The organism is Acrocarpospora macrocephala (assembly GCF_009687865.1).
Taxonomy (GTDB): domain Bacteria; phylum Actinomycetota; class Actinomycetes; order Streptosporangiales; family Streptosporangiaceae; genus Acrocarpospora; species Acrocarpospora macrocephala.
Genome location: NZ_BLAE01000081.1, coordinates 1 through 50,801, shown reverse-complemented (window position 1 = coordinate 50,801; position 50,801 = coordinate 1). Strand labels below are relative to the sequence as shown.

Sequence of the window (50,801 nt, the reverse complement as noted above, 5' to 3'; positions counted from 1 at the left end):
CTGCCCGGTGGCGATCAGCAGTCCGGGTGCCAGCCGGTCCGGCGCGTGCCCACAGGTCCTGCACGCATCCCCCACCGGCCCCTCACCCGTGCCCGCGCTGCCGGCACCCGTCCCGGCCGAACCCGCATCAGCGCTGCCGACACCTGCCCTGGCCGAACCCGCGCCCGTACTGCTGGCACCGGCTCCGGCTGAACCCGTGTCTGTGCTACTGGCACCGACTCTGGCTGAACCTGTGTCCGCGCCGTCGGTACCTGCCCTGGCCGAACCGGTGTCTGTGCTGCTGGTATCGGCTCTGGCTGAACCTGTGTCCGCGCTGCTGGCACCTGCCCTGGCCGAACCCGTGCTCGCGCTGCTGGTACCGGCTCTGGCTGAACCCGTGCCCGTGCTGTCGGCACCGGTTCCGGCTGAACCCGTGCTTCCAGTCTGGCGAGGGCCGCTCGCGCGGCAGGTCGGGCGGTCACCGGCCGGAGGTGTCCCGGGCCGAGTATCGCTGGAGCCGGCGGTGTGGGCGTTGGCTGTGTCGGGGTTAGCGGTGTCGGGGTCAGCGGTGTCGGCTGCGGCTGTGTCGGGGTCAGCGGTGTCGGCGCGTCCGGATGCGCTCGGTGAGGGCGGCGCCCCCGTGCCTGGTGTGGCGGGTGTGCCGGGCGCCGCGGTGGAGGCCGTATGGGTGGAGTTGGCGTCATGTGTGGGGTGGCCGGTGGTGGGGTGGTCGCCGGTGGTGGGGTGGTCGGTGGGGAGGGATTCGGCGCGGACCAGGACCAGCAGTTCGGTGGTGACCTTCTTACTCAACAGCGCCGACAGCGCGTCGGCCTGCCGGAGCCGGAGCGGGCGGTCGTCGTCTTTGCCTTTCGGCCGGGCGTAGGCGGTGAGGAACTCACGCAGGCGGGCGCCGGCCTCCCGGGGCAGCCGGAACTCCCCCTCCACACCGCCAGTACTGGACGGGCGCACCAGCAGGAAACGGGCGGCGTAATCGGTTTCGGCGTCAGCCTCCAGAGTGCCCGGGTCCAGCAGCTCCCGCAGGTACCGCCCCGCCTTGCCGATCTCCGCCGGGGACGCGCTGTCGGCCAAATCCAGCAGGATCGGCTCGGCCAACGCCGCCTGCGCATCGTTCAGGTGGGTGGTGACCTGGCTGATCGCCTCGACCGACCCCTCAGCCAGCGTGCCGGACGCGAACCGATCCCGGACCAGAGGCAGCCGAGCCAACTGCATGGCCAGCCGGATCAGACGGGAGGCGCCCGCATCGCTCATCCCCGCTGAGGCGCGCAGCCACGTCCCGGTCGAAGCGTGCCCGCCGCTGCCGGCACTCCTGGCCTCACCGGTCGCATGCACCCGCCCCACCCGCGCGGCGATCGCCGAGCTCAACCGATCCTGCGCGAACAGCAGATCCTCCGTCTCACCCACGCACAACCCGCAGCCCTCCGGCAGGTCGGTCACCGCAATCCGGGAGGCGAGCTGTCGCATCTCGGCCACCAGCACCCCGGAATCCCCCGGCTCGGCAGAGCCCTCCGGCCCCGGGCAGGCGCCGCCGGTGCAGCGGCCAGCGTCAGTGGAACGGCCAGCATCAGTGGGGCTGTCGGCCGAAGGGCCAGCCTCGGTGGAGTGGCCGGCGCCTGTGGAGGAGTCGGTGTCGGGGGAGCGGCCGTGGAGGAACTGCTGCCGTGCGTTCTGCTGCCCTGCGTCGCCGTCTGCCTCGCCGTATATGTTTTCGCCGTACATGTTGCCGTATGTGTCGCTGTAGGCGTCGTCGGCGGAACGCTGGGGCGGGACGTAGTCCGGGTCCAGCACCGTGCCCTTCAGGAACGCGGGCAGCTCGCGTCCGCGGGCACCCCCCGCACGGGAGGGATCCAGCACGTCGAGCGGAGACCCGAGCATGGAAGGCGCCCCCCTTTCGCACCGGTGGATCCGAACAACTACCCTCACGCTATCGGGCGGCTACGACAAAACCCGGCCTTGATCCACGACAAAACCGCAGGTCACGCATCCCGTGAAAAGATCTACCCACCACCACCCCCGGGTTGAGAGAGTTCCCCGATCCTGGGACAGCGGGTGAAGCGCCGCAGGTCACCGGATGATCGCCTACAGCATGGCGTGGCCGGAAACGCAACAAGACCCCACAGAACGGCGGTTACCACACACAACCGATCAACGGGTCGATCAACGGGATCTCGTTGTCCGTGCAGTCGGCCACACTGCCGGTCCTGCCCGCCATCCACGCCATCGCCAACCACTCTGACCAGCACGGACAGGTGAGCAAAGGGCGGCGAACCCGTGCACATCACCGACCCCCGCCAGGCCTGGGCGCTCCTCTTCCCGGCTGGCGGGAACCAGCCCGGCCTGTTCGACCAGCTCGACACCCTGGCCTGGAACCTGGCCTGGAACCTGGCCTGGAACCAGGTCCCAATCTCCTCGACGACGGACGACGGACGACGGACGACGGACGACCGACGACCGAGGCCGGATCGGGATCCCATACCATCCAGGTCCGACCCGCCCCGCCCACAACCCGGTTCCCGCACCTCAAACAGGTGTACCTCGTCGAACCTCACGCCTTCGACCTTGAACTGCAAGCCCTTGCCGGGCGTGGCGGTGCCGGGCGTCACCAACCCGACCGTGACGCCAGCTGGTCCCCGCCGCCTGGCCGAACTCGTCCACGGCCAGTGGCCATCGACAATCGCGATCATTACGTCCGGGACGTAACCGTCGGGGAGGACCGCTGCCGGGTTCGCACCGCCTCGGCCCTGTCGATCCCGGCCACCATGCGTAGCTACGCGATCGGCGCGCTACGCCTGCTCAACTTCACCAACACCGCCGACGGAACCCGCTGGGCCCGCGACGACTTTCACAACCCGCTGATCGCTCTTGGTCTCACCGTCTGAGAACTCCTTCAGCTCTGCAGGCCGTCCTCGCGTTCTATTGTCCCAACAGGAATGCGGAGTGGACCGCGACGACCCACTCCACGAATTCGCTCCGGCCTTTAACCGTTCGTGTTCTTGGCATGCACCACGATGGTGAACCAAACACAGGTGATGACCTGACACTGGCGCAGCCCCGGGGCCTCCGTGGGCAGGAGCTCCAGCGCGCGAACGTCGATTTCCATGTGAACTTCACCTCTCATACGGTCGCCACGGCCGGACCACCCGTTCCCGGACCTGGCCGCAGCGTCTCTCCGGTTCCGTCTGTAGGCGTTCCACGAGGTTCCGTGACGTTCTATCACCCGGCCGGGGCGTAACAAAGGGCCGCCGCAAGGTCAGGGGATGCAGATGACTCTGTAGTCGGTGGGTTCGTTGTGGATTCGTACCCACTGGTACATGGCGCCTCGGAAAGTGTTGAACCGGCCGATGACGGAGAAGTTGCAGAAATTAGATCGCACGCAATCGGTGTCCTTATAGGGGTTGTTGTACGAACTCGCGCCCGGAGCGACCCCGGCGTACGGGCCTACGCATCCGCCGCCGCTGGTGTAGTTCTGCGACACCTGGATGTAATTGCTGGTCTCGTTGTGGACGCTTCCGCACAGCGGCCACGTGCAGTTCGCGTGCCGCAAACTCATACTGGTCGCCGCCTGCGCCAGTGCCGTGCCCGTACCCATCGTGGCCAGCACGAATACAGCAGCCACCGTACTCATACGGCGGACGCTCCCCGACGATGACATCTTCATGTGCGTTACCCCTCCGATTGAGCTGATCGAACGCGGTCAGCCGAGCATCGGACGCGCCGGTATAGGCGAGGTATAGCCCTTGGTTCAGGCGGCTTCTCGTGCGTCAGAGGCGTTCGAGGATGGTGGCGGTCGAGAGGGCGCCGCCAGCACACATGGTGACCAGGGCGGTGGTGGTGTCGGAGTGTTCCAGGGAGTGGAGGGCGGTGGTGATGAGGCGGCTGCCGGTGGCGCCGACGGGGTGGCCCAGGGCGATGGCGCCGCCGTTGGGGTTGACGCGGTCGAGGTCGGGGCGGTGCACGGTGGCCCAGGAGAGGACGACCGAGGCGAAGGCCTCGTTGATCTCGATGAGGTCCAGATCGGAGATGGCCATGCCGGTCTGGGCGAGGACCTTGGCGGTGGCGTCCACAGGGCCGTCGAGGTGGTAGTACGGCTCGGAGCCGACGAGGGCCTGCGCGAGGATGCGGGCCCGGGGGCGCAGCGACTGCCGGGCGGCGGCTTCCTCGCTCATGAGCAGGACGGCCGAGGCGCCATCGGAGATCTGCGAGGAGGTGCCCGCGGTGTGCAGAGCCTCCTCGCCGAGGATGGGCTTGAGACGGGCGAGGCCGTCGACGGTGGTTTCGCGCAGGCCCTGATCTCTGGTGATGGTTCCGTGCTCGGTGGTGATCGGGAGGATCTCGCGGTCGAAGCGGCCGTCGGCCCACGCTTTGGCGGCCAGCTGCTGGGAGCGGGCGCCGAAGGCGTCGAGCCGGTCGCGGGTGATGCCGCGGCGTCTGGCGATGCGTTCGGCGGCGGTGAACTGATCGGGGAGATCGATGCGCCAGTCGTCGGGGCGGGGGTTGGCGGGGAGCACGTTGCTGCCCAGGGGCTGGCGGCTCATCACCTCGACGCCGCAGGCGATGCCCACATCGATCACCCCGGCCTGGATGAGCGCGGCCACCAGGTGCACGGCCTGCTGCGACGAGCCACACTGCGCGTCGACGGTCGTCACCCCGGTCTGGTACGGCAAGCCCGCATAAAGCCACGCATGCCGCCCCACATGCCCGCCCTGCTCACCGGCCTGGGTCACGCACCCGGCGAACACCTGCCCCACCGACAGCGGATCGACCCCGGACCTCTCGATCAGGCCGTTGAGCGCCGCCGCGAGCAGGGCCTGCGGTTTCACCCCGGACAGCCAGCCGTTGCGTTTGCCGATCGGTGTCCGGATCGCGTCGACGATCACCGGCATGCCCATGCAGACCTCCAGAACATCACTCTGGAGGGAATGTAACCCGTTCTACTTTGGACCGAAAGCCTAGAAGTCCGCCAGCAGCCGGTCCGCCGCGATCTCGATGCGCCGCTGGATCTGCTCGTACGTCCTGCGGCTGCGCAACATCTCCAGCAGCTCGTGCACCCACACGCTGGACAGCGACCCGGCCAGCGCGAACTGCTCCTCGGTGGCGAGCTCGGGGGTGAGCCCGTCGGCCGCGACCCGCAGCAGCAGCCCGGTCATCCGATCGCCGAACGGGGTGTCCACCTCGGCCATGATCAGAGATCGGATCAGCGCGTCCGCCAGCTCAGGCTCCCGCATCAGCCCCCGGGTGGCGCGCATCAGCACGTCGACCGCCCGTCCCGCCGGGGTCGCCGCCTGCGGAGGCCGCCGCTCGATGCTCGACTCCAGCAGATCGAGCTCCTCGCCGACGACGGCGACCACCAGATCCATCTTGGACGGGAAATACCGATAGAGCGTGCCAAGTGCGACGCCCGCGCGTTCGGCCACCGTGCGCATCTGCATCGCCTCGACCCCGCCACGGGACGCCAGCGCCGCGGCCGCCTGCACGATCCGCTTGCGCCGTTGATGCTGATTCCGGGTACGGACACCATGGGCAGCGGAGCCGGGGGCGGAGGCCTGTCTGGGCACAGGATCAACGCCGGGGCCCACCTCGGCCACGTCCGTGATCACCCGTGTAGAGCGCATAAGAACACGTTATCTGATTTCCCTCCGTCCCGACTGGTTACTCACCGGTCACAAGCCACCACCAACACGCACGTATTTCACGATTTATCCACATGTAATGCCTGTGCAATCCGGCCCGGCTATGGACACGGAATAGAATCTGTTCTACTTTGCCTCTCGGTTGGCCTGAATCCAGTACGCCTGTGAGCACACCCTGGAGCGCCGGTGGACTTCAATCTGGACGAAACACAGACCGAGATCCGCACCCTCGCGGCCGACCTCCTCACCCGGGAGGCCACCCCGGCCCGGCTGGAGGCGTACGACAAGAGCGGCGAGCCCTACGACGCGGACCTCTGGCAAGCGCTCGCCAAAGCAGGACTTATAGGCATCTGCCTCCCCGAATCGGCGGGTGGCGCCGGATACGGCCCGGTCGAACTGGCGGTGATCCTTCGCGAAGCGGGCGCACGGGTCGCCCCCGTGCCCCTCGCCCCCAGCCTCGTCGCCGGCCTGACGATCGCCCAGCACGGGACACAAGCCCAGAAAGACGCCCTCGCCCCCCTGGCCGAAGGCGAGATCATCCTGACCTACGCCCTCAGGGAACCCGGCGCCGACCTCCAGGATCCCCCCAAGACCACCGCCACCGACAACCGCCTAACCGGCCGCAAAAGCCTCGTCTCGTACGCCGCTGAGTCCGCCGGAATCCTGCTGACCGCCGACACAGGCACCCACACCCAGCTCTATCTCGTCGACCCGGCGGACGTCACCATCACCGACGCCCCCCTCTCCACCGGCGAACCCGGCTCGGTGATCACCCTCCAGGACACCCCCGGCCAGCCCGTCGGCGACGCCGACGCGGCCGAGGCGCTCAAGCTCAACGCCCTCGCCGCGATCACCGCCACCGCCTCCGGCGTGCTCTCCGGCGCCCTCACCCTCACCACCGTCTACATCAAGACCCGCCGCCAGTTCGACCGCGCCCTCGCCGAATTCCAGGCCGTAACAGTGCAGATCGCCGACGTCTACATCGCCGGCCGCGCGCTCGACGTCGCCGTCTGGTCGGGCGCGTGGCGGCTGGCCCAGGGACTTCCGGCCGAGCAGGACCTGGCGATCGCGGCCTTACACACCGCCGACTCCGCGCTCCGCGCCCTTTACACCTGCCAGCACCTGCACGGCGGCATCGGCCTGGACGTCTCCTACCCGTTGCACCGCTACTTCGCCTGGGGCAAACACGCCGCCCACCTGCTCGGCGGCCCAGACGCCCAGCTGGACCTGATCGGAGCTCTGGTCTGATGTTCATCGAACTCAACGCCCAGCAGCAGGCCCTGCGCGATGAACTGCGCGAATATTTCACCACCTGTCTCACCGCCGAAGAGCGCAAGAAGATCGCCGAGGACCCGTTCGGCGAGGCGTACATGGCGCACTGCCGCCGCCTCGGCAGCGACGGCATGCTCGGCATGGGCTGGCCCACCGAGTACGGCGGCCGCGGCTACGGCCCGCTGGAACAGCAGATCTTCGCCAACGAGATCGCCCGCGCCGAGGTGCCGTACCCGATCATCACCCTGCAGACGGTCGGCCCGACCCTGATGCAGTACGGCACGGCGGAGCAGAAGGAGTTCTTCCTGCCGCGCATCCTCGCCGGGGAATGCCATTTCGCCATCGGCTACAGCGAACCGGGCGCTGGTACCGACCTGGCCTCGCTGCGCACCACCGCGGTCCGGGACGGTGACCACTACATCGTCAACGGCCAGAAGGTCTTCACCTCGGGCGCGCACTACGCGCAGTACATCTGGCTGGCCGTCCGCACCGACCCGGACGCGAAGAAACACCGGGGCATCACGATGATGATCGCCGACACTGACGATCCCGGCTACTCCTGGACCCCGATCGTCACGATGGACGGACGCCACCACACGAACGCCACCTACTACACCGATGTCCGGATACCGGTAAGCATGGTGGTCGGCGAGGAGAACAAGGGCTGGGATCTGATCGTCAACCAGCTCAACCACGAGCGGGTGACGCTGGGCCCGGCGGGCAACATCGCCCATACCTACCTCAGGTTCGAGCGCTGGGCCCGCGACACCGGCCTGATCGAACACCCAGCCGTTCGCCGAGCTCTGGCCCAGATATACGCATATTTCCGGACCAACGAGCTGCTCAACTGGCAGGTCGCCGCCAACATGGACCTCGGCTGGCTGGGCGCCCCCGACGCCTCCGCCACCAAGATCTACGGCTCGGAGCGCATGCAGGACGTCGGCCGGATCGTCGGCGAGACCCTCGCCAGATTGGGCGACCCCGCCGACGAGCAGACCCGCGACCTGATGGAGCGGGTGGACCGCGGCGTCAAGGGCGGCCTCGTCCTCACCTTCGGCGGCGGCGTCAACGAGGTCCAGCGCGAGCTGATCGCCATGCTCGGCCTGGGGCTCCCGAGGCCGCCCCGATGACCGACCTCCACGACCTGGCCGCGAAGGTCATCGCCGAAGGCGAGGGCCCGCGGCTGCCCACGCCCAGCCCGGTGGATCGCACGACGATCCGGCACTGGACCGAGGCGATGGGCGACACCAACCCGCGCTACCAGGGCCCCGACGCGATCGCGCCCCCCGCCATGATCCAGGTCTGGAGCATGGACGGCCTGAACGGCAGGAAGCGGACCCGCGCCCCTCTCGACGACCTGCTCGACGCCCTCGACGCGGCCGGATACACCGGCGTCGTGGCCACCAACTGCGAACACATCTACCACCGCCCGCTCGTCCCCGGCGAGGAACTCACCTCCGCCACCCGGACGACCGATATGACCGGCCTGAAGAAGACTGCGCTCGGTGACGGATATTTCGTGACCTGGCAGGTCACCTGGTACGCACAGGACGAACCGGTCGCGGAAATGATCTTCAGGTTGCTTAAGTTCCGCCCCCGGGAGGAAAGATCCCCCTCCGAGGGGCGGAAGCCGTACCCCCTGCGACCGGCGGTGAACCGGGACACGGAGTTCTTCTGGGAAGGTGCCAGGAGCGGAGAGCTCCGGATCCAGAAGTGCGGCGACTGCGGTGAGCTGCGACATCCCCCGGGCCCTGTCTGCCCGTCGTGCCGCTCTGTCAAGCGCACGTACGCGGTGGCGGCGGGCACCGGTGTGGTCTACAGCTACGTCGTGCACCACAACCCGCCGGTTCCGGGACGCGAGACGCCTTTCGTCGTCGCTGTTGTGGAACTGCCGGAAGGGGTACGGATCGTGGGGAACGTCGTGGACTGCGCACCAGCGGAGGTGGAGATCGGCATGCCCGTCCGGGTCACCTTCCGCGAGATGGACGACGAACTGACGCTGCCCTTGTGGACACCGGGAGAGTCCTGACATGCGAACGCTGGAGATGGCCGTCGGCACCACGCTCCCCGAGCTGGTGATCCCACTGACCCCGACCCTGATCATCTCAACCGCGCTCGCGACCCGCGACTTCACCCCCGTCCACCACGACGTCGAAATCGCCCGCGCTCAAGGCTCCCAGGACATCTTCCTCAACATCCTGACGACGATGGGCCTGATGGAGCGTTTCGTCACCGATTGGGCCGGCCCGGAGGCTCTGATCCGCGGCATCAACGTCAAACTCGGTGTTCCGGCGTACGCGGGGGATACCCTCACCTTCACCGGCACCGTCGCGGAGCGTGACGGCGACATCGGGACCGTCGACGTGCGCGGCACGGTCTCGCTGGGCGCCCACGCCACGGGCACAGTCCGCTTTTCTCTCTGAACGCTGTCCCCTCCGAAACGAGAGGTTCTCCATGGCTGGTACGGCACTCGCGGGCATCGGAGCGACCGAGTTCTCCAAGAACTCCGGCAGATCCGAACTCCAGCTGGCCGCGGAAGCGGTCTTCGCCGCCCTCGACGACGCCGGACTCGCCCCCTCGGATGTGGATGGTCTGGTCACTTATACGCAGGACAGCAACCAGGAGATCGCGCTCGCGCGTGAGGTCGGCATCGGCGATCTGACCTATTTCTCCAGGGTGCACTACGGCGGCGGCGCGGCCTGTGGCACGGTCGCGCACGCCGCGATGGCGGTGACCACGGGAGCTGCGGAGGTGGTCGTCTGCTATCGAGCGTTCAACGAGAGGTCCGGGCGCAGGTTCGGGCAGCCCGACGCGGGGCTCGGAGGCGAGCCGTCGTCGATGGGGCTGGAGATGAGCTGGCATGTGCCGTATGGGCTGATGACTCCGGCCGCGTGGGTGGCCATGTTCGCGCAGCGTTATATGCACGAATATGGCGTTAAATCCGAAGATTTCGGGCGGGTGGCGGTGGCGATGCGGCGGCATGCGGCCAGCAATCCGGCGGCCTGGTTCTATGAGCGGCCGATCACGCTGGCCGATCACCAGGCTTCGAAGTGGATCGTGGAGCCGCTGCACCTGCTGGACTGCTGTCAGGAGAGCGACGGCGCTGTGGCCCTCGTCGTCACCTCTGCCGACCGGGCGCGCGATCTTCGGTGCACCCCCGCGTTGATCTCGGCGGCGGCCCAGGGCGCGGGAGCCGGCCAGATGATGATGACCAGCTACTACCGCGATGACATGACCGGCCTAGCCGAGATGGGCGTAGTCGGCCGCAAATTGTGGGAAATTTCGGGACTCAGGCCGTCGGATATGCAGGCGGCCATTCTTTATGATCATTTCACCCCGTTTGTCCTGACGCAGCTGGAAGAACTGGGGTTCTGCGCCCGCGGCGAAGCCAAGGATTTCATCCGCGACGGCGGCATCGAGATCGACGGCCACCTCCCCGTCAACCCCCACGGCGGCCAGCTGGGCGAAGCGTACATCCACGGCATGAACGGCATAGCCGAAGGCGTACGCCAAATCAGAGGCACCTCGGTCAACCAGGTCGCCGACCTGGAAAACATCCTGGTCACCGCCGGCACCGGAGTCCCGACCAGCGGCCTGATCCTGACCCGAGGTTAGGGCGTCACCAGCGTCGGCACCGAGAAGAACACCAGCAGCGCGATGGCCAGGCAGATGGCGAACCCGATCAGCTCCCACAGCCAGTCGTAGTGGTGCTCGCCCACCTTGATCGGCTTGACCTTCCGCTTCCGCTTGCGCTGCCTCGGCCGCTCACTCTCGCGCCCGGCCTGGACGGCCCGCGCCAGCGCGCTGGGCGTGTCGTCCACCGTGGTCGTGCCACCAGGAAGATCGTCATCCAGCACCGGAAGCGTGGCGGCAGCCTCGACCCGAACCTCCCGAGGAGTCTCTTCGACCCGAGCTTCCTCGGCAGCAGCCGCGCCCACCGGCTTGGCCACGGGTTCCACCGTGGGCGCTACCGCGACTTCGACCTTAGCGTCGGCCTTGACGTCGACATTCGCTTCGGCCCGGGATTCGGCCGGGGCATCGAGCCTGGCATCGACTTGAGCGTCGGCCCTGGTTCCGGCTTCGGGCTCGGCCGAATTTCCAGCCACCTCCTCCGCTTCCGTGGGCGTGAAGGCGTCGAACGACTCCATCTTCTCGAAGGTCGCCAGACCCTCCTCGACCAGCGCCTCCACCTGGTCGACCGGCCGCAGCGGAGCCTTCGGCGCGATCCGCTTCCGCCGGGGATAGGTATCCGACAGCACCCGCAGAATCGACCCGCGGATCCGCGGCATCGGCTCGGTCGGCGCCTCGTGCCGCCGCCGCCCCTGCGGCTTGACCTGCTCGGCGGGCTCCGCGAGCCCCTCGGCCTGCACCAGGCAGGCGTTGCTGACCTCGTCCGGAGACTTCAACGGCAACGGCCACACCGGCGTGGTCGGCCATAACTTCTTGGTGATCAGACCAGAGGGTTGCGCCGCCGACGGCTCCTCAAAAGGGAGCGCCGACAGCACGCGCTGGCGTACACCGTGGGCGGGCTGCCGCCACGGCAACCGGGCCAGCACGTCCTCGATCGGGGCGACGCCGATGGCGTCGTAGATCTCGGCCACGTCCGGCGGAACGAACGGAGCCTCGCGGGCGGCGGTCACGGCGGTCGCGAGGGTCTGGCCGAAACGGTTCCTGGCGCTGGTGGTCAGCTCGGTGGCGGTGTCGACGGCCACGTCGAGCACCCAGGAGAGCTCGCTGACGTTCAGCCCGCAGACCGCGGACAGGAGCAGCACCTCGCGCTGGTGCGGCCGGATGTCCCGGAACACGCGCTCGATCAGCGCGGTCGCCGGGTCGGCCACCGAGTCGACGGCGGGCAGGGCGTAGCTGACGTCGCGACGGTAGATCTCGCGGCGGGCGAGCGCGTACAGGGCGGCACGCTGCGGCTCGCTGCCGGGAACGCTGGTGAGCACGGCCACCAGGGCGTCGGCGGCGGAGGCGGTTTCACCGAGCTGATCGTGACAGTACGCGAACAGCCCGGCGGCGTGACGCTCGTAGAGCTCGGCGATCAGATCGCTCCGGGAGCGATGACCGGTGAGCGGTTGTGTCACGGCCGGTACCTCTGGGGTTCCTGTGGAGGGATCGTAAGAGCAATCATGCCAAGGTCGCGCCCTCCGGCGCACTATATAGCCGCCTTTTTGATTGGATATTTGGTGCGGCTTATCGATAGATCATTCCGAAGTTCCAATTAGGTTGCCCCAGGCGACAGAACAGACAGCCGCCTCGTAGGCTGGCTGGCGAGATCGACTGCAGGGACAGCTTGGCTGAGGGGCGGCCAAGTCCGCCGTGCCGGAGGCGCGGCCATAGCAAAGGTCACGAGTGATCAAATTTGACGGCGTCACCAAGCGCTACGCGGACGGGACCGTGGCTGTGGACAACCTCAGCCTGGAGGCGGCGAGCGGGACGATCACCGTCTTCGTCGGGCCCTCCGGCTGTGGCAAGACCACCTCGCTGCGCATGATCAATCGAATGATCGACGCCACCACGGGCCGGATCACGCTGGACGGCCAGGACGTCAAGGCCATCGAACCGGCCACCCTCCGCCGCGGCATCGGCTACGTCATCCAGCAGGCCGGGCTCTTCCCGCATCGCACGATCGTGGACAACATCGCCACCGTGCCGTACCTGCTGGGCTGGGACCGGAAGAAGGCCAGGGCGCGGGCCATGGAGCTGCTCGAACGGGTGGGCCTGGACCCGAAGCTGGCCAAGCGGTATCCGTTCCAGCTGTCCGGCGGGCAGCAGCAGCGGGTCGGCGTGGCCCGGGCGCTGGCCGCCGATCCGCCGGTGCTGCTCATGGACGAGCCGTTCAGCGCGGTCGACCCGATCGTCCGGACGAGCCTGCAGGAGGAACTCCTGCGGCTGCAGTCCGAGTTGCACAAGACCATCGTGTTCGTCACCCACGACATCGACGAGGCGGTCAAGCTGGGGGACACGGTCGCGGTCTTCCGGGTCGGCGGGCATCTGGCCCAGATCAGCGATCCGGCCACGCTGCTGAGCGCGCCCGCCGACGACTTCGTGCGCGAGTTCCTCGGCCGCGACCGCGGCATCCGCCGCCTGTCGTTCGTCCCGGCCGCGGACGTGCCGCTGAGCCCGCCGCCTGACACCCTCGTGGTGGACGACGGCAAGCCGGTGGGATGGAAGTCCGACGACGGGACGCGGCCGTACGGGAGCTTCAATCCGGCGACGGACTCGCTGCGGGCCGCGCTGGACGCGGCGCTGCTGTCGGTGAACGGCGTGGCGGTGGCCGTGGACGGCGACGGCAAGGTGCTCGGCGTGGTCGCCAGGGACGCCCTGGACGCCGCCGTGTCGGGAGTGGCCCGTGGATGAGCCGCTCATCCGGTGGGACTGGATCGCCAGGAACTGGGACAACGGCAGCCCGCTCGCGATCAGGACCCTGCTGGAGAACCACATCGTCATGGCGTTCGTACCGGTCGTCTTCGGGCTGATCCTGGCGATCCCCCTCGGCCTGGCCTGCGCCCGCTGGCGGCTGCTCTACCAGCCCACCACCGCCCTGATGAACATCGTGTACGCCATGCCCTCGCTCGCCCTGTTCTCCATCCTGCTGTCGGTGACCGGGCTCACCCAGACCACCGTGATCATCCCGTTGACGCTGTTCTCGCTGGCCGTGCTGATCCCGTCCGTGGTGGACGGGATGACCTCGGTCCCCGATCACGTGCGGCAGTCGGCCACGGCGATGGGCTTCCGGCCGCTGCGGCGGCTGATCCTGGTCGAGCTGCCGATCGCCACGCCGGTGGTGCTGGCCGGGACCCGGGTGGCCACCGTGGCCAGCATCAGCCTGGTCAGCGTCGGCGCGCTGATCGGCCAGGGCGGCTTGGGCGCGCTCTTCACCGACGGCTGGCAGCGGCAGTTCTCCACGCCGATCATCGTGGGCATCGCCCTGATCGTCCTGCTGGCCGTCGCCGCCGACCTGGTGCTGATCGTGCTGCAACGGCTGCTGACGCCGTGGTCGCGGGCCAGGAGGTCGGCGTGAACTGGCTGATCGACTTCTTCGGGGAGCCGGCCAACTGGTCGGGTCCCGACGGCATTCCCACCCGGTTGCTCCAGCACGTCGAGTTCTCCCTGCTCGCGTTCGCGATCGCCGCGATCATCGCGCTGCCGCTCGGGCTGTGGGTCGGCCACACCGGGCGCGGCGCCGTGCTCGTGGTGCTGTCGGCCAATGCCGCCAGGGCGCTGCCGACGCTGGGCCTGCTGGTGCTGGTCGTGCTGCTCATCGGGGTGGGCACGATCTGGCCGGTGCTGATCCCGCTGATCGCGCTGGCGGTCCCGCCGATCCTGGTCAACACCTACGAGGGCATCAGGAACGCGGACGCGGATCTGCGCGACGCCGCCTACGGCATGGGGCTGCGCGGGCGGCAGGTGCTGTTCAGCGCGCTGGTCCCGGTCGCGCTGCCGCTGATCCTGCTGGGGCTGCGGCTGGCTGCGATCCAGGTGGTGGCCACGGCCACCGTCGCCGCGTACGTCGGGCTTGGCGGTCTGGGCCGCTACATCATCGACGGTCTGGCCACCAAGGACTATCCCAGTGTCTTCGGGGGAGCGGTGCTGGTCGTGCTGCTGGCGCTGGCCGTGCAGTTCGGCTTCGCGCTGCTCAACCGGGTGGTCGTCTCGCCGGGGGTGCGCCAGGTCCGCTAATCTCACCTTTACCCCCCGAATTTGAAGGGATATTTCTCGATGAAACGCCTCATACTCACCGCGGTCGCCGCGGTGTTCACTCTGTCCGCGTGCGGGGGCGGATCCGATCCGCTCAGTCAGGCCACTCCCACCGCCGCCGCGCCGGCCAGTTCGGGGGGAACGACCGCCGCCAGCGTCACCGTCGGCTCGTTCGACTTCCCGGAGAGCGTGCTGCTCGCCTCGATCTACGCCCAGGCCCTGCAAGCCAAGGGCGTGACGGTCACGGAGAAGCCCAACATCGGCAGCCGCGAGATCGTCTACGACCAGATCAAGAGCGGCGGCCTGACCATCCTGCCGGAGTACATCGGCTCCCTGCTGGCCTTCGTCGACAAGAACGCCACCGCCAAGAGCACCACGGACGTGGTGACCGCGCTGGGCACCGCCCTCCCGCCCGAGCTGCAGGTCCTCGCCCCGTCGGCGGCGCAGGACAACAACTCGCTGACGGTCAGCAAGGAGACCGCCACCAAGGACAACCTGAAGACGATCGAGGACCTGGCCAAGGTCTCCAAGGACTACATCGTGGGCGGCCCGCCGGAGTTCAAGGACCGCCAGGAGGCGAACTTCAAGACCGTCTACGGCCTGGAGTTCAAGCAGTGGGAGCCGACCGGCGCCACCACCGCCGACGCCATCAAGACCGGCACCATCCAGGTCGGCAACGTCTTCACCACCGACCCCAAGATCATCCTCAACGACCTGGTCTCCCTCGAGGACAACAAGAGCGCGTTCGCGGCCGAGAACGTCACTCCGCTCGTCTTCAAGGCCGGCGTGGACGACACCGTGAAGTCCACCCTGGACGCGATCTCGGCCAAGCTCACCACCCAGGGCCTGCTCGACATGATGAAGAAGATCGCCGTCGACAAGGCCGACCCGCCCGTGGTCGCCAAGGACTGGCTGACCCAGAACGGCCTGCTGTAGCAATGGGAAAGTCGTGATCTGGACAGCCGCAGCGGGCTGTCTAGCCACCTGGAACCCTGGCCCCCACGTGGGGGCTAGGGTTTTCCGGTGAGCGAGTTCACCGAGGCGATGGCGCAGTTGGCCGGGGGAGTGGCCGTGGTCACAGTCCGGGACGGCCGCGACGACGTCGGCAACACGGTCAGCACCCTGCTCTCGGTCTCCGCCGACCCCCCCTTGATCCTGGTCAGCCTGACCTCCTCCAGCTACCTGGCCGAACTCCTGCTCCGCCAGGACCGCTGGGCGGCCAGCCTGCTCGCCGACGGCCAGCAGGCCATCGCCTCCCGCTTCGCCACCCCCGGCCGCCCCGGCGCCCGCCTACTCCTCGCCGGCACCCCGCACCACCGCGGCACCATTTCCGAGGCGCTCCTCATCGACGACGGCGTCGCCGCCCTCGAAGCCGAAACCACCCGCGTCGTCCCCGCCGGCGACCACACCCTCTTCCTCGCCACCGTCCTCTCCGTCGACTACGTCGACACCGTCAGGTCCCCCCTGGTACGGCTCCGCTCCCGTTACCGCGCCGTCGGCTAGCGCATGCGCCGACCGAACCGCCCAGACCGCCAGGAGGGCGCTGATCATGCCGGAGGACTGAACGACAATCCGCCAGAAGATTGAGGGAATGGGGACGATGGTCGGCAAGTCCAGCTGGTGCCACCAGATCATGTGACCTCCCGCCAGGTTGGCCCAGGCCGGCCACAGTGCTCGCCAGGACCAGCGGCCGTCCAGCCGTTGGGCGACCAAGATCATCCCTAGCCAGATCGAGTGCACGACCGAATTGAGGTTGAAGACAAAGATCCATTCAATGGACATGGGCAGGGCGAGAATTTCGAAGACGACGTAGACCGCGATCATTTCCATGACACTGATCGCGCCGAAGATCGAAGTCAGCCACAGGAACAGCGGTCTCGTGCCGGTCAGGACCGGGTGAAACAGGACGACAAGCAGGACATTCATCAGGATCGTCGCGGGCCAGGGGATGAGACTTGGGGCGATGTATTGGAGAAACCAGAGCAGCAGGTAGCCTCCGGCGGCCCAGTAGAGAGTTCGGCGTAGGCCGTCGACGCCTCCGGTCCACCAGGGCGACCGCAGCGGGGGAGTCGTCCTGGCGGGTCCCCGGGCAACTTGCCAGATCGCCCAGACGATGATCACCGCTGCCGCGATCCGCAGCGGCGCGAAGATCGCCGCCTCATCGAACGGCGGATACCAGGTCTGCGCGATCATCCAGTCGGGGAGGTCGTCGCCCACGAGATTGAGGTAGGCGCTCGCCGCCGTGAAGATCACGGCATATCCGCTGGCGAGGATCACACCAATGACCCAGAAGCGATATCTGCTCATGCGCGTGTCCTCCTGAATGATCAAATGTCGCCCTCATTATCGGGACTCACGCGAGGCTTCAGGAGGAGCGAAGTGAATCTTTCGGGCGCGGGGGTGGGTGGGTGCGGGGGAGGTTCTGGGGCAGGGCATGAGCGGCTCTGGGAGGTGCTCGACGCGCGGGTACTCGAAGGCGGGTACGGCTTTCGCGGTCTGGGCCCCCAACGCGCTGGGCGTGCGGGTCATCGGCGAGTTCAACCACTGGAACGGGGGCCATCCGATGCGGTCGCTCGGGGGTCTGGGAGCTGTTCATCCCCGGAGTCGAGGCGGGCTCGCGGTACAAGATTGCCCCCAGCCGCCCCGGCGCCCGCCTACTCCTCGCCGGCACCCCGCACCACCGGGGCACCGTCTCCGAGGCGCTCCTTATCGATGGCGGCGTCGCCGCCCTCGAAGCCGAGACCACCCGCGTCGTTCCCGTCGGCGACCACACCTTCTTCAGGTCCGTCCTGGTACGGCTCCGCTCCTGTTGCCTCCCCGTCGGCTAACTGATGCGCCGACCGTACGGCCCAGAGCGGAGCGAATACGTTCGTGTCGGATAGCACGGCCAGCAACTGGAGGGCCAGACCCGACGCGATCACCTCCCGGTAGAGGACGTCAGGACCGATCAGTATCAGCGTCAGGAGGTTGGCCGCGATCAGTGACAGCCAGCCAGGCCACAGTGCGGTCCAGGTCCAGCGGCCGTCCCTGTGCTGGGCGATCAAGATCATGATTAGCCAGATTGCGGGCCCGAGGTAGACGGCGACCTGGATCATGGCCAGCTCTACCGGGGCGAGGCTGCCGAAAAAGATGGAGAAAGACGTGACCTTGCCCACGATTCCGATCGCCCCGAAGATCGTCGCGGTCCACCGGAGCATTGCGGATGTGCGCGTGAGCACGCGATGGAAGAGGATCACGACAATCGCGGCCACGATGATCTCTAATATGCCGGTGATCGACAGTGGTGTGTCATCCATGATGATGAACGCCAGCTGTATTCCGGCCAGCCAGTAGAGCGCGCGGCGCAGGCCGTCGTTGCCTCCGCTGCGCAATGGCGTGGCGAGCTTCGGCACGGTCCTGGCCGGGCCGCGCGCGACCTGCCAGAGCGCCCAGGCGATCAGCAGGCTCGCCCCCGTGGCCCAGATGAAGGTGACGAGAGCCGAGTCGAGGGGGTCTACGTCAAGTGTCCACGTGGCGGTCTCGTGCCAGGTGAAGTAGTAGCGGGCCAAGATCGCGCCCTTCAGCGCGCAGTAGCCGCCCGCGAGGAGCAGGCCGAGAACCGCGTAACGGTATTTGGTCACGGGACGTGTCCTCCTGAATGATCAAATGTCGGTCACTGTAGCCGGATTCACGCAGGCGTTCCGGTGTGGTGAAAAGAATCTTTCGGGCGCGGGGGGTGGGTGTGGGGGAGGTTCTGGGGCAGGGTAGGAGGGCGGCGGGTGAGGCAAGGAGTGAGGCAGCGTGGATGACCAGACGCGTAGGGATTTGGACCGGCTGGCCGGAGGGGCGCATCACGATCCGCATGCGATCCTGGGCGGTCATCTGACCGCGGACGGGGTCGTCATCCGGGTGTTGCGGCCGTTCGCGGAGAAGGTCGAGGCGCTGGTCGACGGGGCGGCGTATGCGCTGCGGCATGTGGCGTTCGGGGTGTTCGAGGTGGTTTTGCCGGGGCTGGATAAGATCCCGGCGTATCAGATCAGGGTCGCCTATTCGGGCGAGGAGCCGTATGAGGCGGGGGATCCGTACCGGCACTGGCCCACGCTCGGGGAGGTGGACCTGCACCTGATCGGGGAGGGGCGGCACGAGCGGCTCTGGGAGGTGCTCGGTGCGCGGGTGCTCGACCACGACGGCGAGGTGGGTACGGCTTTCGCGGTCTGGGCCCCCAACGCGCTGGGCGTGCGGGTCATCGGCGAGTTCAACCACTGGAACGGGGGAGGCCACCCGATGCGGTCGCTGGGCCGGTCGGGGGTCTGGGAGCTGTTCATCCCCGGAGTCGAGGCGGGCTCACGGTACAAGTTCGAGATCCTCGGCGTGGACGGGGTATGGCGGAGCAAGGCCGACCCGATGGCCCGGCGCACCGAGGTCCCCCCGCAGACCGCCTCCGTAGTCGACAAATCCGAATATGTCTGGAACGACGAGGAGTGGCTGGCCGAGCGTTCGGCGCGGGACGCGCTGGCCGCGCCGATGAGCACCTACGAGGTGCATCTCGGGTCGTGGCGGCCCGGGCTCTCCTATCGGGAACTGGCCGAGCAACTCACCGCGTACGTCACGGACATGGGGTTCACCCACGTCGAGTTCCTGCCCGTCGCCGAGCACCCGTTCGGCGGCTCCTGGGGCTACCAGGTGACGTCCTACTACGCGCCGACGTCCAGGTTCGGCGGCCCCGACGACTTCCGGTTCCTCGTCGACACCCTGCACCAGGCCGGGATCGGCGTGATCGTCGACTGGGTGCCCGCGCACTTCCCGATGGACGAGTGGGCGCTGGCCCGCTTCGACGGCACCCCGCTCTACGAGCACGCCGACCCAGAACGCGGCGAGCACCCCGACTGGGGCACCTACGTGTTCGACTTCGGCCGCCGCGAGGTGCGCAACTTCCTGGTCGCCAACGCGGTCTACTGGCTGCGCGAGTTCCATGTCGACGGGCTGCGGGTGGACGCGGTGGCCTCGATGCTCTACCTGGACTACTCGCGCCGGGACGGCGAGTGGACGCCCAACATCTACGGCGGCAGGGAGAACCTGGACGCGATCGAGTTCCTCAAGGAGATGAACACGCTCGCCTACCGGGAGGCCCCCGGGATCGTGACGATCGCGGAGGAATCCACCGCCTGGCCCGGGGTGTCGCGGCCGGTGCACCTGGGCGGGCTCGGGTTCGGCTTCAAATGGAACATGGGGTGGATGCACGACGCCCTGGCGTACATGAAGCACGAGCCGGTGTTCCGGCAGTATCACCATCACCAGCTGACCTTCTCCTTGATGTACGCCTACTCGGAGAATTTCGTGCTGCCGCTCTCGCACGACGAGGTGGTGCATCTGAAGGGTTCGCTGCTGGCCAAGATGCCCGGCGACGAATGGCAGCGCTTCGCGAATCTGCGCGGCCTGTACGCGTTCATGTGGGCGCATCCGGGCAAGCAGCTGCTGTTCATGGGCGGCGAGTTCGGCCAGGGCTCGGAATGGTCGGAGTCGAAGGGGCTCGACTGGTGGGTCCTGGATTTCGACTTCCATCAGGGCGTGCAACGCCTGGTCAAGGACCTGAACCGGGTGTACGCGTCGACGCCCGCCCTCTTCTCGCAGGATTTCACCCCCGACGGATTCCGCTGGATCGACGCGGACGACGCGCCGGGGAACGTTTTCTCCTTCCTCAGGTACGGCTCCGACGGCTCGGTTCTGGCCTGCGTGGCCAACTTCTCCGGCGGCCCGCACGAGGACTATCACCTCGGGCTGCCGCGGGAAGGGCGCTGGGAGGAGGTGCTCAACACCGACGCGTACGAATACGCCGGCAGCGGCATCGGTAACCTCGGCGAGGTCATCGCCACCGACGACCCCCATCACGGTTTGCCCTGCTCCACCCACCTCCGGGTACCCCCTCTGGGCGCCGTCTGGCTCCTCCACAAATCGGAAATTTCCGACATCTAATTAAATAGGCGAAATGAATGACCTTGGGATTTATTAACGTGCATTAGAGTTCGACTGCACTCTTTCGTGGCGATGTCTGGATTGGAAGTGTCTCGGCGGTAATGGCGTCGGGATACGAAATTCCGGAATTTCTTCCCACATAGGAGGAGTGCTACCTCATGCGAGGTCAGATCTACTTCCGGCGTGCCGTGGCCACCACGTGCGCCACCTACGCGGAGGCAGGCGGCGCGATGGTCGACGTCGGCCTGCCCGGCATCCCAGCCGGCCCGGCCCGGCCAGTCCTGCTCCCCTGCGTCGACGCACCCGGCCGCGAAGCCACCTGCCCCACCGACGCCCGGGAGAAAACCCAGGACACCACCATCATCGACTCCATTCCCACCGCCCTGAAACCCCGCGACTAGACCTCAGTACCCGAAACCGCGTCACCCGGTGACGCGTTGATATTCCTTCTCGTGGCGTCTGCGCCGCGTCGTTCCCTTCATGGGAGCAATATTGGCGGGCAGCACTTCAGCCAAGCCCGCCCGTGATTAGAACAACGACCGGCGCACAATTCGGATGATCGACACGTGCGCCGGTTGTTGTCCCTGAACCAGTTCGACGAGGACTTCCTGCGCCGCACCCTCATGCCCGTCGCCAAAGCCCTCCGCGAGGACGTCGACATCGTGGCCACCGTCCGCCCCGCGGGCGTCACCGCCGCCGGCTGCTCCATCAGCGTCGGCTACACCGCGCCGAACCTGTCCACCGGCACGCGCCGCATGATCGAAATCAAGGTCGTCTTCAACTGATCGACGGCCGCGCCTTAGGTCAGGGTTAAGCGGACATTAACCCCGATGTCGCCCCATTGACCCTGCCCCATGATTGACCATACGCTCCGGAACAACTCATAGGAAACTTTCCTATTAGTACGAAGGACTGACCCTATCTGACCTGGAGCAACCCTTGCGTCGAATGACATTCGGGTCCTTGATCGCCGCGGCGGCGCTGTTGGTGCCGTTGGGGGTCGGGACGGCTATCGCTGCAACTCCGGCTACCGCCACCTATGCCGTCACCTCCGACTGGGGCTCCGGCTTCGAGGCGAAGGTGACGGTCCGGGCGGGCGACTCCGCGCTGGCCAGCTGGCGCGTCGAGTTCGACGTCCCGGCGGGAACCGCCATCAGCTCGGCCTGGGACGCCGACATGACGAAGAGCGGCAACCACTACACCTTCGTGAACAAGGGCTGGAACGGGGCGGTTCCGGCGGGCGGGCAGGCCTCGTTCGGCTTCATCGGGGCGCCCGGCGGGCTGGCTGCCGTACAGAACTGCACCCTGAACGGAGCGGCCTGCACCGGCGGCACGAACCCGTCACCCTCGCCGTCGCCGAGCCCGACCGCGAGCCCCAGCCCGACCGCGAGCCCCAGCCCGAGCCCGAGTCCCACGCCGACCTCGCCGCCCGGGCGTAAGGTCATCGGCTACTTCACCAACTGGGGCGTCTACGGGCGCAACTACCACGTGAAGAACCTGGAGACCAGCGGCTCCGCCGCCAAGCTCACCCACATCCTGTACGCCTTCGGCAACGTCAGCGGCGGCCAGTGCTCGCTCTCCGACACCTACTCCGACTACGACAAGTTCTACTCGGCGGCGGATTCGGTGAACGGCGTGGCCGACACCTGGGACACCGGCGCGCTGCGCGGCAACTTCGGCCAGCTGCGGCGGCTGAAGGCCATGCACCCCGGCCTGAAGGTGATCTTCTCCTTCGGCGGCTGGACCTACTCCGGCGGCTTCACCCAGGCCGCCGCCAACCCGACCGCGTTCGCGAACTCCTGCTACAACGTGGTCGAGGACCCGCGCTGGGCGGACGTGTTCGACGGCATCGACATCGACTGGGAGTACCCGAACGCCTGCGGCCTGACCTGTGACACCAGCGGCTTCGCCTCCTTCAAGAACCTGATGCAGGCGATCCGCAACCGGTTCGGCGCGAACAGCCTGGTGACGGCGGCGATCACCGCCGACGGCACCAGCGGCGGCAAGATCGACGCGGCGGACTACGCGGGCGCGGCGCAGTATGTGGACTTCTACATGCCGATGACCTACGACTTCTTCGGCGCCTTCGCTCCGCAGGGCCCGACCGCTCCGCACTCGCCGCTGACGTCCTACACCGGCATCCCGCAGGCGGGTTTCTACTCCGACGCGGCGATCCAGAAGCTCAAGTCCAAGGGCATCCCGTCCAGCAAGCTGCTGCTCGGCATCGGCTTCTACGGCCGGGGCTGGACCGGGGTGACCCAGAGCGCGCCGGGCGGTTCGGCCACGGGCGCCGCGCCGGGCACGTACGAGGCGGGCATCGAGGACTACAAGGTCCTCAAGACCAAGTGCCCGGCCAACGGCACGGTCGCCGGCACCGCGTACGGGTTCTGCAACGGCCAGTGGTGGGGATACGACACGCCCAGCACGATCACCGGGAAGATGACCTACGCCAAGAACCAGGGCCTGGCGGGCGCCTTCTTCTGGGAGACCAGTGGTGACACCAGCAACGGTGAGCTGATCAGCGCCATCTACAACGGTCTCCGCTAGCCACCCCCGGATCCTCGGGGTCGGCTCGACCCCATCCCCGGAGGATCGACGGCCCTCGCGTCTGCAGACGCGAGGGCCGTCACTCATTGGCCGTGCCGAGCAGCCGGAGCATTCCGTCCGCGGTGGCCACCAGGATCTCCACCCGGCCGTCACCGTTCACATCGGCCAGCACCGGGTTGGTGACCGCGGCGGGAAACTGGTGTTCCCAGACGATTTCGCCATCGCGCAGGCACAGCAGCCGGCCGGCCCGGGTGCCGACCAGGAACTCGTCGCGCCCGTCGCCGTCCAGGTCACCGGCGGCGACCGCGCGCTCCGGGATGGCCGGTCCGGTGTCGAGCTGCCAGCGCACCTCCCCGGTGAGCCCGTCAAACGCCGCGAACCGGCCGTCGCGCGACACCGCTCCGAGCAGCCACTGTCCCGGCTCCGGCGCGCGGGCCAGCGCGGAGCGGCCCGGGAAGTAGCGCCACAGTTCGGTGTTGACCCGCCACACCGTCTCGCCGTCGAGGCCGATCAGTTCCAGGCCATGGATCCCGTCCGCGCGCAGCAGCGCGGCGGTGCCCGGCACCGCGATCGGGGTGGTGTACGCGGCGGTCCAGTCGTTTTCCGCGCGGACCTTCCCGGTTTCGTCGTACAGGCGCAGCCGGCCATGGTCGTCGGCCGCGATCAGCCACGTGTCCCCGCCCAGCGGCACCACGCCGGGCCGGGCCGGATGCCCGCCGTGCAGAGGATCGGCCCAAAGTGGGGCACCGCGCTCGTCGTACAGGGCCAGCGCCGCGGTGTGCACGCCGGTGTGCAGGTTGGCGAGCAGCCGGAAGGTCAGGCCGAACGGGACGAGCGCCAGAGCCGGCGGCGCGGCCAGCGCGATCGTGATCGCCGTCGCGTCCTGGCCACCCGGTTCACGGTGCACCGTCGCCGCTGGGCGGTCACCGTCCACAGTGGACACGACTAGCCGGTGCGTACCCCCGGCGTCGCGGTGCAGCGCCGGCAACGCGCCTGGCACCCGCCACTCACGGTCCAATCCTCCGGGCCCTGGTGTCCCGCCGATGACCTGCCCGCCGGCCAGGTCGGTGACGATCTCGGGGCCGTGGTCCCGCGTCCACACCAAAGGCTGGCAGAACCGCCCCGAGGCCGGTACGGGGTCGCCGACCGGGGACAGATCGGGACCGCACCGGCTGACCCGGCCGTCCGCGGTGGAAAGGATGAGCTCCCCGCCGTACCAGTCGGCCCGGGTGTACTCCGGCCCGGCCAGCCGCCGCGACGTCCGCCCGTTCCACACATGGATGCCATCGTCACGGCGGACCAGCAGTCCGGGCGAACCTGAACCGTCCCGCACCTCGACCGCGCTCCGCCGGTCCGCGTGGAAGTTGACGTGTTCGGGAAGCGCCGAGTCGCTCGAGGTGAGCAGCGCGGCATCGGCCAGCGTGGCCAGCGTCTCCAGGGTCGTGCCGTCCACGATCTCCAGCACGGTACGGCCCGCTGGCCGGCGCTCGGATTCGCGGCTCACCACGAGTTCGGGACGCCCATCGCCATCGAGGTCATGGCATCCCCAGAAGTACCGTCCCGGCAACACGGACGACGCCCCGGCCGCCAGGTCACCGCCGGACAGACCGGCGGAGAGATCGAGAACGAGCGTGCGCCACCGACCGTCCTGCCAGAGGCCGACGACGAGATCGGGCCGCCCAGTCCCGCGAACGTCCGCGACCGAGGTGATCTGCGGGCGCAGCTCACGATGGTCCTCGGGCCAGTCCTTCTCCACGAAGTGACCCCAGGCGCGATGGAGTCCCGCGGGGGAGTGCCCGGTCACCGCCAGGTACTCCTCGACCTGGCAGCTCACCAGGACGGCGCCGAGTCGTGGGCCGCCGTCCGGCGACACGGCTTGCAGGAGCCCGTACGGGCGGGCGCACGGGTAGTCGCCGGGATCGGGCCGATAGCGCGTGACGAGCCGCACCGCACCGGTCCCGGCGTCGATCACCGCCTGGTAAAGCCGGCCGTCCTCGCGCCCGAGCACCAGCGCCTCGGTGTCGGCACTGGCATAACCCGTGCCGCAGCGACTGGACACCAGCACCTCGGCCTGGCCGCCCCCGGTCACGTCCGCGACTACCACGGTGGGCCCGAACCCGGCGTCGTACGCGTCCCCGTAGTCCACGTCCCACACCACGGACGGCCGGCCAGGATCGGAGAAATCGACACACCGGCCCCGGGTCGAGTAGGTCGGGAAGCACACCCAGCGCAGCGCGCCGGGGGAGCCGAACACCTTGGACGCGCCGGGCCCGGCGAGGTTGGCCCGCGCCTCCGTGCTCCAGGTCCACACCGGCGTACCGGTGTCCAGGTCGACCAGAGCCACGGTGCGCTCGTCGGTGGTGATCAGCGCCTGCCACGCGTCGGGCGCGCCGAACCGCCCGGCGTGCAGCACCCGGGTGACGCCGAGCGTGTCCGCGCGCCAGATCGGCCTGCCGTCCCAGCCGGTCGCGGCGAGCGTGCCGCCTGCCTGGACCAGCAAGGCTTCGGCGCCCCGGACCCGCACAGTACGGGCGAATCGCACGTCCCCGCCGGTGTCGAGCTGCCAGACCTCCACCGGCGCGTGGCGGTATCCGCCTGGAAGGTCTGTACGCCCGAGGTTGCGGCCATCGCCACGCGCGGTCCACCACTCTGACACCTCGACCCCCAAAGTCTGTCTTAGGACAGAGTTCAGAATCGAGGTTAGGCACCCGGCGCTGTGCTGTCCAGGTCCCGGAAGTAGTGCCGGGCGCGCTCCAGTATCGCCCGCATGCACTGCTCGGCGAGCTGGGCGTCACGTGCTTCCAGGGCCAGCAGCAGCGCCTGGTGCTGGGTGTTGGTCTCGGCGTGGGTCAGCCCGGCCGCCTCGGTGAGCTGACCGCCGCGATGCCGCTCGGCGGTGAGCGCTTCGGCCAGCGCGTCCAGGATCGACTGGAAGAACCTGTTGCGCGAGGCGCGGGCGATCGCGCTGTGGAATGCCATGTCCAACTCGACCCGGCGGGTCAGATCGTCCTCCGCGTCGTTGAGCTGGGCCATGACCGTGCGGAGTTCGGCGATCTCGACGGCCGTCGCCCGGGTGGCGGCCAGCCCGGCGGCCTTGGTCTCGATGGCCAGCCGCAGTTCGAGGAGCTCGTCGATGGCTTCCTCGTGGGCGTCCACGGCGAGCCGGAAGTAGTCCTCCACCGCGACCGGGCGCAGCCCGCTGACCGTGGCCCGCTTGCCCTGGCGGGTCTCCACGACGCCCTGGTTGGTCAGCGTGCGAAGGGCGTCGCGGACCACCCGCTGGCTCACGCCATACCGGTTGGCCAGGTCGGACTCGGAGGGCAGGGGGTCGCCGTCGATCAACCCCTCGGTCTTGATGAGGTCTCGGATCTGGTCGGCGATCTGCTTCCCGAGCGGGACCCGGGTGTGCCGCCACTGCCCCTGTGGTGCTGACTCCCCCATGGTCACGCCGGTCACCCTTCCAGAATCGGCCGCTGCCGACCGGCCAAGTCGGCCACCTGTGGGACAGCGTAGCGCCTTCCGTGCCACCCAGGACACAGGAGGTATGACCTAGGGCCTAACCTGGGTTACATTGTCGCAGTGAGCTGAGCTGTGGGAGGTGTCATGCGAGTCACCGGTGTCCGCCAGTGGATCGCCGATTTCGGGTTCTACAACGCCATCTACGTCCGGATCGAGACCGATGAAGGTGTGGTGGGGGAGGCCGAGGTGGCGATGCGCAGGCGCACGCGGTCGGTCGCCGCCCTGATCGAGGAGCTGTCCGAATACCTGATCGGGCGTGACCCCACCCGGATCGAGCAGCACGCCGAGCGCATGTACCGGGACGCGTTCCTCGGCGGCACCCTGCTCACCATCGGGATCAGCGCGATCGACCAGGCGCTCTGGGACCTCAACGGCCGGGCGCTGGGCGTCCCGGTCCACCGGTTGCTCGGGGGGAAGTTCCGGGATCGGGTGCCGGTCTACACGCACGCGAAGGCCGGGGGCTCGCCGGAGGAGCTCGCGGCCGAGATCCGGGACCGGGTGGACCGGGGCTTCACGGCGGTGAAGACCACGCTGCCCGGCTTCTACGAGAAGGTGACCAGCGTCAAGCACGATCGGCCCGCGCTGATCCCGGCCCGGCAGACCGAGACCGAGTTACTGCCCACCTGGACGTTCAAGGTGATCGCGGAGTATTTCGCGGCGGCCAGGGAGGCGGTCGGCCCGGATGTCCATCTGATGCTCGACTGCCACGGCCGGCTGAACGTGGCCAACGCGATCCGGCTCTGCGAAGCGCTCGCGCCCTATGACCTGACCTTCATCGAGGAGCCGGTGCCGGCGGATCGGGTGGACTGGATGCTCGAGGTGAGCCGCCGTTCGACCACCCCGATCGCGGCCGGCGAACGATGGGGCAACCACTTCGCCTCGGCCCCGTTCATCGGCGCGCACGCGGTGGCGGTGGTGCAGCCGGATGTCGGGATCTGCGGCGGGATCACGGCGGCTCGCAAGATCGCCACCTGCGCGGAGGTGCACGGTCTTTCGATCGCGTTCCATAACCCGTTCGGGCCGCTGCAGAGCGCGGCGACCTGGCAGCTCGCGGCCACCCTGCCGAATCTGCTGATCTCCGAGTCGATGATCACACCGGCCCAGATGCAGTACTGGGAGCGGTATACCGAGGATCCGCCGCGGGTGGAGAACGGCGAGTGGGTGGTCACGGACGCGCCCGGGCTCGGGCCGCGGCTGCGGGTCGAGGAGATCGTCAAGCACCCGTTCAAACCCGAGCTCGACCGAGGGGGCACCCGATGAGCGAGCCCTACCAGCTGATCATCCACTCCGGGCTTGTCGTGGACGGGTCGGGAAACCCCGGGTTCCACGCCGCCGTCGGGGTCCGCGGCGACCGGGCGTACGTGCTGCGCGGCGACGTGTCCCAGGTGCCCGCCGAGCGCCGGATCGACGCCCGCGGCCTCGTCGTCGCCCCGGGCTTCATCGACGCGCACTCGCACTCGGATCTGGTGCTGATGGTCGACCCGACGCTGGAGATGAAGGTACGGCAGGGGGTGACCACCGAGATCCTGGGAGTGGACGGCCTGTCCTACGCGCCCTTCGACGACCCAGCCGACCTGCTGCGATTCGTCCGGATGAACGCCGGCATCGCCGGCCACCCGGAGATCGACTACTCCTGGCGGTCCGTAGCCGACCTGCTGGCCCGCTATGACGGCGGCGCCTCGGTCAACGTCGGGGTCTTCGTGGGCAACACCGCGCCCAGGATCAGCGCGCTCGGCTGGTCGGACGCGCCGGCCGGTAAGGTCGCGCTGGACCGGATGCGCGGGATCGTCCGGGACGCGATGCGCGACGGCGCCCTCGGCTTGTCCACCGGCCTGGACTATCCGCCGGGCAGCCACGCGGACACCGACGAACTGGTCGAGCTGGCGAAGGAGGCCGCGAGGTTCGGCGGGATCTACCACACCCATGTGCGGTACGCGTTGGGAGACACCTACCTCGACCCGTTCCTGGAGGCGCTGGAGATCGGCCGGCGGGCCGACATTCCTGTGCAGTTAACCCATTTCTCCCGCTCGATGCGGGCCACGTACACCGGCGGCGCCCAGCGCATGCTCGACCTCGTGGAGGGCGCGCGTACGGACGGGCTCGACGTCACGTTCGATACGTATCCGTACGAGTGGGGCGGCACCCGGCTGGTCCGGCTGCTGCCCGGCTGGCTGCAGGCGGATGGACCGGACCCGCTCCAGGAACGGCTCGCCGATCCGGCGCTACGCGACCGGTTGCGCGCGGAGTTGCAGGACAGCGCGGCGGTCCGGCAGTACGTGGTGAGCCGGCCCTTCGCCGACGTACGGCTGGGGAACCTGAACGATCCGGCCCACGCGCGGTTCGAGGGCTGGAATCTCGCCGAGGTGGTCACCGAGTGGGGCGGTGACCTCACCGAGACGCTGTGCGTGCTGGCCGCGGCCAACCCGGGCGCCACGTTCACCAGGCCCAGCCCGCAGGCGATGACCCTGTGGAAGTTCGTCTGCCATCCGCTCGGGATGATCGCCAGCGACGCGGTGCTGATCGGGGCGTACCCGAGCCCCCGGGCGTACGGATGTTTCGCCCGGGTGCTGGGCGACTTCGTCCGCGAGGAGCGGCTGCTCTCGCTGCCCGAGGCCATCCGCAAGATGACCTCGTTCCCGGCGCAGCGGCTCGGCCTCTCGGATCGCGGGCTGGTGCGCGACGGGATGAAGGCGGACCTGGTGGTCTTCGACCCGGCCACGGTGCACGCGCCCGCCAGCTTCGAACGCCCTCGGGAACTCGCGCTGGGTATGTCCTATGTGGCGGTGAACGGCCGGCTGGTGCTCGACGACGGCGTGCTCACCGGGGCGACTCCGGGCCGCGCCCTGCGCGGACCCGGCGCCACCTGCTGACTCGCGGGCTGCCCCGCGTGCGGGGCAGCCCGGTTCCAGCTCAGCTCTCGGCGAGCAGGCGGGCCAGGGTCTCGCGCTGGTCCGAGGTCAGCGGGAGCAGCGGCGCGCGGCTGTGCCCGCCCGGCAGGCCCCGCATCGCCAGCATCTCCCGGTAGATCGCCAGATCGCTGACCGGCCCGAGGGGCTGCCGCGTGTAGAGATACTTGATCGGCAGGATGCGCGCCCAGGCGGCCCTGGCGGCGGGCAGATCACCGCGCTGCACGGCCTCCCACAGGGCGACCGCGTCCGGGGTCGCCACGTTGAGGATCCCGCTCACCCAGCCGTGCGCGCCACCGGCCATCCCCTCAAGCGGAGCCATGAAGCTGCCGTAGAAGACGCGGAAGCCCTCGTCGGTGGCTGCTCTTGCCTCGTGGACCTGGTGCACGGTCGGGAACGTGCTCTTCACCGCCTGCGCGGCGCCCTCCACGTACAGGGTGGCGAGGTCGGCGGCGGTCAGCGGCTCGGTCCCCGAGTTGGCCGGATTGTTGTAGACCATGATCGGGATCTCGGCGGCCCGCCCGACCGCCCGGAAGTGCGCCAGCACCTCGTCGCGGTGCGGGCGCTGGTAGTACGGCAGGATCACGATCGCACCGGAGGCACCGGCCTCGGCGGCGCCCTGGGTCAGCTCGACCGTCTCCGTGGTGCTGAACGCGCCGGTGCCGGCGATGACCGGGACCCGGCCGGCCGCGGCCTTCACGGTGACCTCGAAGAGCCGGCGCCGTTCCCGGCCGGACAGGGAGATGAACTCGCCGCTGGTCCCGGCGACGACCACGCCGTGCGCGCCCTGACCGATCAACCAGTCCACGTGGGCGGCACTGGCGTCCTCGTCGAGCCGGCCGTGCGCGTCGAACATTGTCAGGGCGGCGGGGAAGATCCCGCCCCAGATGGTGGTGGGTTGCATGACCGTCCTCTCGTGCGTGTGAGGTCAATGTAACACTTATGACCTAAGTCAGGGGTCTTGACCGCGGCTTGGATCGCGCCCTAATCTCTGCGCTAGTTACGTGGAACCCTAAGGAGGCGGGATGCGGCGAACAACGGCGCTTACCGGGGCCTTTGTGCTGGTCGGCGTGTCCGCGCTGGCCGGCTGTGGCGGCTCGGAACCCGGTGCATCGAGCACCCCGAGCACCGCGATCACCGAGATCACCATGTTGCAACCCGAGCCGAGCCAAGGGCTCGATCCCAATATCGCCGCCGCCGATGCCTCGCGTATCCCGATGGCGATGATGTACGAGACCCTCACCGAGCGCGACGAGAACGGCAAGCTCGTCGGCGCGCTCGCGGAGAAGTGGGAGTCCTCGCCGGACAACACGACCTACACGTTCACCCTCAAGGGCAACGCCGCCTTCAGCGACGGGACCCCGGTGACCGCCGAGGACGTCAAGTTCTCTTTCGACCGGATGAAGACCGGCGAGGTGATGAAGGGCCTGCTCTCGACGCTGACCGGCGTCGAGGCGGTGGATCAGAAGACGGTGCGGTTCACCCTCTCCGCGCCGTCGCGGATCTTCCCGGAGACGGCCAGCCGGCCGGGCAGCGCGGCGATCCTCTCGAAGAAGGCGGTGGAGGCCAAGCCCGACTACTTCACCCTTCCGACCGCCACCTCCGGGCCGTGGCAACTCACGTCCTATGTCCCGAAGGGCAGCGCGATCTTCGACGTCAACCCGCACTACCCGACGCCGCCGAAGATCAGCAAGATTCGGTACACGTTCTCGGAGGACCCGTCCGGGCACGCCGCCGCCATCGAGAGCGGCTCCGGCGACATCGCCAACATCGGTTACACCGACGCCGAGCGGCTCAAGAGCGGCGGCTCGGTGCAGGTGCTCCAGTCCGACGCTCTGGCCCCCCTGTTCTGGGGCTGGGACCGGACCAAGCCCCCGTTCTCCGACAAGAAGGTCCGCCAGGCGGTGGCCTTCGCCGTGGACCGCGAGGGCCGGCAGACCGCCTGCTGGTCGGGCACCGGCGGGGTCACGTACGGCAACATCCTGCGGCCGTGGGATCCGAACTACACAGAGATCTCCACGTATCAGACGTCGAGCCGGGCGGATGCGATCAGCAAGGCCGGCGCGCTGCTCGACGCGGCCGGCTGGGTGCAGGGCGCCGGGGGGACCCGGACCGCCAAGGGTGTGGCCGGAGTGGATGACGGCACCCCGTTCAAGGTCTCCGTGCCCTACGAGTCCAACTGGCCGGCCGCCGGCTGCCACGTCCAGGTGCTGCAGCAGAACCTGAAGGACGTCGGCATCCAGGTGACCCCGGAGAAGTACGATCCGGCGGCGTACTGGGGCGACGTGGCCAAGGGCAAGTTCGCCATGTACCACGGCGGCGCCGGCGCCAGCGGAGCCGCGGACCTCTACCAGAACTGGTTCCACACCGGCGGTTCGCTCACCTCGCTGACCACCCATCTGGCCGATGAGTCGCTGGACGCCAAGATCGATCAGGCGCTCGGCGCGGGCACCCCTGCGGACGCCACCGCCATCTTCAAGGAACTGGAGCAGTGGCAGGCTGACGAGGTGCCGATGCTGGTGGTCGGCTACCAGTGGCCCCAGGTCGCGGTCAGCAAGCGGGTGAAGAACTTCACCGCGCCGCTGGACGACGACTCCTACAGCCTGGTGCGGGCCAGCGTCGGCTGAACCGGTGCCGGCGCGGCGGTTGACTGAATCGGTGGTGATCGGCGGGAGCGCCGGTCACCACCGATCCTGGGAAAGGAAGGTGGGCGATGCTCCGGTACGCACTGGGCAGAATCCTGCTCGCGGTGCCTCTGCTCTTCGGGCTGTCCGTGCTCTCGTTCGTCTACGTCAGGCTGATTCCCGGCGATCCGGTCACCGCGATGCTCGGTGTGAACAGCAATCCCACCGTCGTGGCCCAGCTGCGCGAGCAGTTCGGCCTGGACCGCCCCCTGCTCGGCCAGTACGGCGACTGGCTCGCCGGGGTGATGCGCGGGGACTTCGGGGTCTCCTTCCGTTCCCAACTGCCGATCAGCACGATCATCGTCGACCGGATCCCGGCCACGCTCCAGCTGGCGGGCGCCGGGCTGGTGGTGTCGTTGCTGATCGCCATCCCGGCGGGGGTGGCCGCCGGAATGCGCCCGGGCTCCCGGCTGGACTCGCTGATCACGTCGGCGACCCTGTTCGGGCTCGCGGTGCCGGCGTTCTTCCTGGGCACCCTGTTGATGCTCTTCTTCTCGTTGAAGCTGAACCTAGTGCCGTCCCAGGGATACGTGCCCTTCGCCGACGACCCGGCGCAGAGCCTCCGGCTGACGGTGTTGCCGGCGCTGACGCTCGGACTGGCGATCAGTCCGTACCTGGCCCGGTTGACCCGATCCGCGGTGCTCGAGACAGCCCAGGAGCCGTTCGTGCCGTTCGCCCGCGCGAAGGGCCTGGCACCACGGAAGATCTCCATCGGGTATGTGCTGCGCAACGCCCTGCCCTCGCTCGTCGCCGCGCTGGGGCTGACGGTCGCCTCGCTGATGGCCGGCTCGATCGTGGTGGAGGCGCTGTTCAACTGGCCCGGCACCGGTCGCCTGGTCACCGGCGCGGTCACCGAGCGGGACTACGCGATGGTGGAGGCGTTACTGCTCATCTACGGCGGCCTGTTCATCGCGGTCAACCTAGCCTGCGAGATAGCCCAGAGCCTCCTCGACCCGAGGGTCAGGCTGACGTGACCGCCGAGGTGTTCTCCCCCGCTGAGGCGGCGAGATGACCGCGCCGGCCGCTGTTCTCGTCACCGAGCCCCGGGCGGTGGGCCGGCGGCGGACGCCGCTGCTCACGGTGGTCGGCGCGATCCTGGGACTGCTGGTGTTGCTCACCATCGTGATCGGCCCGTGGCTGATCGGCAAGGATCCGTACGCCATCGACGTCGGCAACCGGTTCGCCGGTCCGAGCGCGGCGCACTGGCTGGGCACCGACGAGCTCGGGCGGGACGTGGCGAGCCGGATCGCGCACGGCGCGCGGGCGACCGCGTTGATCGCGCTTGGCGCGGTGGCCCTGGCCACGGCCATCGCCATTCCGCTGGGCGTGCTGACCGGGTTCCTCGGTGGCTGGGTGGATCTCGTGGTCACCCGGGTGGTCGACCTGTTCTTCGCGATCCCGTCGCTGCTGGTGGCGATCGGCGTGGTCGGGCTCTTCGGTCCTTCGCTGACCACGACCATCCTGGCGCTCGGCTTGTCGTACTGGCCGTTCTACACCCGGCTGATCAGGGCTGCGGTGGTGGGCATCCGGTCCCGGCCCTACGTCGACGCGGCCCGGGTGCTCGGCGCGTCCCGGCTGCGGGTGATCAGGACCGACATCCTGACCGGGCTGGTCCCGCTGGTGCTGGTCCAGACGACGGTGCTGCTCGGCTTCGCCATCCTCGATGAGGCCGCGCTGGGCTTCCTCGGGCTGGGCGTGCAGCCGCCGCAGGCCTCGTGGGGCTCGCGCCTCGCGGAGAGCCGGGAGTTCATCCTGGCGCATCCCGAGTTGGCGCTGGTCGCGGGCGTCCCCATCGTGCTCGCGGTCTTCGCCATGAACCTGCTCTCCGATTCGCTCCGCGATCGGCTCGACGCGAAGAGGACCGGCTGATGGCCACTGTCGTGCTCCAAGTACGGGATCTCGCCGTGGAGTTCTCGCTGCGCGGGAGCGTGGCGCGGGCCGTGGACGGGGTCGGTTTCGACGTGCGCGCCGGTGAGATCGTCGGCATGGTCGGCGAATCCGGCAGCGGCAAGAGCGTGACCATGCTGGCGTTGCTCGGGCTCGTCCCCCGGCCGGGCCGGATCGTGGCCGGTTCGGTGCGGCTGCGCGACATCGACCTGGGCACGCTCAGCCTCCGGGAGCTGGCCCAGTTGCGGGGCCGCCAGATGGCGCTCATCCCGTCTGACGCGGGCGCCGCGCTGAACCCGGTGACCCGGATCGGCGCCCAGGTCGGCGAGGGGCTCGCCGCCCACCTGCCCGACCTGCCGCGGGCCGAGCGGCCGGGCCGGATCCTGGACATCCTCCGGCGGGTCGGGTTGCCGCGCCCTGAGCACCAGGTCCGGCGGTATCCGCACGAACTGTCCGGCGGGATGCAGCAACGGGTGGCCGTGGCGATGGGGGTCCAGCTCGGGCCGGACCTGCTGATCGCCGACGAGCCGACGACCGCGCTCGACGTCACCATCCAGGCCCAGATCCTCCGCCTGCTGCTCGATGTACGCGAGCAGTCGGGCACCGGCATCCTGTTCGTCACCCACGACATGACCACGGTGGCGGAGATCTGCGACCGGGTCCTGGTCATGTACGCCGGCCAGATCGTGGAGTCGGGTCCCGTGGTCGAGGTGTGCACCGCTCCGGCCCACCCGTACACCCGGGCCTTGCTCGACGCCATACCGCCGCTGGGCGGCGATCCGCCCGAGCAGCTGACCACGATTCCGGGCGCGCCGCCCGATCCGCGCGCCTGGCCGGCCGGGTGCCGCTTCGCCGAACGGTGCTGGCTGCGCGAGCGGCTGGGCAACCCGGAGAAGTGCACCTCGCTCGCCCCGGACCTCGCTGACCTTGAGTCTGAGCGGCGCAGCCGGTGCCACTTCACCGAGGCGGTGGTCCGGTGACCGGGGAGCCGCTGCTGTCGGTGCGCGGTCTGGTGAAGGACTTCCGGGAGCGCGGTTTCGGGCCCGGGCGGTCGACGGTACGGGCGGTCGACGACGTGTCCTTCGACGTGTTTCCCGGCGAGACGCTGGGCCTGGTGGGGGAGAGCGGTTCGGGCAAGACGACGATCGGGCGGCTCATCGTGCGGCTGGAGGAACCGACCGCTGGTCAGATCGAGTTGCGCGGGCAGGATCTGCGGGGACTGTCGGGGCGGCGATTGCTGGAGTTCCGCCGGGACGTACAGATGATCTTCCAGAACACGCAGAACGCCTTCAATCCGCGGCGCACAGTTCGTTCGGTGCTTTCTGATCCGTACCAGATTCATCGGCTCGCGGCCGGAGCGGACCTGGACGAGCGGATGGGGGCGCTTCTGCGCCAGGTCGGTCTCACGCCCGCGATGCTGGACCGGTATCCGCAGCAGTTCAGCGGCGGGCAGCGGCAGCGCCTTGGCATCGCCCGGGCGCTCTCCGTTCAGCCCGCTCTGGTGGTGGCCGACGAGCCGGTCTCCGGGCTGGATGTCTCGGTGCAGGCGCAGGTGCTCAACCTGTTCGCCGAACTCCGCCGGGAACTCGGCCTGGCCATGCTGTTCATCAGCCACGATCTGCGCGCTGTCTACTTCCTGTGCGAGCGGATCGCGGTGTTGTACCTCGGCCGGCTGGTGGAGATCGGTCCACGGCGCACGCTGCTGGAGAACCCGGTGCACCCGTACACGCGGGCGTTGATCGGTTCGATACCGGTGTTCCGGCCGGGTGGCGGCTTCACCCGTACGGTGATCAAGGGCGAGATCTCGGACTCCGGGCCGGTCACGGCAGGCTGTCATTTCGCGCCCAGATGCCCCCTGTGGCGGGAAATGGGCCAGCCGGCGCGCTGCCGCGAGGAGCGCCCGCTACTGCGCCCGGCGGCCGGCGGCGGCATGGCCGCCTGCCATTTCGCCGAGTCGTCGCCCCCGCTCGCGGCGAATCTGGCCGGGCAGCCTTCGGGAGGGCACGCATGAGGATCGGCTGGATCGGCACGGGCCTGATGGGCGCGCCGATGGTGGCGCGGCTGGTCGCGGCCGGGCACCAGGTGACCGTGCACAACCGGACCCCGGCCAGGGCGGAACCGCTGCTGGCCCTGGGCGCGGGCTGGGCCGGCTCGATCGCGGCGGCGGCCCGGGATCGCGACGTGGTCATCACCATGCTGCCGTTTCCCGCCGACGTCGAGGCGGCCTACCTGGGTCCTGACGGCATCCTCGCGAACGCCTCGCCCGGCACCATCGCGGTGGACATGTCGACGTCGTCGCCCGCGCTGGCCCGGCGGCTGGCCGACATCACCGGAGGTTCGGTTCTGGACGCTCCGGTCAGCGGCGGGCCCGCCGGGGCGCAGAGCGGCGCGCTCTCCATCTTCGTGGGCGGTGCCGCCGACGCGTTCGAGCGGGTCCGGCCGGTCTTCGAGGTGCTCGGCTCGACCGTCGTGCACCACGGCCCCGCCGGCGCCGGGCAGGCCGCGAAGCTGGTCAACCAGGCGCTCGTGGCGAACGTGACGCTCGGCATCTGCGAGGCCTACGCCGTCGCCGAGGCGGCCGGGCTCGATCCGGCACGGGTGCACGAGTCGGTACGGGTCGGGGTGGCGGGTTCGCCGCTGCTCGACTTCGCCTGGCCCCGGCTGAGCAACGGCGACCTGGAGCCCGGATTCAAGGTGGCGCACCTGGCCAAGGACCTCGGCCTGGCCCTCGACGAGGTCGGCGACGCCCGCCGGCTGCCCGGCACCAGCCTGGTCCGCGAGCTGTGCCAGGCGGTAATCGACGCGCTCGGCGGAGATCGGGGAACGCAGGCCCTCATCTCCCAGACCCAGCCGGCCCTCCCCAGTGAAGGACAACGATGACGCTGACCCTGACCGGCCGGTACTACCGGATGTACCCGTCGTTCGACAACCCGCTCGGCCACGCGGAGGAAGAGCTGGAACTCGACCCGGCGCGAACCGGATTCCTCATCGTGGACGCCTACGGCCAGGGCTTCGACGACGAGGAAGAGCATCCCGACCTGACCGGAATCTACGCCCCCGACCCCGTCGTGAAGGAGATCGTCCGGGAGCACATCGTGCCGGCCCGGGAGGCGGCGCGGCAGGCCGGTCTGCCGGTCGTCTACCTCACCAACCATCTCTCGCCCGGCCTCACGGAGCGCACCGAGTGGCGCAACCTCTCCATGCGCACCTGCGACGTGGACGTTCTGGAGGCGTGGCGGGAACCCAACGACATCCTGGCCTTCTCCAAGGTGATCGCGCCGGGTGACGGCGAACCGCTGATCCGCAAGCAGATGTACAGCGGCTTCTACGAGACCACACTGGACTCCACGCTGCGGGCGCGCGACATCCGGGACCTGGTGGTGGTCGGCTTCGACAGCCGGATCTGCCTCGGCAACACGGTCACCGAGGCGATGTACCGGGGCTACCGGGTGGTGGTCCTGCGCGACTGCGTACGGACATTCGAGTATCCGGAGACGCGCGAGGGCGAGCTGGCCAACCTGCTGGCGATCCGGTACATCGAGTCCAACGTGGGATACACCGCCACGTCAGCGCAGTTCACGGCGGCCTGCGCGCGGTTGGCAGGCGGCCGTGCCGGGGACTGACCGCGTGATCGTCGACTGTCACGTCCACGTGGGACTCACCAAATACCGCCCGATCGACGACTATCTCGACGCCATGAAGACGCACGGGATCGCCCGTGCCGTCCTCGTGCAGCATCTGGGGAACCCCGACAACGAGTACCTCGAGCGCTGCGTGCGCGAGCGCCCCGACCTGTTCGCCGGAGTCGCTCTGGTGGACCCCCAGGATTCCCGCGCGCCGCGCCTCGTCCACGAGATCGGCGAGCGCGGCGTGCTGAAGGGGGTACGGCTGCCGGCCGGCGGCACGCCATCCGGCGTGTGGCGGGCGATGGACACGCATCGGCTGGTCGCCAGCGTCACCGGGCCGTTCGCCGACGTCACCGACGACGCGTTTCTGGATATCGTCGACCGGCACCCAGGCGTGCACTTCCGGCTCGAGCATCTCGGCTGGCTGAAGCTGGCCGACGATCCCCCGCCGTATCGCGGATTCCGGCGATTCCTCGGGCTGGCCGAGCGCCCGAACACCTCCACCTCGTGGTCGGGCTTCTTCCTCAACGCCGGCACCCCGTACCCCTATCCGGACGCGGAGCCGTACCTGCGGATGTCCCTGGCGGCTTTCGGGGCGGACCGTCTCATGTGGAGCGGGGACTGGAACCGGGCGGGCGGCACCGACGCCGACTATGCCGCGGCCGTCGACCATGTCACCGGCCACATGCCGTTCCTCAGCGACGAGGACCAGGACCGGGTGCTGGGCCGCAGCGCCGACACGATCTTCGGAGGGACTCCATGAACGCTACGGGCATCGGCATTCTCGGGCCGGGCGCGATCGGCGCCTGCCATGCTCGGGCGATCCGCGCGGCCGGTGGCCGGATCGTCGCGGTGGCCGGGCCGAAGCCCGAGGAGAACGCCGCGTTCGCCGCCGAGCACGACATTCCACGCGCCTATGGGGACACCACGGCGCTGCTCGCCGATGACGAGGTGAACGCGGTCGTGGTCGCCGCGCCCAGCCCCGTGCACGCCTCGCTCACCGTCGCCGCGCTGCGGGCCGGGCGCGATGTGCTGTGCGAGATCCCGGCCGGGGTGTCGCTGGCCGAAGCCGAACTGGTGGCGCGTACCGCCGCGGAGACGGGACGGTCCGTCGCGATGGGCCACACGTTGCGGTTCTGGGCGCCGCATCTGGAGGTGCGGGCCCGGGTCGAGCGCGGCGAGTTGCGGCTACGCCACGTCGTGGCCCGGTCGCTGCAACTGCGGCAGAGCAACGTGGGCTGGACCGGCAAGGCCCGGGACTGGACCGACAGCGTGCTCTGGCACCATGGCGCGCATCTCGTCGACGCGGCGCTGTGGCTGCTCGACGCACCCGAGGTCAGCGTGTCCGGCCGGTGCGGGCCGGCCTGGCCGGGCAGCGACAGCCCGATGGACGTCGGCGCCGTGCTGGCCACCCCGGGCGGCGACCTGGCCACACTCTCGCTGTCCTACCACTCCCGCGAGCCGGTCAGCGACTACCTCCTGATCGCCGAAGACCAGACCTTGCACATCAGAGACGGCCGCCTGTACGGGCCCGACGGCGTGATCGTCGACTCGCCCGGCGTCGCGGCCACCCAGGACGCGGCGATCGAGGCACAGGACGCTGATTTCCTCGCCGCCGTCGCCGAGGGCCGCGCCCCGCGTTGCACGGTGGCAGACGTGCTGCCGGCCATGCGGGTGCTGGACGCCTTGGAGACCGTTCCATAACCCAGCAAGGAGTCCGTGTGAACCGACTCGTCTCCCGATTAGCGATGTGCCTGCTGATGACCACGGCTGTCGGCCTGGTCGGCGTGGCGCCCGCAGCCGCGAATCCGCCCGCCGTGGGCAACGTCATCACCCTCTCCGGCGGTGTCGTGCTGCCGGTCTACACCGTGACCGGCAGCGCGACCGTCAGCGCCGTCGGCTTCCAGCTCACCGGCGGCACCCTGCGCGCCGTCGACCAGTCCGGCACCCAGCTCTGGACCGCCGGCACCACCGGGTACGGACCCTACGGCGGCTTCGACTACGACGCCGACGGCTGGCCCGACGTCTTCGTCGTGGTGTCCGCGTCCACGGGCACCACCTGTGGCACCACCCCGGTCGTCACCACCACGCTGTACTTCTACAGCGGACAGACCGGAACCCGGCAGACGCCACTCTCCCCGCTCACGGACATCTGCTGGAACTTCGGCAGCACGATCTATCCGACCCATCAGTGGACCGAGAACGGCGTGCTGTGGGGCCCCACGAACAAGATCGCGGTTTCTCCGTACTACGCGAGCACCTCGTGGTTCTTCGGCTTCAACGGCAGCTCGTTCGGCACCGACGGGGCGCTCTACTTCCCGTCCACGTCGTCGTATGACGCCACCTACACCAACGCCCTGGCCAACACGTATCCGACGGGCACCAAGTACATCACCAACTCCCATGCGGCCAACGGGCTCATCGTCAACGTGTCGGGGCAGCAACGGCTGGTGTTCTGGACCTCGGGCCGGGTCGCGCAGTACGCGGTCGGGCCGTTGAGCGCGAGCCAGCTCGTGGCCGACCGGCCCTACCTCACCGGTGGGCGCACCGACATCGGCGGGCGCAACTACGGTGTCGTCGCGGTCGACCCCGGCAACTCCAGCAAGGTGGTGCTGGTCGCCGGGACCAGCAACTACTCCCTCTATCTGGACCGGCTCTCCGGCACCATGACCCGCGACCCGTGGGGTGGCATCGAGCGGCACGTCTCGGTCTACGACCTCGGCTCGAACACCGTCGATGACCGGTTCTACTCGTACGCGCATGACAACAGTGACGGCAACAAGTACGAGAACCGGGTGTCGTATCCGGCGAATCCCATCGTGCGCACCGGCGGCACGTCGCGGATCGCGTACAACGTCTACACCGGAGGGCGCTGGTACCTGCACATCTCGGACCCCGGGGCCACCACCGATCGGTACGCCATCAAGGACCTGTTCCTCTGGGACATCGCCGACGTCGACGGGGACGGGGTGGACGACTGGCTCGTCTCGCCGACCCGCGACGCCGGGGAGCCGGACGTGCCCGGCTACTACTACCCGAAGTGGCAGACCAACATGTACCACTGGAACGAGAGCACGGCGTCGCTGACCAACTTCCGCACCGAGGTCGGCTACATCCCGCACTTCCAGCAGAGGTTCAACCGGTCCACCGCCACGTCCAGCGACGGGTACCTGACGCCCGCGCAGACGTACCTGGACGGTAGCCAGCTGAAGCTCATGATGATCAACAGCGCCGGAACCGTCTCCGCCCGCTGAGCAGTGCGGCGGCCCTCACGAGGGCCGCCGCATTGTCGTCGGGGTCGCTTAGGGTGGCGGTATGGACGCGACGAGGACGATCGTGGAGACCGTTGGGCGGATGCGGCAGCGCCGCACGGGGCCCCTGGTCCTTGAGCTGGACCTGACGGAAGGGCTGACGGAGGGTCCGCCCGCCGATCCGCTGGGCGCGCTGCTGACCATGCGCAAGCCGCGCCTGGCCGACGTGCTCGCGGGGTTGCGCCGGGCCCGCAAGGATCCCCGGGTCAAGGCGCTGATCGTGAAGATCGGCGGTGGCCCGCTGGGGCTCGGCATGGTACAGGAGCTGCGCGGCGCGGTCGTGAAGCTGCGGGCCGCCGGGAAGCTGACCGTGGCGTATGCGGAGACGTTCGGCGAGTTCGGCACCGGAACCGTGCCCTACTACCTGGGCAGCGCGTTCGAGCGGGTCTACCTGCAGCCGTCCGGCGACGTGGGCCTGACCGGGATCGCGCTGGAGCAGCGGTTCGTGAAGGACGCGCTGGCCAAGCTGAGCGTGGAGTATCAGGTCGGGCAGCGGCACGAGTACAAGACCGCGGCCAACATGTACACCCAGGATCACATGACCGACGCGCATCGCGAGTCGGCGTCTCGGATCGCGGAGTCGGTCACCGAGCAGATCGTGGCGGGGATCGCGGAGTCGCGGCGGCTGGAGCCGGTCCGGGTGCGCGAGCTGATCGACGAAGGGCCTTTCATCGGCGCGGAGGCGCTGGAGGCCGGGCTGATCGATGGCCTGAAATATCGTGACGAGGTATACGCCGAGGTCGTGCCCGAGGGCGCTCATCTTCAGTATGTGGCGCGGTATGCCAAGCTCGGCGGGCCCCGGAAGTTGCCGCATCCGGGGGAGGACGTGGTGGCGCTGGTCCAGGGCGAGGGGCCGATCCGGATGGGCCGCAGCGGGCGATCCCCGCTGGGTGGCGGCAGCGCGATGGGTTCCGACACCATCGCCGCCGCGCTGCGCTCCGCGCGCCGCGACGACAAGGTCCGCGCGATCGTGTTCCGGGTGGACAGCCCCGGGGGGTCGTACGTGGCGTCCGACACGATCTGGCGGGAGGTCGTGCTGGCCCGCAAGGCCGGGAAGTCGGTGATCGTCTCGATGGGCGACGTGGCCGCGTCGGGTGGTTACTTCGTGTCCATGGCCGCCGACGTGATCATGGCTCAGCCGGGCACGCTGACCGGCTCGATCGGGGTCTTCGGCGGCAAGCCGGTGCTGGGGGAGCTGCTCAACCGGGTCGGCGTGGTGTCGGAGACGATCACCGAGGGCGCCAACGCCGGGATGTTCTCGCTCACCCGGGGGTTCTCGGAGGCCCAGTGGGGACGGGTCAATGCCTGGCTGGACCGGATTTACGATGACTTCGTCGGCAAGGTGGCCGAAGGGCGGAATCTGGGCCGGGAGCGGGCGCACGAGCTGGCCCGTGGCCGGGTCTGGACCGGCGCGGACGCGCGGGAGAACGGCCTGGTCGACGAGCTCGGCGGTCTTGAGGACGCGCTGACGCTGGCTCGCAAGCGCGCCGGGCTGCCGGTCGACGCTCCCGTTCGCTCCTATCCGCGGCTGAACCCGCTGGAACGGCTGCGCCCGGCGGAGTCCAGCGAGGACAAGGCCGCCGCGCTGACCAGGATTCGCCTGGAGGCATGGGGCCCGATGTCGGCCCTGGCGGCCGAGCTCGGCTTGCCCGCCTTCGGCGGCCCGCTGATCCTCCCCGGCCAGTGGACCATCCGCTGACTGTCCCCGAGTAAGGCCGCCGGATATTTCGGGATCTGTTATTCCTGGAAGGCGGCCAACGGGATCGGCAGCCACGTGGGTCGGTTGCGTGCCTCGTAGACGACTTCGTACACGGCCTTGGAGAGCTTCAAGGCGTGCAGCAGCACGGCGTCCGCGCCCGTGATGTTGCCACCGGCTTCGGTGTAACCGGCCAGGAAGGCGGCGCGGTTGCGCGCCGACCACTCCTGCGCCCGGGACACCAGCGAGGCCGCGTCCGGATGGTCGGCCAGCAGATGCCGGGCCGCGTACTCGATCGAGCGCAGCATGCCCGCCACATCCCGCAGCGGCGAGTCCAGCGCCCGCCGCTCGGCCAGCGGCTGCCCGGGCTCGCCTTCGAAGTCGAGCACCACCCAGTCGGCCGCCGTCCGCATCACCTGCCCGAGGTGATAATCCCCGTGCACCCGCTGCACGGCCACCGGCCGGTCGATGTCCGCCAGCCGGTCATAGGCCGCATGCGCCACCTCCGCGTGCGCGTCCAGTTGCGGCACCTCCGCGATGGCCCGATCCAGCCGCCGCCTGAACCGCTCGGTCATGCGCTTGACCTCGGGCGGCTCGATCACCGCCGTCGGAAAGGCCCGGGCCAGATCCCGGTGCACCTGCGCGGTCGCCGTCCCCAGCCGCCGCGCCTCAGCCGCGAAGTCCCCGCCGGCGTCGGCCGCCGACACGTCCCTGGGCTGGGCGTAAAGATCGCGCACGCTGGTCAGCGCCATCGCCCAGCCCTCGCTGGAGTTGGACAGGAACTCCTGCATGATCGCCAGCGTGGTCGGCTCCCCGTCCAGCGTGGTCTCGATCCACCCGTACGGCTTCGCCACATGCGAGGACCCCTGTGCCGCCAGCGCGGTCACGATCTCCAGCTCCGGATTGACCCCCGGGATCAGCGCGCGGAACTGCTTGAGGATGTACTTGTCGCCGTACACGATCGAGGTGTTGGACTGCTCGGCCGTCATCACCAGGCTGCGCGGCGTCGTGTCGATCTCGACTCCGGGAACCCGGTGGAAGGCCAGCGGATCGACCGTGAGGTTCACGTCCATACCGGTCAGCAGCCAGCGGGTCAGGCCGGCGTCGTGCGCCGCGTCGAACGCGTAACGATCACGGCCACCCCATTCGGTCCGCCCGATCATCGCGTGCCTGAGCCGGTCCGGAATCTCGTCCCGCAGCCCCAGCAGCAGCTGGTAGCGGGTGACCCGATCCCCTTGCCGTACCGAGATGATCAGATGGGCGAGGATCGGGTCGTCGGCCGCGAGCTGGGTGCTCGACTCGATCGACAGCTCGTCGATCGGGCGCCCCTTACCGGCGAACCAGCGTTGAGTGGCGATCCAGCCGGTAAGGAGCTCGGTCAGCACGTTATTAGTCCTCCCGTGACACCGGTGGGATGGTGAACCAGTAGAAACCATGCCCCGGAAGCGTCAAAAGATACGGAAGTTCACCAATTCGGGGGAAGGGAACGCCCCCCATGGTCTCCACCGGTTCCGCGCCCTCGAAGCGCCGCAGGTCCAGTTCGACCGGCTGCGGGAAGCGGGACAGGTTGTTGACGCAGAGCACCCGGTCGTCGCCCAGCTCCCGGACGAAGGCCAGCACGCTCGGGTTGGAGGAGTTGAGCTCGATGAACTCGCCGAGGCCGAACACCGGGTGCCGCTTGCGGATGTCGATCATCCGCTTGGTCCAGTGCAGCAGCGAGCCCGAGCTCTTCTGCTGCGCCTCGACGTTGATCGCCTGGTAGCCGTAGATCGGGTCCATCACCGGCGGCAGGTAGAGCCGGCCCGGGTCACAGGTGGAGAAGCCCGCGTTCCGGTCGGGCGTCCACTGCATGGGCGTACGGACTCCGTCGCGGTCGCCCAGCCAGATGTTGTCCCCCATCCCGATTTCGTCCCCGTAATAGAGCACCGGTGAACCCGGAAGGGACAAAAGGAGCGCCGTGAAGAGCTCGATCTGGTTCCTGTCGTTCTCCAGCAAGGGGGCCAGGCGGCGGCGGATGCCCACGTTCGCGCGCATCCGGGGGTCCTTGGCGTACTCGGAGTACATGTAGTCGCGCTCTTCGTCGGTGACCATTTCGAGGGTGAGCTCGTCGTGGTTGCGGAGGAAGATGCCCCACTGGCAGTTCTCCGGGATCTTCGGGGTCTGCGCCATGATCTCCGAGATCGGGTAACGCGACTCCCGCCGTACGGCCATGAAGATGCGCGGCATCAGCGGGAAATGGAACGCCATGTGGCACTCGTCCCCGCCGGTGACCGGGTCGCCGAAGTATTCGACCACGTCGGCCGGCCACTGGTTGGCCTCCGCCAGGAGCACCCGGTCGGGGTAGAGGCGGTCCACCTCGGCGCGGACCCGCTTGAGGTATTCGTGGGTCCTCGGGAGGTTCTCGCAGTTGGTGCCCTCCTGCTCGAACAGGTAGGGGATGGCGTCCATCCGGAACCCGTCGATGCCGAGGTCCAGCCAGAACCGCAGCACCTCCAGCATCGCCTCCTGCACGTCCGGGTTCTCGTAGTTGAGGTCCGGCTGGTGGCTGAAGAAGCGGTGCCAGTAGTACTGGCCGCGGACCGGGTCGTGGGTCCAGTTGGACGTCTCGGTGTCGATGAAGATGATCCGGGCGTCCTTGTACTTCTCGTCGTTGTCGTGCCAGACGTAGAAGTCGCCGTACGGGCCGTCCGGGTCACGCCGGGAGGCCTGGAACCACGGGTGCTGGTCGCTGGTGTGGTTCATGACCAGGTCGGCGATGACCCGGATGCCGCGCTTGTGGGCTTCCTCGACCAGCCTCACGAAGTCCCCGAGGTCCCCAAATTCGGGCAAAATCTTCATAAAGTCGGCGATGTCGTATCCGCCGTCTCTGAGGGGGGACTCGTAGAGCGGGAGCAGCCAGAGGCAGTCGATCCCGAGCCACTGGAAGTAGTCGAGCTTTTCGATCAGGCCGCGAATGTCGCCCGTGCCGTCCCCGTTGGAGTCGGCGAAGCCCCGGATCAGCACTTCATAGAACACCGCCCGCTTGTACCAGTACTGATCGCGGGGTTTGTCGTGCGTGAAGGTGTTCGGGATGGGCTGATGCTGAATCGGCGTAAGGCTCACCGTTGTACTCCCCGGTTGTGCAAGGGCTGTCCTCACGGGCGGTGCGCTGACCCGTGACGCAGCGTGAAGACGTGTGCAGGATTGACGTGTGGGTCGAGGCGCACGTAATTGGACTGCCGCCAGCGGTACGACTCGCCCGACAGCTCGTCGTCCACGACGAACTCGGCATGCCAGTCGAGACCGAGGGCCGGCAGGTCCAGATGGACGATGCCCTCATGGGTGTTGTGCGGATCCAGGTTGACGACAGCCAGAACGACGTCGCCTAGGGCGTGCCGTCGTGTGGCCGTGTCGTAGGCACCGGGGAGCCGCTTCGAGAAGCAGATCACATCCGGCTGATCGCAGTTGTGAAACCGTAGATTACGCAATTCCTGGAGCGCCGGGTGTGCTCTTCTGAACAAATTGAGGTGCGTGATGAGGGGAGCGAGGCTCCGCCCCTCCCGCTCGGCCGCCGCCCAGTCCCTCGGCCGGTACTGGTACTTCTCACTGTCCAGGTATTCCTCGCTGCCCGGCCGGACCGCGACGTTCTCGCCCAGTTCATATCCCGCGTACACCCCCCAGGTCGGCGCCGTCAGCGCGGCCAGCACCGCGCGGATCTTGAAGGCGGGTATGCCGCCGTTTTGAAGGTACTCGTGCAAGATGTCGGGAGTGTTGACGAACAGATTCGGGCGCAAAAAATGTCCCGTTTCGTGGGCCAGCTCCGAGAGATACTCCTCCAGCTCGGCCCGCGAGTTCTTCCAGGTGTAGTACGTGTACGACTGGTGGAACCCGACCTTCGCCAGCGCGCGCATCATGGCCGGACGGGTGAACGCCTCCGACAGGAACAGCACGTCCGGGTCGTCGGTCCTGATGTCGGCCAGCAGCCGCTCCCAGAACGCCACCGGCTTGGTGTGCGGGTTGTCCACCCGGAAGATCCGTACGCCGTGCTCCATCCAGTGCAGCACCACCCGCTTGACCTCGGCGTAGATCCCGGCCGGATCCTTGTCGAAGTTGAGCGGGTAGATGTCCTGGTATTTCTTGGGCGGATTCTCGGCGTACGCGATGGATCCGTCGGCCCGGATGTTGAACCACTCCGGATGTTCCTTCACCCACGGATGGTCCGGCGAGCACTGCAACGCCAGATCGAGCGCGACCTCCATGCCCAGCTCGCGGGTCCGCGCGACAAAGGCGTCAAAGTCCTCGATCGTTCCCAGATCCGGATGAATCGCGTCGTGCCCGCCCTCTTCCCCGCCGATCGCCCACGGCGAGCCCGGATCGAACGGCTCCGGGGTCAGCGTGTTGTTGCGCCCCTTGCGGAACGCCACCCCGATCGGGTGGATCGGCGGCAGGTAGACCACGTCGAAGCCCATCTGGGCGACCGCGGGCAAGCGCTTGGCCGCCGTGGCGAACGTGCCGGAGACAGGCACGCTGTCCTCGATCACCGCCCCCTCCGAGCGGGGGAAGAACTCATACCAGGAGCCGAACAGCGCCCGCCGCCGGTCCACCCGGATCCGCGCCGGCGTCGCCTTCGTGACCAGGTCGCGCAGCGGATGCGCGGCGACCAGCGCCAGCGTCTCCGGCAGCTGCGCCACCGCGAACCTGGCCCGCGGATCCACCTCGTCGTCCCGCAGCCGCGCGGCCAGCGCCAGCAGCGCGGCCCGGTGCCCGCACATCCGCAGCTCCGCCTGGAGCAGGGCCCGATCGCTCGCCTTCACCAGCCGTTTCGCGCCCGGCAGGCAGTCACCGGCCCGCACCGCCTTGGCGGCGCGCTCGAACAGGCGGGCGCCCTCTTCGCACATCAGGTCGGCGTCGAGTCCGCGGGGGATCTTGATCCCGGCGTCGTGCAGCCAGGTCGCCACCGGGTCGCTCCACGCCTCCACCCGGAAGGACCACAACCCTTCCGAGGGCAGGGTCACACTCACCCCCCACCGATCGGTGCCCGGCGCGAGCTCGCGCATGGGCTGCAGCCGCCCGGCCACGCCCTGGGGATCGATCAGCACGACCCCCGCGGCGACCGCGTCGTGTCCCTCCCGGAACACGGTGGCGCTGATCTCGAAGGTTTCCCCTGCGGCCGCCTTCGCGGGACGCTTCCCGCAGTCGACGACAGGGTGGATGTCCTGGATTGGAATTCTTCCGATCATCGTTTCTCAACGTAGCGACGGCACACCCGGTGCCGCCGGAGTTGACAGGGCAGGATCGATCTTTGCTCGGAGTCGGGCAGCACGAACCACGACCCGCCGAGCGGGCCGGTGGCTCATACAGGAGTTGCCCCAATGCTCCACGTTTACCCATGCATATGAAAGAGCATGGCGGGGGTCAACTCCATCTCCTTCCGGCGAGCCGTGGACTGGCTGTGGGTTCACGGGCAGGACTGCGGATCTGTGATGTTTGAGCGAGTAGGGCAATGGTGAGAGCTGTATGTGCTCCTCCACCCCCTCACATCCCCTAGGGTCTGGCCACGTGAGAGCTATTCGCAGGTTCACCGTCCGTACCGTCCTTCCGGCCGAACTCGCCCCGCTCGGTGAGCTGGTCCAGAATCTCCGCTGGTCGTGGCACCCGGAGACGATGGACCTGTTCGCCGACGTGGACCCCGACGTGTGGGAGCGCGTCGGCCACGATCCGGTGGCGTTGCTCGGCGCCGTGGCCGCCGACCGGCTGCGCGAACTCGCCCGCGATCGCCGCTTCCTGCGTCGCCTGGCCGACGCGGCCGACGACCTCCGGGAGTACATGACCGCCCCGCGGTGGTACCAGACCCTCCCCAGCGGCCCCGCCGCCATCGGCTATTTCTCCCCCGAGTACGGCATCGCCGCCGCGCTCCCGCAGTATTCCGGCGGCCTGGGCATCCTCGCCGGAGACCATCTGAAAGCCGCCAGCGACCTGGGCGTGCCGATCCTGGGGGTCGGCCTGCTCTACCGGCACGGCTACTTCTCCCAGTCGTTGTCGCCGGAGGGCTGGCAGCAGGAGCACTACCCGTCGCTGGACCCCGGCGGCCTGCCGCTGTCGCTGCTGAAGGAGGAGGACGGCACGCCGTCCCGGATCCGGATCGGCCTGCCCGGCGGGCGCACCCTGCACGCCCAGATCTGGGTGGCCCAGGTCGGGCGCATCCCGCTGCTGCTGCTCGACTCCGACGTCGCCGACAACGACACCGCCGCCCGCGACGTCACCGACCGCCTCTACGGCGGCGGCGGCGACCACCGCCTCATGCAGGAGCTGCTGCTCGGCATCGGCGGCGTACGGGCGCTGCGCGCGTACTGCAGGATCACCGGGCACGCCGAACCCGAGGTCTTCCACACCAACGAGGGCCACGCGGGCTTCCTCGGGCTTGAGCGCATCCGCGAGCTCACCGAGGCGCGGCTGTCCTTCGACGAAGCGCTGGAGGCGGTGCGGGCGGGCACGGTGTTCACCACGCACACGCCCGTGCCGGCCGGGATCGACCGGTTCCCGGCGGAGATGATCGGGCGGCAGTTCGGCGGCGACAACGCTTGGCCGACCGTGGACGTCGATCGCATCCTGGAGCTCGGGGCCGAGCCCGAGGCGGCGGACGGGGACGGCGAGAAGGCCGTCTTCAACATGGCCGTCATGGGCATGCGGCTGGCGCAGCGCGTCAACGGCGTGTCGGTGCTGCACGGCGAGGTCAGCCGGGAGATGTTCCAGGGCTTGTGGCCCGGGTTCGATCTCTCCGAGGTGCCGATCGGGTCGATCACCAACGGCGTGCACGCGCCGACCTGGGTGGGGCGCGAGGTGATGGAGCTCGCCGGGAAGGAACTGCCGACGCTGGTCGATCGCACGCAGGGCTGGGACAGCGTGCAAAAGCTGTCAGAGGGCGATATCTGGACCATTCGCGGCCAGCTCAGGGGCCGGCTGGTCGAGGACGCGCGCAAGCGGCTGCGGCGGTCCTGGCGGGAGCGTGGCGCGTCGGAAGCCGAGCTCGGCTGGACCGACGAGGCGCTCGATCCCGGCGTGCTGACCATCGGGTTCGCGCGGCGGGTGCCGTCCTACAAGCGGCTCACGCTCATGCTCAGCGACCCCGACCGGCTGCGGGACCTGCTGCTCGACCCCGAGAAGCCGGTGCAGATCCTGATCGCCGGCAAGGCGCACCCCGCCGACGAGGGCGGCAAGAAGCTCATCCAGCAGATCGTGAAATTCGCTGACATGGAGGATGTGCGGCATCGCATTGTCTTCCTGCCCGACTACGACATGGCCCTCGGCCAGCTGCTCGTCCAGGGCTGCGACGTGTGGATGAACAACCCGCTGCGCCCGCTCGAAGCCTGCGGCACCTCCGGCATGAAGGCCGCCCTCAACGGCGGACTCAACCTCTCCATCCGCGACGGCTGGTGGGACGAGTGGTATGACGGCACCAACGGCTGGGCCATCCCCACCGCCGACGGCGTCACCGACCCCGACCGCCGCGACGAACTCGAAGCCGCCGCCCTCTACGACCTCATCGAACGCGAGGTCGCCGACCGCTTCTACGACCGCGCCGCCGACGGCCTCCCGCGCCGCTGGCTGGAAATGGTCAAACACACCCTCAGCTCCCTCGGCCCCAAGGTCCTGGCCGGCCGCATGCTCCGCGACTACGTCATCGAGCTGTACGCCCCCGCCGCCGACTCGGCCCGCACCCTCTCCGCCGACCACTACCACGGCGCCAAGTCCTTCGCCGCCTGGAAACTCCGCGTCTCCCAGGCCTGGCCAGGCATCCGCGTCGAACACGTGGAAACCTCCGGCATCGGCGACACCCCCGAACTAGGCGCCACCATGGAAATCACCGCCACCATCGCCCTAGGCGACCTCTCCCCAGAAGACATCCACGTGCAATCCGGCTACGGCCGCGTAGGCCCCCACGACGAACTAATCGACCCCACCTACGTCACCCTCACCCCCGGCCCCCCCGGCGACGACGGCCGAGCCCCCTTCACCGGCACCATCCCCCTAGACCGCACCGGCGCCTTCGGCTACTCCGTCCGAGTCGTCCCCCACCACCCCCTCATGGCC

The 50,801-nt window shown here is 68.8% G+C and carries 41 protein-coding genes and 2 pseudogenes; 30 read left to right on the top strand and 13 right to left on the bottom strand.

Annotated elements, in window-relative coordinates:
* Positions 1 to 1,872: pseudogene (locus tag Amac_RS46145) on the bottom strand (DUF222 domain-containing protein); the annotation flags it as partial.
* Between the two features lie 785 nt (positions 1,873 to 2,657).
* Here Amac_RS46145 and Amac_RS46140 point away from each other — a divergent pair.
* Positions 2,658 to 2,876, top strand: a complete 219-nt coding sequence (locus Amac_RS46140) for a hypothetical protein (protein WP_155360785.1) — start codon at positions 2,658 to 2,660, stop codon at positions 2,874 to 2,876.
* Between the two features lie 98 nt (positions 2,877 to 2,974).
* Here Amac_RS46140 and Amac_RS57585 read toward each other — a convergent pair whose 3' ends face one another.
* From Amac_RS57585 to Amac_RS46125, 4 genes are all read right to left on the bottom strand, one after another.
* Positions 2,975 to 3,097: a hypothetical protein gene (locus tag Amac_RS57585; protein WP_281356409.1), complete on the bottom strand. Its 123-nt coding sequence runs from the start codon at positions 3,095 to 3,097 to the stop codon at positions 2,975 to 2,977.
* A 150-nt stretch (positions 3,098 to 3,247) separates the two neighbouring features.
* Complete coding sequence (locus Amac_RS46135) at positions 3,248 to 3,622, bottom strand: hypothetical protein (protein WP_155360784.1); 375 nt, start codon at positions 3,620 to 3,622, stop codon at positions 3,248 to 3,250.
* A 136-nt stretch (positions 3,623 to 3,758) separates the two neighbouring features.
* Positions 3,759 to 4,886 (bottom strand): steroid 3-ketoacyl-CoA thiolase, encoded by a 1,128-nt coding sequence (locus Amac_RS46130; protein WP_155360783.1) that lies wholly within the window; start codon positions 4,884 to 4,886, stop codon positions 3,759 to 3,761.
* 60 nt (positions 4,887 to 4,946) lie between these two features.
* Complete coding sequence (locus Amac_RS46125; RefSeq protein ID WP_246269138.1) at positions 4,947 to 5,609, bottom strand: TetR family transcriptional regulator; 663 nt, start codon at positions 5,607 to 5,609, stop codon at positions 4,947 to 4,949.
* A 204-nt stretch (positions 5,610 to 5,813) separates the two neighbouring features.
* On the opposite strand from Amac_RS46125, the gene Amac_RS46120 reads away from it, so the two are divergent.
* The 5 genes from Amac_RS46120 to Amac_RS46100 are packed head-to-tail and all read left to right on the top strand — an operon-like array spanning position 5,814 to position 10,514.
* A complete protein-coding gene (locus tag Amac_RS46120; protein WP_155360782.1) occupies positions 5,814 to 6,875 on the top strand; it encodes an acyl-CoA dehydrogenase family protein in 1,062 nt (353 codons plus the stop codon).
* The gene (locus Amac_RS46115; RefSeq protein WP_155360781.1) at positions 6,875 to 8,029 is read left to right on the top strand and encodes an acyl-CoA dehydrogenase family protein; all 1,155 of its coding nucleotides are present in this window, start codon (positions 6,875 to 6,877) and stop codon (positions 8,027 to 8,029) included. The genes Amac_RS46120 and Amac_RS46115 overlap by 1 nt, the downstream gene beginning before the upstream one ends.
* Entirely contained in the window at positions 8,026 to 8,928 is a 903-nt protein-coding gene (locus Amac_RS46110) for a bifunctional MaoC family dehydratase N-terminal/OB-fold nucleic acid binding domain-containing protein (RefSeq protein ID WP_155360780.1), read from the top strand. Before Amac_RS46115 ends, Amac_RS46110 begins: the two co-directional genes overlap by 4 nt.
* 1 nt (position 8,929) lies before the next feature.
* A complete protein-coding gene (locus Amac_RS46105) occupies positions 8,930 to 9,322 on the top strand; it encodes a MaoC family dehydratase (protein ID WP_155360779.1) in 393 nt (130 codons plus the stop codon).
* 31 nt (positions 9,323 to 9,353) lie between these two features.
* Positions 9,354 to 10,514, top strand: coding sequence for a lipid-transfer protein (locus Amac_RS46100; RefSeq protein ID WP_155360778.1), 1,161 nt, complete (start codon positions 9,354 to 9,356; stop codon positions 10,512 to 10,514).
* Here the strand turns inward: Amac_RS46100 and Amac_RS46095 are convergent.
* Complete coding sequence (locus Amac_RS46095) at positions 10,511 to 11,986, bottom strand: hypothetical protein (protein ID WP_155360777.1); 1,476 nt, start codon at positions 11,984 to 11,986, stop codon at positions 10,511 to 10,513. The two genes, Amac_RS46100 and Amac_RS46095, sit on opposite strands and share 4 nt — an antisense overlap.
* 268 nt (positions 11,987 to 12,254) lie before the next feature.
* On the opposite strand from Amac_RS46095, the gene Amac_RS46090 reads away from it, so the two are divergent.
* The 6 genes and pseudogenes from Amac_RS46090 to Amac_RS54575 form a co-directional block, all read left to right on the top strand.
* Positions 12,255 to 13,262 carry an ABC transporter ATP-binding protein gene (locus tag Amac_RS46090; protein ID WP_155360776.1) on the top strand — a complete coding sequence of 336 codons (1,008 nt, stop codon included), beginning with the start codon at positions 12,255 to 12,257 and terminating at the stop codon, positions 13,260 to 13,262.
* A complete protein-coding gene (locus Amac_RS46085; RefSeq protein ID WP_246269137.1) occupies positions 13,255 to 13,926 on the top strand; it encodes an ABC transporter permease in 672 nt (223 codons plus the stop codon). Before Amac_RS46090 ends, Amac_RS46085 begins: the two co-directional genes overlap by 8 nt.
* Positions 13,923 to 14,585 (top strand): ABC transporter permease, encoded by a 663-nt coding sequence (locus Amac_RS46080; RefSeq protein WP_155360775.1) that lies wholly within the window; start codon positions 13,923 to 13,925, stop codon positions 14,583 to 14,585. The genes Amac_RS46085 and Amac_RS46080 overlap by 4 nt, the downstream gene beginning before the upstream one ends.
* Positions 14,586 to 14,624: 39 nt before the next feature.
* Complete coding sequence (locus tag Amac_RS46075; RefSeq protein WP_155360774.1) at positions 14,625 to 15,539, top strand: ABC transporter substrate-binding protein; 915 nt, start codon at positions 14,625 to 14,627, stop codon at positions 15,537 to 15,539.
* 87 nt (positions 15,540 to 15,626) lie between these two features.
* Positions 15,627 to 16,106, top strand: a complete 480-nt coding sequence (locus tag Amac_RS46070; protein ID WP_246269136.1) for a flavin reductase family protein — start codon at positions 15,627 to 15,629, stop codon at positions 16,104 to 16,106.
* Between the two features lie 948 nt (positions 16,107 to 17,054).
* Positions 17,055 to 17,230 (top strand): annotated as a pseudogene (locus Amac_RS54575) (hypothetical protein); the annotation flags it as partial.
* Between the two features lie 27 nt (positions 17,231 to 17,257).
* On the opposite strand, the gene Amac_RS54570 reads toward Amac_RS54575, so the two are convergent.
* Complete coding sequence (locus Amac_RS54570) at positions 17,258 to 18,223, bottom strand: hypothetical protein (RefSeq protein WP_174900307.1); 966 nt, start codon at positions 18,221 to 18,223, stop codon at positions 17,258 to 17,260.
* Positions 18,224 to 18,383: 160 nt separating this feature from the next.
* Here Amac_RS54570 and glgB point away from each other — a divergent pair, with 160 nt between their 5' ends.
* From glgB to Amac_RS46045, 4 genes are all read left to right on the top strand, one after another.
* Positions 18,384 to 20,555: a 1,4-alpha-glucan branching protein GlgB gene (glgB, locus tag Amac_RS46060; protein WP_155360773.1), complete on the top strand. Its 2,172-nt coding sequence runs from the start codon at positions 18,384 to 18,386 to the stop codon at positions 20,553 to 20,555.
* A gap of 158 nt (positions 20,556 to 20,713) precedes the next feature.
* Positions 20,714 to 20,956, top strand: a complete 243-nt coding sequence (locus tag Amac_RS46055; protein ID WP_155360772.1) for a hypothetical protein — start codon at positions 20,714 to 20,716, stop codon at positions 20,954 to 20,956.
* Positions 20,957 to 21,121: 165 nt separating this feature from the next.
* Complete coding sequence (locus Amac_RS46050) at positions 21,122 to 21,340, top strand: hypothetical protein (RefSeq protein ID WP_155360771.1); 219 nt, start codon at positions 21,122 to 21,124, stop codon at positions 21,338 to 21,340.
* Between the two features lie 163 nt (positions 21,341 to 21,503).
* Entirely contained in the window at positions 21,504 to 23,102 is a 1,599-nt protein-coding gene (locus tag Amac_RS46045) for a glycosyl hydrolase family 18 protein (RefSeq protein ID WP_218041684.1), read from the top strand.
* 79 nt (positions 23,103 to 23,181) lie between these two features.
* Here the strand turns inward: Amac_RS46045 and Amac_RS46040 are convergent, their stop codons facing one another.
* Both Amac_RS46040 and Amac_RS46035 read right to left on the bottom strand, forming a co-directional pair.
* Positions 23,182 to 25,758, bottom strand: coding sequence for an outer membrane protein assembly factor BamB family protein (locus Amac_RS46040; protein ID WP_155360769.1), 2,577 nt, complete (start codon positions 25,756 to 25,758; stop codon positions 23,182 to 23,184).
* Positions 25,759 to 25,802: 44 nt separating this feature from the next.
* Positions 25,803 to 26,558, bottom strand: coding sequence for a FadR/GntR family transcriptional regulator (locus Amac_RS46035; RefSeq protein WP_155360768.1), 756 nt, complete (start codon positions 26,556 to 26,558; stop codon positions 25,803 to 25,805).
* Between the two features lie 147 nt (positions 26,559 to 26,705).
* On the opposite strand from Amac_RS46035, the gene Amac_RS46030 reads away from it, so the two are divergent.
* Positions 26,706 to 27,881: a mandelate racemase/muconate lactonizing enzyme family protein gene (locus Amac_RS46030; RefSeq protein ID WP_155360767.1), complete on the top strand. Its 1,176-nt coding sequence runs from the start codon at positions 26,706 to 26,708 to the stop codon at positions 27,879 to 27,881.
* Positions 27,878 to 29,491, top strand: a complete 1,614-nt coding sequence (locus Amac_RS46025; protein ID WP_155360766.1) for an N-acyl-D-amino-acid deacylase family protein — start codon at positions 27,878 to 27,880, stop codon at positions 29,489 to 29,491. Before Amac_RS46030 ends, Amac_RS46025 begins: the two co-directional genes overlap by 4 nt.
* 40 nt (positions 29,492 to 29,531) lie before the next feature.
* Here the strand turns inward: Amac_RS46025 and Amac_RS46020 are convergent, their stop codons facing one another.
* Positions 29,532 to 30,431, bottom strand: coding sequence for a dihydrodipicolinate synthase family protein (locus Amac_RS46020; RefSeq protein WP_155360765.1), 900 nt, complete (start codon positions 30,429 to 30,431; stop codon positions 29,532 to 29,534).
* Positions 30,432 to 30,552: 121 nt separating this feature from the next.
* Here Amac_RS46020 and Amac_RS46015 point away from each other — a divergent pair, with 121 nt between their 5' ends.
* The 11 genes from Amac_RS46015 (at position 30,553) to sppA (ending at position 42,734) form a co-directional block, all read left to right on the top strand.
* Positions 30,553 to 32,154: an ABC transporter substrate-binding protein gene (locus tag Amac_RS46015; protein ID WP_155360764.1), complete on the top strand. Its 1,602-nt coding sequence runs from the start codon at positions 30,553 to 30,555 to the stop codon at positions 32,152 to 32,154.
* Positions 32,155 to 32,240: 86 nt separating this feature from the next.
* Positions 32,241 to 33,185 carry an ABC transporter permease gene (locus Amac_RS46010; protein WP_155360763.1) on the top strand — a complete coding sequence of 315 codons (945 nt, stop codon included), beginning with the start codon at positions 32,241 to 32,243 and terminating at the stop codon, positions 33,183 to 33,185.
* A gap of 34 nt (positions 33,186 to 33,219) precedes the next feature.
* Positions 33,220 to 34,080 (top strand): ABC transporter permease, encoded by an 861-nt coding sequence (locus tag Amac_RS46005; RefSeq protein WP_155360762.1) that lies wholly within the window; start codon positions 33,220 to 33,222, stop codon positions 34,078 to 34,080.
* Entirely contained in the window at positions 34,080 to 35,078 is a 999-nt protein-coding gene (locus Amac_RS46000) for an ABC transporter ATP-binding protein (RefSeq protein ID WP_155360761.1), read from the top strand. Before Amac_RS46005 ends, Amac_RS46000 begins: the two co-directional genes overlap by 1 nt.
* On the top strand, positions 35,075 to 36,109 hold the full coding sequence (locus tag Amac_RS45995) for an ABC transporter ATP-binding protein (protein ID WP_155360760.1): 1,035 nt from the start codon (positions 35,075 to 35,077) through the stop codon (positions 36,107 to 36,109). The genes Amac_RS46000 and Amac_RS45995 overlap by 4 nt, the downstream gene beginning before the upstream one ends.
* Positions 36,106 to 36,978, top strand: coding sequence for an NAD(P)-dependent oxidoreductase (locus Amac_RS45990; RefSeq protein ID WP_170322998.1), 873 nt, complete (start codon positions 36,106 to 36,108; stop codon positions 36,976 to 36,978). The genes Amac_RS45995 and Amac_RS45990 overlap by 4 nt, the downstream gene beginning before the upstream one ends.
* A complete protein-coding gene (locus Amac_RS45985) occupies positions 36,975 to 37,721 on the top strand; it encodes a cysteine hydrolase family protein (RefSeq protein ID WP_155360758.1) in 747 nt (248 codons plus the stop codon). The genes Amac_RS45990 and Amac_RS45985 overlap by 4 nt, the downstream gene beginning before the upstream one ends.
* Before the next feature lie 4 nt (positions 37,722 to 37,725).
* Positions 37,726 to 38,487: an amidohydrolase family protein gene (locus tag Amac_RS45980; RefSeq protein ID WP_155360757.1), complete on the top strand. Its 762-nt coding sequence runs from the start codon at positions 37,726 to 37,728 to the stop codon at positions 38,485 to 38,487.
* On the top strand, positions 38,484 to 39,428 hold the full coding sequence (locus tag Amac_RS45975; RefSeq protein WP_155360756.1) for a Gfo/Idh/MocA family protein: 945 nt from the start codon (positions 38,484 to 38,486) through the stop codon (positions 39,426 to 39,428). The genes Amac_RS45980 and Amac_RS45975 overlap by 4 nt, the downstream gene beginning before the upstream one ends.
* Positions 39,429 to 39,445: 17 nt before the next feature.
* The gene (locus Amac_RS45970; protein ID WP_155360755.1) at positions 39,446 to 40,978 is read left to right on the top strand and encodes a hypothetical protein; all 1,533 of its coding nucleotides are present in this window, start codon (positions 39,446 to 39,448) and stop codon (positions 40,976 to 40,978) included.
* Positions 40,979 to 41,039: 61 nt separating this feature from the next.
* Positions 41,040 to 42,734, top strand: a complete 1,695-nt coding sequence (gene sppA / locus Amac_RS45965; protein ID WP_155360754.1) for a signal peptide peptidase SppA — start codon at positions 41,040 to 41,042, stop codon at positions 42,732 to 42,734.
* Positions 42,735 to 42,772: 38 nt separating this feature from the next.
* On the opposite strand, the gene Amac_RS45960 is transcribed toward sppA, so the two are convergent.
* From Amac_RS45960 to Amac_RS45950, 3 genes are read right to left on the bottom strand one after another with little or no spacing between them, the layout of a single operon-like run.
* Entirely contained in the window at positions 42,773 to 44,116 is a 1,344-nt protein-coding gene (locus tag Amac_RS45960; RefSeq protein ID WP_155360753.1) for a maltokinase N-terminal cap-like domain-containing protein, read from the bottom strand.
* 4 nt (positions 44,117 to 44,120) lie between these two features.
* Complete coding sequence (gene treS / locus Amac_RS45955) at positions 44,121 to 45,833, bottom strand: maltose alpha-D-glucosyltransferase (RefSeq protein ID WP_246269135.1); 1,713 nt, start codon at positions 45,831 to 45,833, stop codon at positions 44,121 to 44,123.
* A 32-nt stretch (positions 45,834 to 45,865) separates the two neighbouring features.
* Positions 45,866 to 47,950, bottom strand: coding sequence for an alpha-1,4-glucan--maltose-1-phosphate maltosyltransferase (locus Amac_RS45950; protein ID WP_155360752.1), 2,085 nt, complete (start codon positions 47,948 to 47,950; stop codon positions 45,866 to 45,868).
* A gap of 319 nt (positions 47,951 to 48,269) precedes the next feature.
* Here Amac_RS45950 and glgP point away from each other — a divergent pair.
* The coding region (gene glgP / locus Amac_RS45945) for an alpha-glucan family phosphorylase (protein WP_155360751.1) at positions 48,270 to 50,801 on the top strand (2,532 nt) is incomplete at its 3' end.

Bases quoted from the DNA above. Each gene is read 5' to 3' on its own strand.
- Amac_RS57585 (WP_281356409.1), bottom strand. From the start codon at position 3,097: ATGGAAATCGACGTTCGCGCGCTGGAGCTCCTGCCCACGGAGGCCCCG.
- Amac_RS46135 (WP_155360784.1), bottom strand. From the start codon at position 3,622: ATGAGTACGGTGGCTGCTGTATTCGTGCTGGCCACGATGGGTACGGGC.
- Amac_RS46130 (WP_155360783.1), bottom strand. From the start codon at position 4,886: ATGGGCATGCCGGTGATCGTCGACGCGATCCGGACACCGATCGGCAAA.
- Amac_RS46125 (WP_246269138.1), bottom strand. From the start codon at position 5,609: ATGCGCTCTACACGGGTGATCACGGACGTGGCCGAGGTGGGCCCCGGC.
- Amac_RS46115 (WP_155360781.1), top strand. From the start codon at position 6,875: ATGTTCATCGAACTCAACGCCCAGCAGCAGGCCCTGCGCGATGAACTG.
- Amac_RS46110 (WP_155360780.1), top strand. From the start codon at position 8,026: ATGACCGACCTCCACGACCTGGCCGCGAAGGTCATCGCCGAAGGCGAG.
- Amac_RS46105 (WP_155360779.1), top strand. From the start codon at position 8,930: ATGCGAACGCTGGAGATGGCCGTCGGCACCACGCTCCCCGAGCTGGTG.
- Amac_RS46100 (WP_155360778.1), top strand. From the start codon at position 9,354: ATGGCTGGTACGGCACTCGCGGGCATCGGAGCGACCGAGTTCTCCAAG.
- Amac_RS46075 (WP_155360774.1), top strand. From the start codon at position 14,625: ATGAAACGCCTCATACTCACCGCGGTCGCCGCGGTGTTCACTCTGTCC.
- Amac_RS46055 (WP_155360772.1), top strand. From the start codon at position 20,714: ATGCGAGGTCAGATCTACTTCCGGCGTGCCGTGGCCACCACGTGCGCC.
- Amac_RS46045 (WP_218041684.1), top strand. From the start codon at position 21,504: ATGACATTCGGGTCCTTGATCGCCGCGGCGGCGCTGTTGGTGCCGTTG.
- Amac_RS46030 (WP_155360767.1), top strand. From the start codon at position 26,706: ATGCGAGTCACCGGTGTCCGCCAGTGGATCGCCGATTTCGGGTTCTAC.
- Amac_RS46025 (WP_155360766.1), top strand. From the start codon at position 27,878: ATGAGCGAGCCCTACCAGCTGATCATCCACTCCGGGCTTGTCGTGGAC.
- Amac_RS46020 (WP_155360765.1), bottom strand. From the start codon at position 30,431: ATGCAACCCACCACCATCTGGGGCGGGATCTTCCCCGCCGCCCTGACA.
- Amac_RS46015 (WP_155360764.1), top strand. From the start codon at position 30,553: ATGCGGCGAACAACGGCGCTTACCGGGGCCTTTGTGCTGGTCGGCGTG.
- Amac_RS46010 (WP_155360763.1), top strand. From the start codon at position 32,241: ATGCTCCGGTACGCACTGGGCAGAATCCTGCTCGCGGTGCCTCTGCTC.
- Amac_RS46005 (WP_155360762.1), top strand. From the start codon at position 33,220: ATGACCGCGCCGGCCGCTGTTCTCGTCACCGAGCCCCGGGCGGTGGGC.
- Amac_RS46000 (WP_155360761.1), top strand. From the start codon at position 34,080: ATGGCCACTGTCGTGCTCCAAGTACGGGATCTCGCCGTGGAGTTCTCG.
- Amac_RS45990 (WP_170322998.1), top strand. From the start codon at position 36,106: ATGAGGATCGGCTGGATCGGCACGGGCCTGATGGGCGCGCCGATGGTG.
- Amac_RS45985 (WP_155360758.1), top strand. From the start codon at position 36,975: ATGACGCTGACCCTGACCGGCCGGTACTACCGGATGTACCCGTCGTTC.
- Amac_RS45975 (WP_155360756.1), top strand. From the start codon at position 38,484: ATGAACGCTACGGGCATCGGCATTCTCGGGCCGGGCGCGATCGGCGCC.
- sppA (WP_155360754.1), top strand. From the start codon at position 41,040: ATGGACGCGACGAGGACGATCGTGGAGACCGTTGGGCGGATGCGGCAG.
- Amac_RS45950 (WP_155360752.1), bottom strand. From the start codon at position 47,950: ATGATCGGAAGAATTCCAATCCAGGACATCCACCCTGTCGTCGACTGC.